Origin of the sequence: Cellulophaga sp. BC115SP (genome assembly GCF_009905545.1) — a bacterium.
Lineage (GTDB): Bacteria > Bacteroidota > Bacteroidia > Cytophagales > Spirosomataceae > Flectobacillus > Flectobacillus rivi.
Genome location: NZ_JAAALB010000023.1, coordinates 1 through 57,671, shown reverse-complemented (window position 1 = coordinate 57,671; position 57,671 = coordinate 1). Strand labels below are relative to the sequence as shown.

The following is a 57,671-nucleotide window of genomic DNA, read 5'->3' as shown; positions in this document are numbered from 1 at the left end:
TTTAGTGGGGCTAAATGCCGAACCTTCCGAAGGAAAAATCATTGGAATTGGCTTTTATGGAAGCCACCTACGTATAGGACACGGAACGATGGGAGGTTGGGATGTTTTTGGTCCTGAGCGTGAGATTACTCAATCACAATATAATGTACTGTACTCAATTGGAGGAAAACCTGCGCTTGAGCTTTACAAAGAATATTTAGGCAAATACGCAAAAGACTTGCCTGGAGCAGCATTGTTGTTTCCATTGTCGATGCGAGTAGATGCCGACTCAGCACCAGTTGTGCGTACTATCCTTTCTATTGACGAAAAACAACAGAGTATGACCTTTGCTGGAGAAATTCCTAAAGGTGCTTTGATTCGCTTTATGAAGGCTAATTTCGATAATCTACTTGATGCCTCCTCTGAAGCAGCTGAAAATGCGCTTCAATCGCTTTCATTTAAGCCTGAATTAGCGATTTTGATTAGTTGTGTTGGTCGCCGATTAGTTTTAGGATACCGAACCGAAGAAGAACTAGAAGCAGCCCGTGAGGTGTTTGGTCCTGAGACCTGTATTACAGGATTTTACTCGTATGGGGAAATATCGCCGTTGATGGCCGAAGCCAAGTGTGACCTTCACAATCAAACCATGACTATTACGACATTTACAGAGATTTGATTTATATGCAAAACGATCAATTACATAAACTACTTTCAAAACAGGTAAATCGCTTTCTTGATACAGAATCGCAAGGAAGAGAGGATGTGGTGAAATTTTTGAAAGTAGTTAGTGACTCCTACGTAAACTTTGATAGAGATAAGGAGCTTTTTGAGCACTCTTCGTCTCTTAATGAAAAAGAATACGCCGAAATAAACATTCGCCTCAAAGATGAAATAGGTCAACGCAGACGCTCGATTGAGAAGTTGATTGAGGCAATTCATTCGCTTGAAACAGACAATTCTTTACCTTCATTCGACGCCGATAATTTGTTGCTTTTGGTTGACTATTTGCAGAAGCAAATTGACAATCGTAAAAAAATGGAAACTGAGCTTCGTCAGGCAAAGGATGCTGCCGAAAAAGCTACTCAAGCGAAGTCTGAGTTTTTGTCAATGATGAGCCACGAAATCAGAACGCCACTCAACGCCATTGTAGGGATGACCTATCTTATGCAACAAGAGGAATGTTCTCCTACGATGGCTGACAACTTAAAGACCCTTCAGTTTTCTACGGATAATCTACATGTACTTATCAATGATATTCTTGACTTTAGTAAAATTGAAGCAGGAAAAGTTGATTTGGAAGCCACTCCATTTGATTTCAAGCAATTAGTATCTAATATTAAAAGAGCCAATCAGGTAAAGGCTGAGGAAAAAGGTAATAGAATTCGTCTGATGGTGGATGATGATATTCCTGATTCATTAATTGGAGACCCTCTTCGTTTGGGACAAATTTTATCCAATTTGGTTTCGAATGCGGTTAAGTTTACAATCAATGGTAGTATTTCCTTAGAAATTTCTTTGGTTAGCAAAACTGACGAAGAAGCCCAGATTTATGTATCGGTAAAAGATTCAGGTATTGGTATTCCTCCAGATAAGCAAGAATTGATTTTTGAACAATTCACACAGGCCAATTCCGAAACAACTCGTAAGTTTGGAGGTACAGGATTGGGGCTTGTCATTACCAAAAAGTTGCTTGAACTTCATGGTAGTAAAATTCAACTAGAAAGTGAAGAAGGAAAAGGTGCGAAGTTTTATTTTACCTTAAAACTAAAAATTGGTAATGGTATCAAAACTATTCAAGCTCCTGTTGCTGAAAGTATCAATGAAGTAAGTTTGAAAGGAGTGAAAGTGCTATTGGTGGAGGATTATCCAGTCAATGTTAAGGTAGCGTCGAAGTTTTTAACACGTTGGGAAATTGATTTTGATGTAGCTGAAAATGGTCTGGTAGCTGTTGAAAAATACAAAAATGGCAAGTATGATGTAATTTTGATGGACTTGTTGATGCCAGAAATGGATGGCTATACCGCAACTTTACGTATTCGTGAACTTAATCCAACCATTCCAATAATTGCATTAACAGCTTCAGCAACGCTCAATAATCAAGATAGAGCTTTTGAAGTTGGAATGAATGATTATGTAACAAAACCATTTAATCCAAAAGAGTTATTCCAAAAAATTGGAAAATATAGTCATCGTGGTTCTTGATGTTAAGTATTAATGCAAAATAAAATTGCCTTAATACGTTTTAGGCAGTAAGCCGTAGGCATTAGGCAAAAAAGCTTAAATTATTTCAAGAGAAATTCTTTTCAACTTTTAGCTTCAGCATAAAACCAAGAGCTTAATGCGGGTAAAATTATTTTAATTTTGTCACTAACTGTAGGTCTGTATAAAAGAAAAGTGGTAAGTTTTCAGATGAAAACTTACCACTTTTTATATTTTTTAAGGAGGAGTATTAAATCTTGAGGGCGTTATATTTTTAAAGCATATTGAGTCTATTCATCAATTCTGATTTGTTGGCTCTACTAATAGGAATAACTTTATTGGCAATCACTAAATTGTTTTCTTCAATGTCTACAATTTTATCGAGATGAACAATGAATGACCTATGGACTCGTAAAAACTGCTTTCCTAACTTTTCTTCCAAAGATTTCATCGTAGTATGAATCACGTACGATTGCTTGCTGGTATAGATTTTTACATAATCTCCAATATTCTCTACAAACTGAATATCTGAATAGGGGAGCCTAATGTACCTACCTTCATGCTTAATATAAATCTCGTTATGCTGCTGTAATGGACTATCTTTTTTCTGTCGTAAGTCCAAGACTTTTTCTACAGCAAGATTAAATCTAGGACCTGTAATGGGTTTTTTCAGATAATCTGTTACTTGGTATTGAAACGCATCGTAAGCATATTCGATTTTTGATGTTGTCAAAATCACCTGTGTGGTAGTGGTGGTGATTTTTTCTAATAAATCAAACCCTGTCATTTCAGGCATTTCAACATCAAGCCATATCAAATCAATCTCGTTTTGTTCTAGTACTTTAAGGGCTTGTTGGACGTTTTCACAAATGGCCACCAACTCTAAAGCACTATGTTGTTCACATAGCTTTTGCAGGGATTTCCTGGCCATGATTTCATCGTCAACAATGATACATCGTAACTTCATTTTATTGGAGGTTTTGTAAGCGTTGCAACTCTTTTTCTAAAATTGGATGAATTTGGTTCAACGCCTTCAGCAATTGATCTACCTTAGCTTTAAGGTCGTAATACTCTGGTTTGTCTAAGGCTCTACGCTCAATTTCGACAAGTTGTTTTTCGAGCTGAGTTAAACCTACCATCCCTAAGGTTGGCTTGAGCTTATGAGCCAATTTTTTCAATTCTGGAAAATTTTGTTGCTCCACAAATGGCGCCAAATCTTTAAATTCGGGATAAACATCAGATAAAAAGGTATCAAACATATCGGCTTGATATTCGACATCTCCCTCATACATCTCATCTAGTCGCTCGTAGTCAATAGGGTTTTCCACGGTAGTTGTTTGCTGTGTTGGGGGTTCGGTAATATGAACTGTTCTGATTTCTTCAAAATCATCTTCAGTTTCCTCATTAGAGAGTTTTCTATATTTTTGTAGCATTTCAAATAATTGATTCGGTGCAAACGGCTTTGGTAAAAAATCACTCATACCTACTGCCATAGCCTTCACTTTTTGGTCGAGCATAGCCGATGCCGTAAGGGCAATGATAGGTACATGTTGATTAGGTGTTTGGGTACTTCTAATAGCAATAGTAGCTTCGTAGCCATCCATGTGTGGCATCTGAAGGTCCATGAAAATAATATCAAACTTGTGTTTATGAATTTGTTCTACAGCTTGTCGCCCATCCGAAACTACCGTAAAGTGGCGATTCCATTTGTTTAAAAGACTTGAAATATACTTTTGATTCATCAAATTGTCTTCAACAACCAAGATATGTCCATTTTCAAAATCCTTAGTTTCTGAAAGTTTACTACTTGGCGCTGGCGCTGTAATAATAATATTGTCGCTTCTTTTGTAAGGTAATGAGAAAATAAAAGTTGTACCTTTTCCTTCTACACTTGTTGCATGAATATCGCCTCCTTGAAGCTCGATAAGCTCTTTGGTAATGGCCAAGCCCAAGCCTGTTCCTTTATGCTTATGCCCTTGGTGATTGATTTGCTTGAATTTTTGGAAAATCAGTTCTAGCTTCTCAGGAGAAATGCCGATACCCGTATCTGCAATTTGGAACTCCAATAATACTTCATCTTTGGCAATTTCTTTTATTTGACGAACTGTGATATTGATTTCGCCTTTTTCGGTAAATTTCTCTGCATTGCCTATGATATTTAATAGAATCTGATTGAGCAATAAGTCATCGCCGATATAAGCACCATGAATTTTTGAGTCAATCATGACATTTACTTCAAGCGGACGATTTCCAATTTTAATTTCAAATACCTTCTGAACCGTCTTTAATAAACCTACGAGGTCAAACTCCTTATGGTTTACTTCAATTTTACCTGCTTCGATTTTTGCCATATCCAACAAGTCAGAAATGAGACTATGCAAGAAGTCTGCTGAACTTCTCAAAATCTCAAGGTATTCTACTTGTTGATTGGTAGGATGGGTGTCAAACAATAGGTGAGCCATACCAATGATTGCATTCAAAGGCGTACGAATTTCGTGGCTCATATTGGCTAAGAATTGCTTTTCAGCTTGACGAGCATCTTCGGCAATTTGTTTTGCCAAACTCAATTCTTGTTCTAGCGTTTTGCGCTCAGTTAGGTCATAGTGAATCCCGATAGAACCTACAGTGACTCCATGTTCGTCAATAATCGGGGCTCCACTGATGAGTGTCCATAGGATTTCTCCATCTTTTTTAAGGATAGGCAATTCATAAGAACTACTTCCTCCAATTTTTCGAAGATTTTGCTGTTCCTCAATAACTGTGATAAATTCTTTAGGAAGAAATAGCTCCATCGCATTTTTTCCCAAGAGTTCGGCTTCTGTATATCCTACCATTTTACAAAACTTATCATAAGCTCGTATAATGGTTTGATCGTTATCTACTTCTAGCAATCCCAATTCCATATTGTTCATAATGCCGCGATATTTTTCCTCGCTTTTACGAATCGTTTCTTGGGTATTGAAATTTTCGGTAACATCATTATATCTCCAAAGATGCCCTGTATAGTGTTCATCAATGAATATTGGAATATAGTCACGCTCCAATATTCGTCCGTCGGCTGTTCGAACCTTTTCGTTGACTACCAGCTTTTGTTCTTCGACTAAGGTATTGACACGACTAGCAAACTCTTCAGGCTCACTAAAATAGTTTTTAAGATCCTGTAGTGCGCTTTCGCAGTCAATGCCTATTAGTGATTCTGGAGAAGTATTGAAGCCGAGAGTATCACAGAGAAACTGGTTTACTAAAATGATATGTCTACTTTCGTCTTCAACTAAGATACCTGACTGCATATTTGAAATCAGGGTTGAAAGACGAATTTGGGTACTTTTAAGAATCTCTTCTGTTGATTTACGGTCGGTAATATCACGAGCAACAGCTACCAGTTCGTTGATTTCACCATTTTCTAAAATTGATCTTACCGTCTGACCAATCCAGATGATATGTCCATCTTTATGAAATACTGGAAACTCATTATAGGTACTTTCTTTTTTCGTTGCTACCATCTCGTAATAAAAATTGACGAGTGATTCTCGATATTCAGGAAGTACCAATTCTGTAAAATGTCGCCCTACGATTTCGTTATCTAGATACCCCAGTCTCTGTTCAATGATAGGATTGACAAAGGTGAAATATCCGTCAGGTGAAATTTTATATATAATGTCTTGAACAGATTCAATAAGTTGTTTGTAGCGGATTTCACTTTTACTGAGTTCAGAAACTTTTTCGTTGATTTGAGCTTCTAAGCGCTGATTAAGTCGAATCAGATTTTGATTAGACTCAAATAACTCCATAGCCTTTTCGTCCAAGATTGTTTCAGCTTGAATACGAGCGGCTCTTTCACGCTCAAGTTTCGTTTTTAGTAGCTCTATTTCGTTAGTATTCATTTATTTAGCTATAATTTCAAAACGCACTATGCAGCCTTCTTTCGTTAAATTGTGAGATTTGAATATCTGCTTTGGGGTTGTGATGATCTAAGCAATTTAGGAACAGTCCAAGTGCAAAGTCTCCCATTCTGCGGTTTGAATGATAAATTAGCACGAAATGCTCATCAGTAATCTTTTGAGTATCAAAACGAGGTAATTAAGTATCAGGGGTCAGTGTCCTGAACAAAGCGATGATTTTAGCCAGAACGAGCTTCAGCTTTTTCGAGAAAATTTGTAAAAACTATACTTTTCATAAGTGGATGAAATATAATGAAGTTACAATATGGTTAAGTAATCTGTTAGATTCGGGTTCAATATCAAGCAAGAATTGAATGACGATGGTCTTATCCTAAATTAGAGTCTACTTCTTCTTGACGGTTTATTTTCTGCTGGGTTTATCAGAAAGATAAAGCTATGATATCTTTAGCAATTTATATTAAGCAACACCAATCTCTTTTCCTGAACTTTGTCTAAGCAAAATTTAGTTATATTTTCTCAAGATTATATCAGTGTGATGAGGTATTTGTGTATGGATGACTGTTTTTTTATGGGTTTCAAATTAAGGATTTTGGCGTCAGCCTTACATTACCTTACTCTCAGAGATTATTGACTAATGAAGATTTTCCCTTTACTTTCTCGTATGAAGAGTGCATAGAGAAGATGGTTCTGGTTGAAAAATCAGAATATATATGTTGTTTCAAGGGTTTCAATAATTTGGCAATAGTCTTTGAGAAAATCATTAGCAAAAATCGTGCATCTTCTTGTAATCTTTAATTATTTCTATGTTTTTACTCACAATTTTATTGAATTTTGACAATGAAAGTATTCAAATTAAATGTATATACAAATATTATGACAAAATACTTTTTGTACCAGAAAAGCGAGGTACAGACAAAAATAGTAAAGATGTGAAAACATCAAGCGTTAATATTCCTAGAAGTGTTGCGATTTTACATAACATCTATAAAATAATATTTTCAAAAAAATCAAATAAATAGATGTTTCTTACAGCAGAAATGTTCAATGGTTTTATGGATGGGTATGAGTGCTAAATTACAAGAATTTAAAATAATTTTTACGCTTTTTGATAATTTTCTTAAACCATGTACAAAATTTTTCGTATATCCTGAAAAAATGAAAAAGAATGCAAAATATATTATTGCCTATGCATTGCTATTAGTCACCCTCGCCGTGAATGTTTCGATGCCATTATTTAGGGTTTATGCCCAAAATGAAGGCTTAAGTAATGGACAAACGGCCTTGGTGTTGGCTTCTTATATTGTGGGGATGCTGCCTTGTTACATTTTTTTGGGAGGTATTTCAGATAGGATAGGTCGCAAAAAAATCATGCTATTGAGTGTGTTATTTTCTCTGGCTTCTACAACAGTGATAACGTTTCATCCAGCGGTATATACTTTGATAATAGCTCGTTTTTGTCAGGGAATCGCCCTTGGCTTGAGTATGGGTACAGGAACAGCCTATTTAACAGAAATACTGACGCTTAATCAAGAAGAACATCCAGCCACGCAAGCGGCCAATATAGCGTCTTTTTCTACGGCGATCGGTTTTAGTGGAGGAGCACTTACCACCACCTTGCTTATTATCCATGAGTTTACGTTGGTGCCGCTGAGTTATCCCGTTTTGATTGGGTTAACTATTATAGGTGTATTATTGATGTTGTTTTTACCAGATTTGCCGCCCCAAGGAGGAAAGGTGATGCGTTTGCCTTATTTTCCAGAAAATGCACTTCCTGTCAATATTGGGATAGGTGTTTGCTGGGCGGTGACAGGTATTGTCATTGCTATTATTCCTGGACAGTTGGCGTTGATTGGCTTGACTACATACGCTGGCTTTTGTTTGGTTTTAATTAATTGGACTGGTGCATTTTTGCAACCATTTATCCGAAACTTTAATCCTAAAAAAGCTGTACAAATTGGCTATCTATTGATTCCTTTGGGTTTTGGTTTAGTGATTTTAGGGTGTTATCTATCTGTCTTACTGATTATTTTGATAGGGGCTTCTATTATTGGAATGGCAGCCTATGGGTTTTCATATTTGGGAGGATTAGCTATTATTGCTAATATTGGTGGCGAACAACGAGCACGAGCTGTTTCGGGATTTATGTTTGTTGGATACATCGGATTTGGCATTCCTGCTATTTTCCTTGGCTATTTATCTGATGCCTTGGGCATTGTTCGTGCTCTTGTGATTTTTGAAGTAATCATCATTTTAATCGGGCTATATTTTGTAAGAAAAGTAAAGTACAATCAATTGTAGATTTGGGATTTCTGATTTCGGAAATATTGAAGATTTTTATAAAATGTTCTACCTCCGCAATCCAATATCCGCCATAGCAGATTTTTGCCAGCCTTTGTAAACTATCTATTCATGACGTGCTTATTGCTTATTTCAACACAAAATGCTGTTTGGCTTGTGTTTTTCTAAAAAGTACGATACCAAACTGAAATAAGTCGATGCTTATACCGACACTGGGATGTTGTTTGATTTGTTCCCACGCTTCGGTCATCTCTTTAGACCAATAAATATCATCGAAAATCATAATCGAATTTTCATGAACTTTGGGCAAACAAATTTCAAAATAGGAAAGGGTAGGAGCTTTGCGATGGTTGGCATCGACAAAGATAAAATCAAGTGAGGAGAGTTTACTGACAACTTCTTGAAGCGTATGGTCGATGTTCCCTTTGATGATTGAAACATTATTAATACCCAATTTTGCCAGATTTTCTTGAGCAATCGCAGCTGTTTGAGGACATCCCTCAAAGCTGTACACTTTGGCATTTTGACCACTCAATGCCATGTAGGCAGTGGTTAGTCCTAGCGAAGTCCCTAAATCTAAAATGGTAGATGGCTGAAAATAGGTAACTAATCGAGCCAAAAGCTGTGCATATTTAGTTGGTTTTTGAGCAGTATTATTTAAGTCTGATATGTTTCGTTGATTGCCAGAATGAATTTTTGAGCCTGCACCCAATTCTGTAATTTCTATAGTTCTGGAATCTGACTTTAGGGCTTCACGAAGTGATTCAATCGATAGGATATGTTCGGGATCGTTTTGAATGCGCTTTGGTGCGTTGGCATCGGGAGGCTCAACACGGACTAATTGCAAATAACGACCATCGCGTGATTTGATGGCACGGTAATATAAATCAAATACAAATGGCGAATGAACCGAATGTTCATCACCTGCTTTTAGAAGGTATTTTAGATAAGATAGAATCAAAATAATCAAGAATTAATTCAAACGATAAGGCACTGTCATCGTAAAGTCAGGAACGGCAACATTAAACTTTTTCCCATCAAATACACGCTCCATGGTATAACTACCTTTCATTTTGCCAATAGAGGTATTGAAATTACAACCACTCGAATACTCATGCGAATGCCCTGGTTCGATGATAGGTTGTTGACCCACTACGCCCTCGCCCGACACTTGTCGCTCTAGCCCATTGGCATCGACAATAATCCAATGGCGATGAAGTAGCTTGACAGTATATTCGCTTTCGTTTTCGATTTTTATACGATAAGAAAAAACAAAATGGGCATGAGATGGATTAGAGTATTGTGGTTGATACTCTGTTTCTACAGTTACTTTAATGCCATGTGTAATTGCCGAGACCATGTTTTTTACAATTTGGGTATGATGAATTTACAAGTGGTGCAAAATTCTTTATGTTTTAACAGCGTAAAAATAAATATAATTCCGATTTTGCTACTGTATTAACAAATACAAAGTTAGGTTTGAAAATGTGAAAATGTGTAGTTTTGTTAAAAAAGCATAGATCAATTTTTAGAATAATTAAATACTTTCTGTAAAACACCAAGAACGTATGGATGTAAAAATAGAGTCTTCATGGAAGACCAGACTGGCGGGTGAGTTCGAAAAGCCGTATTTTACTCAATTAGTATCATTTGTAAAAGAAGAATACCAATCTCAAAAGATATATCCTCCTGGAAAACTCATTTTCAACGCTTTTGATAAATGTCCTTTCGACCAAACAAAGGTAGTTATTTTGGGGCAGGATCCTTATCATGGCCTTAATCAAGCGATGGGATTATCTTTCTCAGTCAACGATGGAATTGCTTTTCCTCCTTCTTTAATCAATATTTTCAAAGAAATTAAAGACGATTTAGGTACAGATATGCCTGCATCTGGAAATTTGGAGCGCTGGGCAACTCAAGGTGTATTATTGTTGAATGCCACTTTGACTGTGCGAGCTAATAGCGCTGGCTCACATCAAAAAAAAGGTTGGGAACAGTTTACCGATGCCGTAATCAAATGTTTGTCCGATGAAAAAGAAGGTGTGGTATTTTTGCTTTGGGGAAAATATGCTCAAGATAAAGGTGCTGTGATAGATACTAAAAAGCATTTGGTGTTGAAATGCAAGCACCCTTCACCAATGTCGGCTAATCAAGGCGGATGGTTTGGTAATAAACATTTTTCACAGACCAATGCTTATTTGCTCAACAGAGGACAACAACCCATTGTGTGGTAACAAATGTTCATGTAGAATTGTGAGTGTATTCGCAATTCATAACTCTCGCTTATACAGTTTATTATGAAAAAAATCTTGCGTGTTTTAATTCTTTTATGTTGTTCGTTTGGTACTCTGGCACAGCAGTCTGTAGTATCTCTCGAACTCACCAATACAGGAAAAGATACCTTATACCTTTCGTATGATCCACTGTTTCTTGGAGCAAAAGTGAGGAAAGACTTTTTTGTGGCAGCCTCTGGTATATCTGATGCCATTCAATTTGGGATAGCAGACGAAGGAATTGTAGATTTGAATTTTAGAGGAAAAGTGTTTCATCTGTATTTGGAAAGGGGAAATCAAGTAAAGATTAAAATTGATGGTAAAGATTGGCCAAAATCGCTTCAGATAGAGGGCTCATTAAATGCTGAAAATGCTTTTTTACAGCAATTCAATGAAAAATTTGCTGATAATTTCAATGCTACAAAAGTATTTGCTCAAATGGCTGAAATCCCGATAGATTCATTGGAAATGACATTATTTGATGCTAAGAAAGCGCAATCCGATTTTTATAAAAAAGCCACAGGATTGGAGAAGTTTTCACCAAAATTTAAGCAATATATTGAAAACCAAATTCGCTGGAATTATTGGAACTACTTGTTGGCATATCCTATTGTCAAAGGCAATACAAATACCGCTCTCACTAAGGTAATGGCCTTGCCAAATACTTTGGTGGCCGATTTGGATACCAAAAAACTGCAAGACGATGCCTTACTTTCGGACTCATATCGAAGCTTTTTGAGCTATTATGTGACCTATTTTAACTCAAAAGCACACGATTTTGAAAAGTACAAAGATCAAAGTAAGTCAATGACCGATAAGCATAATTTTGCTAGAGAACATTTGCCCTTGCTAAGTTATCAGTATTATTTGGCGTATTTGCTTTATAATAATTGTGACAAAGTGTTGCCTTCTGTAGCTCGTAATACCTTTGCTGCTTTGTCTGTCTCCTCTACTGCCGATGCTTGGTCAAAAGTAATTAAAGATAAGTGTGGAGTTATTTTAGGAGCAAAAGACGCCGAAATAGCGAAAGTACTAGAAGCAAAGGATGGCTCGTTTAGAGCTATAAATCTAAAGGGGGATAGTGTTGCGTTGTCGAGTCTGAAAGGTAAAATTTTGTATATTGATTTTTGGGCAACGTGGTGTAAACCATGTATTGAGGAGTTTCCTTATTCCAAAAAACTCATGCAATCTATACCGAGCAAATTCAAAAAAGATATTGAGTTTTTGTATATCTCGGTAGACGATACAGAAGAATTGTGGAAAAAGGGTGTTGAAAAACATGCTTTAATGGAAGGACTTAATTTGTTTTCAAAAGGAGGATGGTACTCTGAAGCCGCCAAACGCTTTAAATTGCAAGCGATTCCTAGGTATTTGATTATCAATAAAAAGGGGGAAATTGTTTACGAAAACGCCAAACGTCCTAGCGACCCACGAACTTTGGGAGAGTTGATACAATTACTAGAAGAGAAATAAATTCCAGCATTGAGTGATTGGTGAGTGCGTGAAAGAGTTATGCTAAATACGCCAATAGAGCCGCGATCCCTTGCATCTAGAGATGTGCCAAACCGAATGTTGAAATTAGGATGGTTCTATAAATTTCATTAAAAAAAGCGCTCGACAATTATTTTTCGAGCGCTTTTTTTAATACCACTATGCTATGTTTGACTCCGCTTAAGACGCAAAGCATTGCGTCTCTACTAGAGAATAATCACGCAATCACTAAATATGGAATTAAGCATCCATTTCTTGCAGTAAACTAGCAAAGAATACATATTTACCTTTGTAGCGAGCATCTACTTTAGCGATAAATTCATCAAAATGGATTGCTTCATAAATATCATAATGTTGCTTAGTTTCGAAAGCATACTGAAATGAATAAGTAGCGCCACCATTGTGTACTTCAGTCAATAATTTTAAGATTTTGAAATTGGTTGGTAAGCCTGTCGCCATGATTTCGGGAATATGTTGAGATTTCATCCATGACAAAAACTCTACCTCGGCTTGTGTATCGATATTGAAAGTTACATTTTGCAAATACATGATTCTTCTGACCTTTTACAAAGATTGACTATTGATAAAAACAAAATCCATTATCGTGGAGGATAATGGATTTTGCAAAATTACAGTAAAAAATCTTATTGGTTTGCCATTTTACGGATTTCGTCAAATTTCGTACAATTGGTAACACAATCTCCGCTACTGTTAAGAATGAACTTTCCTCCCGATGAGTCTATGAGTTCGAATTGCTTGGTAGCGGGCAAAATATTGATTTCATTAAAGGAACATGGAGCAATTTTAGCATTGAATTTATTGATAATTCCAAGCTTTCCATTGCCTTTTGACACGACAGCCAAACCATTATTGAAAGGCCGTATTTCGTCATAGTCGAAGGCTATTTGGACTTTTCCCTTTTTATCGATAAAACCATATTTACCATTATCAAATTTTACACCGTATAAACCTTCCGTCGAATACAACATTTCTTTGTAGGCTGGTTTTGCAACTACACGACCCGAAGTATCAATAAGTCCCCATTTGCCTTCTTTCAATACTGGGAATAACTGGTTGGCATCAAATTTACGAATAGACTTGTATCCTTGTGCAGTGATACGACGAGCGTTGGCACGTTCTACCAAGTTAAACTCCATTTCTTCATCACCATCTTTGTTGGGTGTAAAAGTTTTTACTACCACATAGTTTCCATTGAAAATAGTATCTGTTGTGGCATATCTGATGCCAATAGGAGCTACTTCGTTTGTTTTTCCAATTACTACTGTTCCATTCTTATCATAAACCATATCTACTTTACAGTTACCAGATGGAATGCTACAGTTTTTGGCATTTTCACGTACAACTACCAACCCAAATTTATTGAAATTGGCAACTTCGTCATAAGCCAATGGAATTACTTCTGTTCCATCATGTTTGATATAACCACAACGAACAGCATTGCTTACATCTTTACAAGCTGAAATCAAACCGTATTGGTTGAAACTTCCCAAACTACGATAAACAGGGTCAATCACTACTTTGAGGTCAGTATTGATAAAACCAAAATACTTCCCGTCCTTAATAGGAGCTAGTCCAAAGCGGTTAAATTCTCCTATAGAAAGATACGATTTACTAGTGCGAAGGTCTTTGAAATCTACTAATTTAAAGCCTGTTTCATCTTTGGCTAAACCCAAATTTACAGTAGCAATACTTGGGTCAACAGGCATAGGAATGATACTTTCAAAAATAGGTTTTAGACGAATATTACCTTCGGTATCCATCAAACCCATTTTCTTATTTTGTTCAATAATCATCCATTTGCCTTGCTCGGTAGTTGCGCTAAGGTTATCGTAAATAGGGTCAATTTTGACTGTACCGTCGTATTTGATAAGTCCAAAGAACTTACCAATCCTAACTCTTAGGAGTTCACGATTGAAGGCTAAAATTTCATCATAGTATTCAGATAATACTTTTTTAGATTGGTCGTAAGAGTTGTCGATAAGGGCAAATTTGCCATTTTTGAATTTCGCAACACTAATACCATATTTGAGAGCTTTTGCTTCTACAACATTTTCGAGGGCTTCACTTTCATTGCCATATACATCTATGAAATACCATTCAAATTTTTTAACGAGTGCTTTTCCGTCGTTAAAATTCTCTGCTTTTTCAAATTGACATGGAATCACTTCGTCGCCACAGTAATTCAAGTATCCAAACACTTGGTCTTTCTTGATACGAGCAAAACCTTGATGGTAGTTTTCTACCAATCCGTAGCGAGAGTTTCCTTTGAACGATTCGAGCGGGAATCCTACAATTTCCTCTCCGTCAAGGTCATTCATTTTTACAAAATTCCCATCATTCTTTGCAGAAAAGCATTGTGCCGAAACCACTGCAGAATGGCGACTTTTGATTTCGCTTTTTTGTTCAATCTGAAAAATATCTCTGATGTTGTCTGTTTCGATGCTACGAATATCCGCTTTATATTTTTTGTCTAACTTGGCAATAAGACTGGCGAATGTTTCGGTTGACGTGGATTTGTCTGCGGAGCTAGACACGGAAGAGAGTTCTACAACTAAAGGATTTCGGTTATTTTTTTCCAATACTTCTAATTTTGAACGAAGTATATTCACCGTTTGCTTACGAGCCGTACCGACGGACTCTAGTCGTTCGGTTACGCGCATATCACCAATAAAGGTATTGGTTGAGTCTTTTTTGGCTGCCGAAATGGCTTGTTGAGCAAAATTGTAGTGGCAATAACTGAGTAATAGCGTTAGGAGTAATTTTTTTTTCATCTTAATTAGGGCTTCTATACTTAAGGGTCGGGTTTTCGATAGTGATGTTGTGTTTAAGGGGCAATTAAAATAATGGGTAAAGCACTTTTGTATTAAGTATTGCGCAAAAAAACTTGATTTTGAGCGTTATCCTCTTACAAATGTAAGTAAATGACGTTTATGGGACAAGTCTTATACGTTTCTAAAAAACACCTTTAAAGATAATACAAATGCTTGAGAAACCATTTGTATTACCCAAAGATGTTTTAGTAATAACATGTCAATATTCTTTTGAGACCAAGCCTATCTTAGGATTCATTCAAAGCATTCCATAAAATTTCGACAGGGTGTAATGCGGTTCTGCCTGTACCATCCTTGATTTGATGACGACAACTAGTACCAGGTGCTGCAATGATTACCTCTTCTGGTTGTTGACGCACTGTTGGGAAAAGTACTAACTCGCCAATTTTCATGGAAGTTTCATAATGTTCTTCCTCATAACCAAACGAACCTGCCATTCCGCAACAACCCGAAGGAATGAGTTGCACTTCGAAGTTTTTAGGTAACGAAAGAAGTTTTTTGGTAGGAATTAGCGAAGATAAAGCCTTTTGATGGCAGTGACCATGCAATTTTATTAAGCGCTTTTCTTTCGTAAACCAATCTGGCGAAATATGTTTTTTATCTATTTCTTGTGCCAAAAATTCGTCAATCAAATAAGTATTATCAGCAACCAGCTCCGCCTCTGCACGATATTCAGCAGGTACCAAATCGAGATATTCATCACGTAATGTTAGAATCGCTGATGGCTCTATTCCAATGATAGGACTTTGGTCTTCGAGAGCTTTTGCCAACAGTTTTACATTCTGAATCGCAATTTTTTGTGCCTTTCTGACCATACCTTTTGACAAATAGGTACGTCCACTTTCGATATGTTCTGGAATATGAACTTCGTAGCCCAGTGCTGTCAACAATTTGATAGTCACTTTGCCTAATTCGACATCATTATAATTGGTGAACTCGTCACAGAATAGATATACTTTTCCTTGTTTTCGAACCTTACTTGGTTTTCCGTTAAAAGGCTTGATGCTATTTTTCTGGCGTTTGGCTTGTGTTTTCAAGCGATTCAATTGCCAGTTACGCAGGGTTATATTGCCGAGCGTAGGCAAACTTCTTTCTTGGGCAAACCCTAAGGTTTTTTTGATGAATTTACTTGTTACAGCGTTCTGAGCAAAGAAATTATATACTCTTGGAAATGCCATTCCTAATGCCTGTGATTTGGTAAAACTACCAATCATTTTGGTTCTGAAAGAAATACCATTGACATCATAATAGTGCTGAAGAAATTCAGCTTTCATCTTGGCAATATCTACTTGTGATGGGCACTCTGCTTTACAGCCTTTACAAGACAAACATAAATCCATTACTTCCTTGATTTCTGGATGATTAAATGGATTTTCTTGGGTAGAATTAGTTAAAAATTGACGTAAAATATTGGCTCTTGCACGCGTGGTATCTTTTTCTTGTCGAGTTGCCATATAACTTGGACACATGGTACCACCAGTAACTTCGGTTTTACGGCAATCGCCTGAGCCTGAACATTTTTCAGCTAATCGTAAAATGCTTTCCTGTTTACTGAAATCGAAAATAGTATTTACCTTGTTAGGAACTTTTCCTGCGTCATATCGCAAGAATTCGTTCATTGGAGGAGTATCTACAATTTTATTGGCGTTAAAAATCTTTTTCTCGTCAAAAATTCCTTTAATCTCTCTGAACAAATCATAGACTTCTTTGCCCATCATAAAAGGAATAAACTCACCACGTAAACGACCGTCGCCGTGCTCGCCACTCAAAGAACCATCGTATTTTTTGACCAAAGCTGCGGTCTCGGCCAATACGGTTCTAAATAATTGCTTTCCTTCCTCAGTTTTGAGGTTAATCATTGGCTCTACGTGTAATTCTCCAGCACCTGCGTGGGCATAATAAGAAGCATTCAATCCATGTTTTTCTAATAAGGCATGAAGTTCTTCAATGTAAGCAGGCAAGTGTTCTGGAGCTACGGCACAGTCCTCGATAAGATTGACTGGCTGGGTATCTCCCGGTAGATTTCGAATCAATCCAAGTCCAGCTTTGCGGACGTCCCAAGCGGGTTTGGTATCGGCGCCTCTGATGATTGGATGCGCATATCCCAAATTAGCCTCTTTCAAATCTTTAATCATGGCATCACACAGTTTGGAAAGCTGTTCCTGCGTATCTGCCATAAATTCAACCATCAAGATAGCTTGAGGGTCGCCTTCAATAAAAAATCTATTTTTATGATATTCGTGGTGTCCTTTGGTAAAATCTAGGATGTATTTATCTACCAATTCTGAAGCCATTGGTCGGTGTTTCAGTGCAATCAAGTTGGCATGAAGCGATTCGCCAATCGAGTTACAATGAATACATACTAATGCCGATTCGGTAGGAGGTAGGGGAAGAAGATTGATTTTAGCCTCCGTCACAAATGCCAGTGTTCCTTCAGAGCCAGAGAGTAATTGGCAAAAGTTAAATGGTTTTGTGGATTGAGGTTGAAAAATCTCGTTGTCGCTCAGCATATCCAAAGCATATCCTGTATTGCGTCGTGTTAGATTTTTGTTGGGGAAAGCTTTTTCAATAGACTCTTGAATAAAAGGATTATTGAGGGCACGATGGACTTCACGGTAAATATGCCCTTCTAAGGTTTTGAGCCTTGCTTTCTCATAAAAACTTGGTCTATCCAGAGCTTTAAATTCGGCTTCTGTACCATCGCTCAATAACACTTTTGCTTCAAGCAAATGCGTACGGGTATCGCCCCACACGATTGAATGAAGCCCACAAGAGTTATTACCTATCATACCTCCAATCATAGCACGACTAGACGTGGAGGTTTCTGGACCAAAAAGTAAACCGTAGGGCTTGAGATAAGCATTTAGGTCGTCACGTATTACACCAGGTTGCACTCGCACCCAACGTTCCTCCACATTGACTTCCAAAACCTGATTGAGATATTTCGAAATATCCACGATAATACCTTTCCCAACTACCTGTCCAGCCAGCGATGTTCCAGCCGACCGAGGAATCAGCGTCAGGTGATATTCGTTGGCAAAACGAATCAAAGTTTGAATATCGCTTGCATTTTTGGGCACTGCCACTGCGATAGGTTTTTCTTGATAAACAGAGGCGTCGGTCGAATAGATCAACTTCTGAGCTTGGTGCTCTGCCGAATTATCATAGTACAACTCGCCTGCAAAATTGACTTGCAAGTCTTGGAAATTAGAAATCGTAAGCTTTTTTGACATGCCTTTGAGCCATTAGGATTAGAATAACTAATCTTTCATGTCATTTGAACAATTATGAAAGAATCGGTTAGTGAGTAGGTAAAACCGTCCGTAAATTTAGGATTTGATGTTACAATAATGAACAAAGTTTTCAACTTTATTTCCAGTCTTAAACTTATATTGCCACTCATGCTGTCAGAAAGTGCTATTGGTCATTTCTTGATTTGATTTCGAAGTACACTCTCGTAATTTTAAATTACCATTTATGAGAAAACTCTAAAGGGTGTCTTCGTACGTTTATTCATCTTGTAGCATATATGAAGTTTCTTCGACAAATTTTTGAAAGCTTTCGCTTCGCATGGCAAGCTTTACGCACAAATCTTCTACGTACAACCCTGTCATTGTTGGGTGTAACTGTGGGTATATTTTCTATTGTAGCCGTATTTACTGTGGTAGATTCAATGAATATGAACATCAGGAGCCAAATTGATTCATTTGGAAAAGGCGTAGTTTATGTAGGAAAATGGCCTTGGATTATGAGTAATAGCTATCCTTGGTGGAAGTATATCAATCGTCCTAATATGAAGTATGCCGAATACCAGTATTTGAAGGATAATTTAGAAAATGCGCAAGCAATTTCTATTATGGATGGGCGTATGACAACCCTAAAACGCAAAAGCAATAGTATGGAGGTGCGATTGGCTGGCGTGAGCTATGACTATAATGCTATTTCGGATGTGCCAGTGGGCGAAGGGCGATATTTCATGCCAAGTGAAACAGATAACTCTGCTTTCTCTATTATTTTGGGTGCAAAGGTAAAAGCGGCTTTATTCCCGAACCAAAGCGATGTGATTGGAGAGGAAATCAAAGTGAATGGGATCAAGTTTAGAGTAATCGGAACGATGAATCTCAAAGGAGAAGACTTGATTAGCTTGGGCGGTTCGCCCGACGATAGAGCGTATATCCCATATACTACCTATGCCAATGTTTTCCAGAAAGATCAACCTGAGCCAGATATTGCTATCAAAGCTTTTGATTGGGATGCTGGACAAGAAACACTCGAAGGTGAGGTTACGGGTTTGATGCGTGGACGAAGAGGTTTAAAACCCGCACAAGAGGAAAATTTTTCTATTAATAGGCTCGATGGTGCAGTGAAATTCTTCGATTCGATTTTTGCTCAACTCAACGTTGGCGGCTTTTTTATTGCGTTATTCTCCTTGCTAGTGGGAGGTTTCGGAATTGCCAATATTATGTTTGTGTCGGTAAAAGAGCGTACTAATATCATCGGTATTCAAAAATCGCTAGGAGCTAAAAACTATTTTATTTTGTTTCAATTCCTTTTTGAGTCGGTCTTGTTAAGCTTGATTGGTGGCTTTGTAGGTATTGGCATTGTGTGGCTCATCTCCCTTTTACCGTTAGGCTCATTGACCTTGATTTTGAGCTTTAAAAATATTTTCTGGGGTTTGTTTACCTCAACAGTCATTGGTGTTTTATCAGGAATTATTCCTGCATGGTCGGCTGCCAGAATGGACCCTGTTACCGCGATTCGTTCAAAATAGTGTCCTTTTGAATTTATCTCGTCTGATGTATTGTAAAGCTTCTTAAAGTTTCGCAAATTTGAAAAGACTATAATAATGGTCTTTTCACAGAATAAGAAATCAATAAGAAGTACAGTTGATGCTTTTAAAATGATAGTGTCAGCTTCATAAACAGCAAGATAATTTTCACCCAAAACGTCCAAACAAGTATGGCATTCAACGAACAATTCGACGCCGCAAAAAAAGCCACTAGTGCATTTTTTAGAAAATTAATTATCAGTATCATCAGTATCGCACTTTTAGCGGTTGTTGGGTCTTTTTTACTTACAAAAATCTCATATTCTGAAGGAGAGCGAGCAGGGGTAGTGTCAAAATTCTCTAAAAAAGGGGTGATGTTCAAAACTTTTGAAGGAGAACTCAACGTAGGTGCGCAAGGACAAGTGGGGAATATGGTGAATAATATGTGGGCTTTTACGGTAGATAATAACGACGAAAAAATTGTTCAACAGTTAGAAGATGCCATGCTTACAGGCAAGCGCGTTCGTTTGCATTATGAACAACGATATATGAAGTTTTCTTGGATGGGTGATACGGAATACTTTGTCACACGTTTAGATTTTGCTCCAGAAGGAAGATAGTTTTTTACGATTTAATCTTTTTTAAATAAAAATTAAAAGGCGACCTCAAATTTGAAGTCGCCTTTTATTATGTTCTTCTAGTCGATAATAAAGTAAGAGAAATGAGTTTTTGTAATAATCACCCATTTCTCAATCACACAACTACAAACTAAGTGTTGAAAGTACGTTGTTCATATTACGAACTGCATCCGCTGATTTGCTAAACAATGCTTGCTCTTCTTCATTGAGGTTGTAATCAATGATTTTTTCCCAACCTGTTTTACCAAGAACAACTGGTACACCCAAACAAATATCAGATTGACCATATTCGCCTTCGAGGAATACCGAGCAAGGAATTACACGTTTTTCATCACGGATGATTGATTCTACTACCGCTGCCGATGCTGCACCAGGCGCATACCAAGCCGAAGTACCTAATAAACCCGTAAGTGTTGCTCCACCTACCATGGTATCTGCCGCTACTTTATCAAGTGTTGCCCCATCCAAGTAGTTGGCTACAGGCGTACCGTTCCAAGTAGCAAGGCGCTTCAATGGAATCATGGTAGTATCACCGTGACCACCAATTACTGTAGCATGAAGGTCGTTTGGAGAAACATTCATGGCCAATGACAAATAGCACTTGAAGCGAGCCGAGTCCAAAGCACCACCCATACCAATGATACGGTTTTTAGGAAGCCCCGACGCTTTCAATGCCAAATAGGTCATTGTATCCATAGGATTTGAAACGATTACAAAAATGGCATCTGGTGAATATTGCAAGATATTGTCCACTACCGATTTAACAATGCCAGCGTTCACTCCAATGAGTTCTTCGCGAGTCATACCTGGTTTACGTGGAAGCCCCGACGTAATAACTACTACGTCTGAATTAGCAGTTTTTGAGTAATCATTCGTAACACCAGTTAAAGTTGTGTCCCAGCCCAATAGCGCAGCTGTTTGGAACATATCTAAGGCTTTTCCTTCTGCAAACCCTTGCTTAATATCCAGCAACACGACTTCGTCTGCTAATTCTTTACGAGCAATGTTATCGGCAGTAGTAGCACCCACGGCCCCTGCACCCACGACAGTTATTTTAGACATGATGATTTTTGATTAATTGTTTTGTTAAATAGAATGATTCAATCAATGCTTTCATAATGGAGAACAACGCCTTGAATTTTGCTCAAACATGTACGTTTTTGCATTGTTAGTCTTTGTAGCAAGACCCTACAAATGTAAAGCATTTAGGCATTCTGAAAACATGGATTTCTAAAATTATGTAAATTTTTTATAGGAAAGTTGCTAAATGGTATATTTGCCTTCTCAATAACTTTGTTTGTATGTTTGATAATCAAAAGATAAACAATCTTTTGATTATCAATTGATTTATCTCATCATTTATGAATAATTTAAACGGTTTATATATCAAAAACGCCGCTTGTAGCGTTTTATGTTTTACCGCAATATTAAATTTACTAACTTTCGGTAAATTTTGAGGGTAACAATTTTTGAAAATTAGCTATACTATGTTAAGCGAAATATAGATAAAATAGTGCCCATGTTCAGTTAAATTATTAAAAAGTATGGCACAAGACGATTTAGCTTCGAGAGTATTAAATTCAATATTTTTTAAGAGTGCAACCAAAAAAGCTAGCAAATATGCTATGGGAAGTTTGGCTCTTTTAGAGTTGCTAAGAGAGGTGCTTTCTAAAGCAAAAGATGTTGCTGATAAAGAAAATAAAGGGGTTGGTCAGGTCTTAACGGACAAGCTAACAACTTTGTCGAGAATGGTAAAAGCATACGTATCGGGACAATACCGTATAGTACCTTGGCCAACAATTCTCAAAATTGTAGCAGTTTTGATTTACTTTGTGTCGCCAATAGATGTAATTCCAGATATTTTGCCGATAATTGGCTTAACGGATGACCTCGCTATTGTGTTATGGCTATTTAGAGCATTGCACGAAGACATCGAGAACTTTGAAGCTTGGGAAAGAAATCAACTTTTTCAAGACTTTAGTATCGAATAAGTAAACCTAAATTCTTCGGACACTAATTGCCAAAATATCGGTAATGAAAAGTCCATATTCCAAAATCATTAAGTATATTTACAAAAATTTTAACTCAATACAGAAATGGAACTGACTTCAATCTTATTATTCTTGAACGGTTTAGGTGGTGGCGAATTACTATTGATTGGCTTAGCTATGTTGTTATTCTTTGGTGGAAAAAAATTGCCTGAATTAATGAAGGGATTGGGTAAAGGTATCAAAGAATTCAAAGATGCACAAAAAGACGTTCAGGAGCAGATTACAAAAGGTTTGGACGATACAAAATAGTATTGGCTCGTATTTGATTTGTATAACTGAGTGATAAAACTTAGTGCCAATCGTAACATAATCAAATTGCCGAAAATAGTGTGTAACACATTGTTTTCCTGTACTTATTACCTTACATAATTGCATAGTTAGGTTTGCATAGCAATCCTGACTATGCTCTTGTTTTTTTATAGTCATTACCATTTTATTTACTTTCTGTTACCTTGAAAAATTATACATCACTACAGAGTATTCAAGCTGATTTATATGCAGGAGATATTACCTGCCGCCAACTTGTAGAATTTTATCTTCAAAATATTACTGAAAAAAATACCCAATTAAATGCCTTCCTGAAAGTGTTTGATCAAGAAGCATTGGCAAAAGCTGATGAAATTGATCAAAAAATCAAAGCTGGAACTGCTGGTAAATTGGCAGGTATGGTGATTGGTATTAAAGACCTGTTGTGCTATAAAGATCACCCTTCAGCAGCAGGAAGTAGAATTCTTGAAGGTTTTGAATCTCAATTTAATGCTACTGCCGTTCAAAGGGTAATCGATGCTGATGCCATCATTATTGGTTCACAAAACTGTGATGAGTTTGGAATGGGCTCGACCAACGAAAACTCAGCCTATGGTGCTTGTCTCAACGCAGTTGGCGAAAATCGTGTAGCGGGTGGCTCTTCGGGTGGTTCGGCTGTGGCAGTACAAGCAGATATGTGCTTAGCTTCTTTGGGTACAGATACAGGCGGCTCTGTACGTATGCCAGCAGGTTTTTGTGGTTTGGTGGGTTTAAAACCAACTTATACAAGGGTGTCAAGATGGGGTCTCATTGCATATGCTTCGTCATTTGACTGTATTGGTCCTATTACTAAATCGGTGGAAGACGCAGCAATATTATTAGAGATAATTGCAGGAAAAGACGAACAAGATAGTACTGTTTCAACCTTAGATGTTCCTCAATATTCTGCTCTTGATACAACCCATAAAACCTTGAAAATTGGGTATTTGAAAGAAGCCGTTGAAAGTACAGGTCTTCAACCAGAAGTACGCGAGGCTACTTGGGCAAAACTTGAAGCGTTGAAAGCTGCTGGTCATGTGGTAGAGGCGGTAGAGTTTCCATTAATCAAGTATTTTCTTCCAACTTACTATATTTTAACAACGGCTGAAGCTAGCTCAAACCTATCTCGTTTTGATGGAGTAAAGTATGGTCACCGTTCCAATCAAGCAACAGATTTGATGTCGATGTACAAAAAATCAAGAGCTGAAGGATTTGGTAAGGAAGTAAAGCGCCGTATTATGTTAGGAACTTTTGTATTGAGTGCTTCTTATTATGACGCTTATTATACCAAGGCACAAAAAGTGAGAAGATTGATTAAGGATTATACAGACCAATTATTGTCTGAATATGACTTTTTGGTTTGTCCTACAACACCGACTACTGCCTACAAAATAGGGGAGAAGACATCAGATCCTATCCAAATGTATCTGGGTGACTTGTTTACGGTTCAAGCCAATGTAGTAGGTTTGCCAGCTATTTCTATTCCTAATGGTGTCGATAATGATGGTATGCCGATCGGGTTTCAAATTATGGCAGGGGCATTTCAAGAGGAGGCGTTGTTGAATTTTGCCAAGAGCTTATATTAGTCTTTCGATGTTGATATTCACTGATTAGAATTTCATAGATAAGCATAAACTTTAGAGGTCTAACATTAGTCTAAACCTAGATTGATGTTAGACTTTTTGTTTGGTAGAATACTTTAGTCTACACAATTTTTTTATACCCTATAGATACGCACAGAGGATGAGTTTCGAAAATCCCTTAAAATAGAAGTATTCTTAATGTTTCTTGTAATAATTCAATACTTTGTTTTTGTCGTACAATAAAATTGTGGTTTACTTAGTTAAAAATCAGTAACTTTGTTTAAAGTCCAAGCATTGACTTTATTTGAAAGAACGGATAAACACACTTCCCATAAGAATTTAGAAAAGATAAAGTGTTTCAAAAGCTTCTCATTTTACCTACGGGATTGAGCACGCATAACACGCCAAAGATATTATATTCCTTAAATCCTTATTAGAGAATTAAATGACATTGACTACATTTCGCTCGATTTTGGCAGGTTCACTGTTAATGGTTGCCCTAAGCAGTCAAGCACAGGTATCAGCAGCCTCATCGACTACCGAAAATCAAGGAACAGTGGACACGCTTTCGGTTAAGCCAGTGTATCCGCAAACCGCAACACCTCCAGCCGTTGCAGAACCTACATGGTTAATTGACCCTAATATTGTTAAGCCTCGTTTAGAAGCGCTTCAAAGAGAAATCCCATTGACTTACAATAGTACTACTCATCAGTTTGTGGAGTATTTTGCTTTTCGTAAACCCTCGTTCACGAAAACAATGCTCGAACGAAAAGATATGTATTTCCCTTTGTATGAAAAATATCTCAAAAAATACGGCTTGCCAGACGAATTAAAGTATCTTTCTTTGATTGAATCTGGACTGAATCCAAGAGCCATGTCTCGTGTAGGTGCGGGCGGGCTTTGGCAATTTATGCCTAAAACAGCTAGAATAGATTTTGGGTTAAAAATTGATGATTACGTAGACGAGCGATTTGACCCAGAAAAGGCTACAGAAGCAGCATGCCGCTATATGCGTCAGTTGTACAATATTTTTGGAGATTGGCATTTAGTTTTGGCAGCTTATAACACAGGCCCTGGCAATGTTCGTCGTGCGATTCGTCGTTGTAATGGAGGACAAACTTTTTGGGATATTTATAACTGTTTGCCTAAAGAAACAAGAGGGTATGTGCCACAATACATAGGTATTTTGTACATGATGAATCATGCAGACTCTCATGATATTGTGCCTGAAAATTATGAGTTAGCGATCGAACACGATACGATTCAGATTAACTCTTATTTGGATTTAGATAAATTGGCCACAATGGCTAATATCAATTTGGAAAGCATCCAAAAGCTTAATCCTCATATCCTGACTCATATTTTACCAAATAATACTCGTAATTTCTCGCTAAAACTCCCTAAAAGTGAATTGGCATATTTCAGGTCAAATCGTTTAATGATTATGGATTCTGCTTCAAAAATGCCAACTAATATGCTTGTTCCTGCTGGGGTAGAATTAGCAGGTCAACAACAGTCGCGTGAAGATTCAGTACCTATTGTGGTAGTAAACAAACCTACTGAACAACTAGTAGAGGACGATGTAGAGGAGGTAATCAAACGTAAACCTAAAAAAATCACATACAAGGTTCATAAGGGCGATAATCTTTTTGCCATTGCTGATAAATTCAATGTTGAAGTGTATGACTTAAAGGTTTGGAATAAACTGCGTAAGTCTGGTATTCAAACAGGACAAACCTTAGTGATTTTCAAGGAATCAGCAGTAACAAGTTCTGAAAAATACGCTCGCTCAAATGTGAGAGAAAAAGAAGACATTCGTAAGGGTAAAGTAAAGTTTCATACTGTTGAACAAGGAGATACCCTTTGGAATATTTCACAACGCTATGGAGGTATTTCTGTAGAAAAGTTGAAAAAAATGAATGGAATTAAAGGTAACGTTGTTAAAGCTGGTATGAAGCTTCGTGTATCTTAAGTTACTTACACTGATATTAAATCATTTAAAAGTCCGCATAAAGGCAATTTGGCTTATGCGGACTTTTTCTGTATTTTTGAAAGATACAATTCTCAAGGAAAGTTATCATCCAAGTTGTTTTTTGCCACAAAAAAATGCTAACCATAATACAATAAACTGGTATGATTTTGTATAGTAATATTACAAGTTTGGTGTGAGCACAAGCAAAACTTGAGTTGTATATTTTCTAAAACCTGCATTAAATACCTCTTTCTGATTTGCTAGGAGTATTTCTTCGGCCATATATCAAACTTTATTATTCAAACAAAAAGAATTATGATTGCCTATATAGATGGTAAGCTTGCGCATAAAGATCCAGCCTTTGTTATTATCGACGTCCAAGGAGTAGGATACGAAATCAAAATATCACTACAAACTTACAGCGCGCTCCAAGACGGAACAGAACGTTGTAAGCTCTATACATATCTCAACATTCGTGAGGATGCCCATGTGCTTTATGGGTTTAAGGAGTTTGACGAAAAAACCTTGTTTTTAGACCTTATCAGTGTTTCGGGTATTGGACCCAATACAGCCTTAATTATGCTTTCGTCATTGTCATCTGGCGAAATCCGTCAGGCTTTGGTAAATGAGGACGTCAAAACGATTCAGAGCATTAAAGGTATTGGTGCAAAAACTGCCCAACGTGCTATTATCGAACTGAAAGATAAGTTGAAGAAAGAAATACTAATAGGAGGTACTCAAACACCATTATTGGCTCCTTCTGGCAATAGAGTGCGTGGTGAGGCACTCGCAGCACTAGTAACACTGGGTATTCCTAAAAATGTGGCAGAAAAGAGTTTGGATACCATTATCAAGAAAGAAGGCGACAGCCTATCGGTTGAGCAACTTATCAAGCTTGCTTTACGATAATTTAATAGACAATTCAGCCTCAATTATAGCATGGGCTTCCAAAAAAAGCCCATGTTCCAAAATATAAGAGCTTGTTGGACGTTTTGGCTTTGTTGTGCCATTTTGAATTCACCAAGATTTTGACTTTTAAGCAATCAACTGTGCAAAGGAAAAAGTTTTACATACTTTCTGGAAGTTTAGTTTTATCGGTATTTGCTTCACTCGCGTGGGAGTTCCCTCTGCGTAGTCCTGAGTCTCTTTGGACAAGCAAGCCGTTTTTAGGCGTTTCTGTACCCGCCGATACGGTACAAAAATCTGGGCGTCGTCCCAAATATAAAATCAAAGATCGTTATACTAACCGTTTCTCTGATCGTTCGCCTTCTTCTCCATTTATCATAAAGGATACCAAATCTACCTCAACGGAGTTCAAATTGGATTCGGCTGGGCGTATAACGGTTTATGAAAAACTGACAGGCTCAGATGCCAATTACAGGCCATCACAGCAAATGACTTTTGAGGAGTATCAGAAGGTACAACAAAATCGTTTTGTGCGAGACTATTGGAAAAAATACGCTGCCTCTCAAGATGGAAAAGATGAAACCCGAGGGCGGGGTATTTTACCAAAAATAGAGCTCCCTCCAGCCATTGACCGTATTTTTGGTGGGTCTGAAATTGACTTTAAACCTAACGGCAATATCTTACTAGACATTGGCTACATCGGACAGTTTATCGATAACCCAGCCATCCCAGTTCAGCAACGATATATCGGAAACCTGAACTTTAACGAGCAAGCACAAATTAACTTTCAAGGAAAAATTGGTAATAAGTTTAATCTCAATACCAACTTTGATACCAAGGCAAGTTTCAATTTTCAAAATCAACTCAAACTCAACTGGCGTTCAAATGAAGAAGATATACTCCAAAACATCGAAGTAGGAAATACCTCTTGGACTCTTAATAGCCAACTCATTCCTGGGGTTCAAAACCTATTTGGTTTGAAAACCTTAATGCGTTTTGGTAAAGTAGATGTTACTTTAGTCGCGGCACAACAGCGCTCTAAACAAGATTGTATTACCTTAAAAGGTGGCTCTCAGGGTAAAACTTTCGAAATCCGTGCTGATAACTATGATGAAAATAGACACTTTTTCTTATCTACGTTTTTCCGTAACAAATACGAAAGTTCGCTAAAAAATGTTTCGGTGATGTCTTCGGGCGTTTCAACGAACTCACTCAATAATACTACATCGTCTACTGATTTATCACAAAATTCACGTAGTACTACGAGTACCGAAACTGCCTATATTTCTTCTGGTATTACTATTACTCGTTTGGAAGTATATGTCACAAACCGTTCTCAAAATACTGAAACTCTACGCAATATCGTAGGTTTCTCGGATCTAGGAGAAGGTGCTCCAACTAACCCATATAATCCCAACAATGGGGTTGCAGCTGCTTCAGGTGCTAATGGAGGTACGCCTGTGAATAACAAAAACAATACGCTTTACAATAAGTACTTAGACCCTAATTCGGCAAATGCTGAAATTCGTAAGGCTGATCAGACTACAAGCTTGCTCGTAGCGGATGGTTTGGATAAAGGTACCGACTTTGATGTATTGCGTGGAGCCAAAAAGCTTACAGAAAGAGAATATCGTTTTAGTCCTGAATTGGGTTATATCTCCTTGGTCACGCCACTTCGTAATGATGAAGTGCTTGCGGTGTCTTATGAATATACCATGAATGGGCAAAAATACAAGGTAGGGGAGTTAACGGAAGATTACCAAAACCGCCAAGACAATGAAGTGTTGGTGTTAAAACTTTTGAAGTCATCGACCATCCGTAACGTATTGAACCACCCGATGTGGAATTTGATGATGAAGAACGTTTATTCATTAAATGGTTCTCAGATTTCCAAAACAGGTTTTCAGTTACGTGTTATTTACAAAGACGATAATACAGGTATCGACAATCCAAGTTTGTTGGAAGGTCGAAATGTGAAAGATATTCCATTGGTTCAAGTTTTAGGACTTGATAAAATGAACCAAAACGGTGACCGTCAGACTGATGGTAATTTCGACTTTATTGAAGGCGTTACAGTAGATAGCAGAAATGGTAAAATCATTTTTCCTGTCCTTGAACCTTTTGGAGGTACACTTAGAAAGAAATTCGAAGCGGATGAGTCTCAATTGGTAGATAAGTATGTATTTGATAAACTGTACACTTCGACGCTTGCCGATGCGCAACAAATTGCAAGTAAGAATAAGTTTTTCTTGAAAGGTAGTTATCAGTCGTCGCTTGGTGGTGATGTAAATTTACCTTTGGGGGTAGATGGTAACTCCGTACAAGTGACTGCAGGAGGTGTTGCCCTTACACCTGGTGTAGACTACATTGTTGAACCACAAGTAGGTCGTGTAAAAATCCTTAATTCGGGCATTTCCAATTCAGGACGTGAAATTAGGATTTGTTATGAAAAGCCAGATTTATTCAATAATCAAATACGTACACTTTTAGGAACACACATCGATTATACTTTAGGGAAGGATATTCACTTAGGGGGTACTTTACAGCATCTTTCTGAAACCCCTCCAAGCTTTTTGACAAGGGTACAAATTGGTAATGAACCCATCAATAATACCATGTTTGGCTTGGATGCAGCCATTCAGAAAAAGTCTTTGCTTTTGACTCGTCTGGTGGATGCTCTACCATTGATTTCGACCAAAGAAACCTCTGCCATTGATTTTCAAGGAGAATTTGCTCGTCTTATTCCGGGTGTGAATAGTGCTGTAAATAGCAACGCTTTTATTGACGATTTTGAATCTGCTAGAAATATCTTTAGCCTTAATACTCAAGCGAATTCTTGGAGACCGGGGTCGGTTCCTAAAACGATTGTGCCAATTACGTCTCCTAACTCAATAGAAAGTAATTTTAATAGAGCTAAGATTTCGGCTTATACAGTTGATTATAGTTTGTACGGAACAAGTAGTTTAGAAACAGGAAGTGTTGGCATCAACTCGCAAGACGTGGCAAACTATGCTTATGAACGTGTAGTTTCGTCTCAAGCCTTATTCCCTAACCGTTCGGTGGCGAATAACATCAACGTTCCTGTGGGAATTTTGGACGTTTCGTATTTCCCTGGAGAGAGAGGGATGTATAATTACAACCCTAAGTTAGATCAGTTTATAGCTAATCCAAAGAAAAACTTTGGGGCAATTACACGCGCAATTAGTTCAGATACAGACTTTGACAATGCCAATATCGAAACATTAGAGTTTTGGATGATGGATCCATTTGCGGAGGTTGATGCAGGTGCAACAGCAAATTCTGGTAATAGAACTGGTATTGTACGTGCCACTGGAGATTTCGATAAAGATAAAGAGGCCAGTTTGATTCGTAACCGTACAGGTGGAAAGTTAGTATTCAACCTTGGTGATATTTCTGAAGACTTTATCCCAGATGGACGTTACAATTTTGAAAATGGTATTCCTACAGGGCAAAAAATTACCCAAGGTTCTCTAGCCAACGTAGACTCAACTGTTTGGGGGCTTGCACCAACTCGACAATTTGTAACCAATGCTTTTGACTTACAAAATGGTCGTGAGCAACAAGATGTTGGTTTGGACGGTTTACCAAACAACCCAACAAGTTTTGATAATGTTTGGAATGAAAAAGCAAAATTCGCTGATTATGTTCGCACGATTCAAGGGTTGAATATTGATGCAAATATGAAATCTGAAATCGAGGAAGACCCTTCTGGCGATGATTTTATTCACTATCTAAACGAACGATATAGCAGTACCTCCAGCCTTGTAAAGCGTTATAAGAGTTATATGGGTTTGGAAAATAACTCACCACCTTCTTCAACAAGTACCGCATCAGGTTATACAGAAGCAAGTAATCAACAACCAGATAGAGAGGATTTGAACAATGATAATACCATTACTGACACAGATGCCTATTACGAGTATGAGCTCGATATGAAAAAGGAGAAAATGGCAGTAGGACAAAATTATATTGTTGACCAAATCACAGAGGGAGGCGTAAGTTGGTATTTGTTTAGAATCCCTATCAAGAACTATTCGAATAAAGTAGGTAATATCAACGGATTTAAGTCTATGCGCTTTATCCGAATGTTTACTACTGATTGGGAAGCTCCTGTAGTATTTCGTTTTGCTTCTTTTCAACTATCAGGTTATCAGTATCGTACTTATACTGGAGATTTGACACCAAGAGGTTTACAGGAAGTTCCAGAGCCTTATGATGCTAATTTTAAGGTTTCAACCGTAAATATTGACGAAAATGGACCTGCTAACAAAGCAGGCAAAACAGTGCCATACTCAGTTCCTCCAGGGTTTCAGCGTGACCGTGATGTAACAACGGTGAATAACGTTGCTTTGAACGAACAGTCTATGTCCCTTTGTGTAGATGGATTGCGTGATGGAGATTCGCGTGCGGTATTTAAGAATACAGTTTTTGATTTCTTGAATTACAAAAATCTAAAAATGTTTATTCATGCTGAAACAGATGATGCAAACACAAGAACAGGAGATGTTTCAGCATTTGTAAGAATTGGTACAGATCAAACAGATAACTATTATGAGGTTGAAACGCGTGGTTTGACGATTACACCTAAAGGAAAAAGCTCATACTTAGATACAGAAGTTTGGCCTGCGGAAAATGAAATAGATATTCCATTTGATGCTTTACGGGCAGCAAAACTCAAACGTGATAAGGCACAAGTAGCCTTGACTACGCCATATCTTATGGATAGTGTTGTGGGAAATAATGGACAATTGTATCGAGTACGTGTGGTGGGTCGCCCAGACTTGAGTGCAGTGGTGTCTCTGATGATTGGGGTGAGAAATCCAAAGTCTTCGGATGAACTACCTAAATCATTTTGTATTTGGGTCGACGAATTACGTTCTAATGGATTTGATCAAACTTCTGGTAATGCGGCAGTAGGAAAACTAGGGCTAAAGTTGGCAGATTTTGCCAATGTTACCTTGAATGCCTCTTACAAAGGATATGGCTTTGGAGGTGTACAATCTAAAATTTCTGAACGCTCACGAGAGACTTCTTATGCCTATGGAATCGCCGCTACGATTAATTTGGATAAATTATTCCCAGATAAATGGGGTTTAAGAATTCCTTTGTATATCAGTTATGACAAAAGTAATTCGACACCACATTTTAATCCACTTGATCCTGATATTCCTTTGGAGCAATCGCTTAATAATATCACAGATCCAGCGAAGAGAGCTATGCTTCAGAAAATCGTAGAAGATAATTCTGAGCGTCGAGCAATTAACCTTACCAATGTTCGTAAGATAAAAGTAGGAGGAGGGAAAGCACATTTATGGGATATTGAAAATATTGCCATTTCATACTCGTTTGCAGAACTGACTAGAAGTAATACCCTCATAGATGCATATAAACAAGTTTCTCACAGAGGTGGTATCATGTATGCTTATGCAGGAACAAGTAAACCGATAGAGCCATTTAAAGGAATAAAGTCTGATTATCCTTTGTTGAGATGGATTAAAGAAATCAACTTTTCTCCGTTGCCTAACTCTATTACGGTGAGGGCAGATATGGATCGTAATTTTGTAAAAACTCAATTACGAAATGCCGATCTAACTACCGATGGCGTAGCACCAATGTTTGAGAAATATTGGATGTTTACAAGACAATATAATCTAGGTTGGAATTTGACCAAATCCGTTATTGTAAACTACGCTGCCAATGCACGTGCTATTATCGACGAACCTCAAGGTGACATAGATACGCAAGCCAAAAAGGATTCTGTTTGGAGAAGCATAAAAAGCTTGGGACGTACCAAAAACTTTGACCAAAACTTTAGTGCTGTCTGGAGATTACCTCTCAATAAGTCACCACTGACCGACTGGATGTCGGCTGAGTATAGTCATAAATTTGGCTATCAGTATTTAGCGAGTTCGTACGATAGTCGTGACTCGTTGGATGTTCCTTTAGGAAATTTGATTAAAAATACTCGTGAAAGAGGTATCAATGGCAAGATTGACTTTGTAGCATTATACAATCGTGTGCGTGCATTACGTCTGGCGAACCAACCAAGGGTAGAACGTAAAAACGTGGCAAGAAGCCCAGGTGATGATGAAGATATTATCAAACCTCAGCCAACTTTCGTACGAAGTGTAACCCGTTTGATGATGGCTATTCGAGGTATCAATGTAAGATATACCATTAACGAATCTACAACGTTGCCAGGGTTTATGCCAGGCTCTGGAATTTTGGGGATGAGTGCTGCTGATGGTTCGGCACCAGGTTTTGGCTTTGTAACAGGTAGCCAAGACTATGATGTATTAACAAGAGCAGCCGCCAATGGTTGGTTATCGAAAAGTATTGTTCAAAACGTGCCTTTTGTCCAAACCAAAACACAAAATTTCACTTATGGTAGTTCGATAGAACCATTTAGAGACTTTAGAATACAGTTGGAAGGAAAATGGAGTAGGACAGATAATTACCAAGAATTTTACCGTCCAACAGAAATGGGAGGCGCATACAAACATCAAAGTCCAGTACGTTCGGGTAATTATCAGATGACCTTCCTGTCATTTTTGACGGCATTTGATAGCAATGCACCAAATGAGTCTTCAGGTATTTTTAACAGATTCAAGTCATATAGAAATATCATTAAACAGAGATTAGAAGCCTCGAGAGTTATTACTGGAAATGAAGCCTACGATATAAACTCGCAGGATGTATTGATTCCCGCTTTCTTTGCGGCGTATAGTGGTATTTCTCCAAACAAAGTGAGCTTCTCTCCATTTGTGAATATTCCATTGCCAAACTGGCAATTAGACTACAACGGTTTGAGTAATGTTGGTTGGTTCAAAGAGCGTTTCTCGAATATCTCGATTACGCACCGATATAGTTCGACCTACTCGGTAGGTAACTTTGTTTCGTCTTTGGAATATGATAATCCATTTGAGCTGAAAATAGATAATATGCTATATCCACTTTCTAGTAAAGTAAACGAGCAAGGCTATTTGATTCCTGTTTATGTAATGAGTACGATTAAATTTGAAGAGAAATTTGGACCATTCATAGGATTTAACGCTACGACTAAAAACAAAATCTCACTTCGTTTGGAATATGCTCAGGACAGAAGTGTAGGTTTAAATTTATCCAACTCGCAAGTAGCCGAGCTAAGTAATAAGGATTTTACCTTTGGAATGGGCTTTACAAAGGCGAATATGCTAGTGCCATTTAAGGTTAACGGACGAAAAGTACGATTGCCGAATGATATGAAGTTCCAGATGAACTTGACGATTAGAGATACAAGAACTATTCAAAGAAAGCTAGATGCTGAAACTGTGGTGACGAATGGATATGTTAATTTTCAATTTAGACCACAAGTAAGTTATAATGTCAACAAGCGATTGAATGTGAATATGTATGTCGACAAGATGTTTAATAACCCGTGGGTATCTACCTTGTATTATCGCTCAACGATAGCTGCTGGTTTCCAAGTAAGATTTAGTTTGTCTGACTAAGCAGTACCAACATCATCTATTGCAGATATTGAATTAAGGTTATGTTACCTATTTTCTGAACTGTATTTTGTGAAAAATGAAGGTCTGTTTTTACATTTCCGAAATCAGAAATTCTAAATCTGTAATAGTTTGAAAATCTTTGTATAGTCCTATTAAGGAGTTGCTAATCAGAAAGATATTCTAGATAAGTTCACTTTTGATTTATAGCATTAGTTTGAGCGAAACTAAATCATTGTTTGAAAGATTGTCATTTTGATGTTTTTCCAGTAAATTGCATCACAATTCTTCAACAAAATTATCAAATTACAAACTGTAAACGCATAAGAGATGAATTTCCCAGCAGAACTTCGCTATACGAAAGAGCATGAATGGATTAAGGTAGATGGAGACGTTGCCATCGTTGGTATTACTGATTTCGCGCAAGGCGAATTGGGCGATATCGTTTATGTTGAAATCGAGACGGTAGGTCAAACTTTAGCTGAAAATGATATTTTCGGAACAGTTGAGGCCGTAAAAACTGTATCTGATTTGTTCTTGCCAATCGCTGGAGAAATCCTTGAAGTAAACCAAACTGTAATAGACTCACCAGAGACTATCAACTCTGACGCTTACGGTGAAGGTTGGTTAGTAAAAATCAAACCATCAAATTTGGCTGACGTAGAAGCCTTGATGGATGTTGATACTTACAAACAACACATTGGACTTTAATTTAGATTACTATTTTGTATAAAGCCCTGTTTTTCAGGGCTTTTTTTTGACCATATCTCGAAGTACGATTCGAGTAAATAGCACAATGAAAATTCTGATTCGTTCCGCAAAAATTATCCAAAAAGGGGCTGACCTCAATGGACAGGTCAGAGATATTTTTATCGAAAACGGTGTGATTCGCCAAATAGGCGAGCAGTTGTCTGCCGAAGCTGATGAAATTATTGAAGGTGAAAATCTATGTGTTTCTTTGGGCTGGATCGATATGCGTGTACACGCAAAAGACCCAGGCTATGAGCACAAAGAAAGCTTGTATTCACTAGAAAAAGCAGCCCTTGCGGGTGGTTTCTCTGAAATCGCATTGTTGCCTAATACCAAGCCAACGGTTCAGACTCGTGAGAGCGTTCACTATCTTCGTAAATCTGGCGATATTATCAAGTTTCATCCATTAGCAGCGGTTACGCTTAAATGTGAAGGTAAGGATTTTACCGAAATGATTGACTTGCATCACGCTGGAGCAGTAGCATTTACTGATGGAGAACACCCTATTCAAAATCCAGATATTTTCCTTAAAACACTTCAATATCTTTCGCCAATCGGAAGCCTTTTAATTAATCGTCCAGAAGATACTGATTTGACACACTTTGGGCAAATGCATGAAGGTTCTGTAAGTACGCTTATTGGGATGAAAGGAATGCCAAAAATGGCCGAAGAAATCATGGTAATGCGCGATTTAAAACTATTGGAATATGTAGTTGATACGCCATTTGCTGAAGTAGATACAACTTTGCCATTACTACATTTTGCTTGTATTTCTAGTGCAGAATCTGTAGAATTGATTCGTCAAGCTAAAGCGAAAGGATTACCGATTTCTGCGGATGTTGCCGTACATCAACTTTGTTTTACAGAAGATGATTTGATGGATTTTGATACTAATTTTAAAGTAAATCCACCATTAAGAACTCAAAAAGATGTAGCAGCTTTATGGGCTGGATTGGCGGATGGTACCATCGATGCCATCGTCTCAGACCATAATCCTCAAGATGATGAGTCAAAGAATCTTGAATTTGATATGGCTGATTTTGGAATTATTGGTTTAGAAACGCTTTTTGGTGTTGCCAATACCTACAATGTTGGGCTATCGCTAGAAGACTTGATTGATAAGATAACGATTCAACCTCGTAAGATTTTACGCTTAACCGTGCCTCAAATTGCAGAAGGTACGAAGGCTAACCTGACCGTATTTGAACCTGAGAAAGAGTGGACCTATTCTACTATCCTCTCAAATTCTAAAAATACGCCATTCTTAGGTAAAACATTCAAAGGCAAAGCTTTGGTAGTGATTGCATAAAATCTAAAAGTTTATGTTTAATAATACATTTTGGAAAAATAGCCTCAAGTTTGGTGCCTTAGCAGGTATTGCCTGTTTGGGGTATAGCGTTATTCTTGATTTAATAGGAATTACCCCGATTTCGGGTAAGTTATTCCCAAGTAATATATTTATTTTGATAGCTTCGGTTTTGGCTGTAAAAAGCTATCGAAGAAATAACCCAGATGAGACACTTCATTTTTGGGAGGGTTTGTCTTTATGTTTTGTGGTAGCTTTATCAGCTTCAACTATTGTTGGTGGAGGTTTGTATTTGTTTTACTCAACACAGCATGGACAAGCGTTATTAGCGAAGTTTGTGGTAGAAGCCGTGAAGGAATATACCACCGCCAGACAGCAGATTATTAAGGAAACGAATCTAGAATATTTCAATAATTTGATTGCTGGTATCAAAGCTATTGATCCTATGTCTATTGCATTTACGGAGCTAAAACAGCGCCCTCTTATCGCTATTTTACCATCCATCATGATTTCTTTGTATTATCGTAGACAGTATGTTAAATAGCATTAGCAAAACGCTAGTTTGCTATTAAACCAAAGTCTAAACTTTAACAAATCAATCATGGAAAATCAAACAACTACCACAAAAGTTGCGCTTAAATGGGGTATTATCATCGGTATTTTCAGTGTAGTTTTTAGTACACTAATAATGGTACTGGGGCTAGTGGCCAATCAAGCCGTCGGTTTCGTTGCTTATATAATTATCGGCATTGGAGTATTTATGGCTATGAATGCCTACAAGAAAGAAAATAATGGCTTTATGAGTTACGGGCAGGGACTTGGTATTGGAACCCTAATGTCAGCAGTGAGTGGACTCCTTTCAAGTGCTTATAGCTTTGTGTATATGAAGTTCATAGATCCTTCTGTAATGGATCAAATCTTTAAGAAAGCTGAGGCTGACATGGAAAAGAAAGGCTTATCGGCTGAGCAGATTGACCAAGCAATGGAAATGTCCAAAGTATTTATGAGTCCAGGTGCCATGTTTGTGTGGGGAGTAGTGGGAAGTATATTATTGGGATTTGTCTTTTCTTTGATTATTGCTGCATTTGTAAAGAAAGATAAACCAATATTTGATTAAATTGTATCTAGAACATAGGCAAAGACAATTTGCTTATAGAGATAAAAACGAATTTGCTAGTGGAGAAATACTTCTTCACTAGCAAATTCGTTTACTAGGAGTGTTCAGTTGAAACAGACTGCAAAAACATTAAATCAACTATGTTTCAAATTTTTCAAAAAGAAGTTAATTCCTTTCTTAATTCGCTCATTGGTTATATCGTAATTGGCGTATTCTTGACAGCAACAGGTCTATTTGTTTGGTTTTTTAAGGACAATGTACTTGATTATGGTTTTGCTGATTTAACCTCCTTTTTTCAGGTTGCACCATTTATTTTCTTGTTTTTGATACCTGCCATAACCATGCGAGCTTTTGCAGAGGAATTTAAAACAGGAACTATTGAGTTACTTTTTACCAAACCACTTGGCGCTTGGGAAATTGTTCTTGGAAAATATTTAGCAAGTTGCTTTTTGATTTTGTTAGCCTTGCTTCCAACGCTCTTGTATTATTATTCTATTTATCAATTAGGGAATCCGCAAGGAAATATTGATTCTGCTGCTGTAATTACCTCTTACATTGGCTTGTACTTTTTAGGGTGTGTATTTGCAGCTTTAGGCGTATTTTCCTCTTCCTTGACAGATAATCAAGTCGTAGCTTTTGTGATTGGATTTGTGATGTGCTTGATTTTATATTATGGTGTAGGAAAATTGGCAGAATTATCATTCATGGGGTCGTTTGGTTACATTCTTGAACAGATTGGCTTGGATTATCAATTCGAAGCCTTGAGTAGAGGTTTAATTGATTCTCGCAATATTCTTTATTTCATATCCGTTATTGCCATTGCCTTGTGGGGAACTACGTTGAAGGTTACGCAGAAATAAGCAGTTGGATATAAATACTTAACTGAGTGGATATTGATTGAGTCAATGGGAGATTATTCCTCACCAATAGAGGCACAATACTTTTTCCAAATAGGGTTCGACTTAAGTCGAACCCTATTCGGAAAAAGTACTCAAATGTTAGGTATGTATTGGCTATTCATCAAAAAAGGCGGTCGAAAAACTTATTTCGACCGCCTTTTTTGATACTATATTTTGAAATGGTACCCATTGGGGAAACGTAGATTTTGAAAATCACTCATTCACTCAATCACAATTCACTCAATAAAGAAGTTCACATTTATTTTACAATCACCCCATTAGCTACGAAGGTAATAGCCTTTTCTGGTTCAGTGATTTTCTCAATATCTTCTTGGCTTTTACCAGCATCTTGAGCGTAGTGCTTCAATTGACCAACAGAAGTGGTTTTTACTTGAGCTAAACCTTCAAATACCACAGTTTTTCCATCAATATCCTTTGGTACAAAGAAACCATAATCTTTGAAAGTTACACGCATACTAGAACCATCTTCTAGCTTAACTTTCATCCAGCAACCTTTTACTTTACATACCGACTCTACTACACCTGTTACTTTCGCTTTGACTTGTTCTTTTCCGTCCATTTTTTTAGCTAAATCTGTAGTAGAGATAGCGCCTTTTTCAGAAATTTTTTCACCAAAGTTACTTTGGGCCTTTGCTCCAATCTGGATTCCTAGTACGATAGCGAAAACGATAGCTATTTTTTTCATAATCAAAAAAAGTTGATTTGTTGAGAATATTTAATGATTACAAAAATAAGAATTGCTTAGGTAATCCTTTGATTTTGAAGGAATTTTTGAATAAAACTCTATAGAATCTTATCAAAAGGTTATTTATAATCTTGAATATTGAAAATGTTGGAACAGAATTCATATTCATTGGGCTGGTTTGAGCAAATGAAGAGCATTCTATCTTTGGAATACTTTTGAACGTTTTCTAAATACCAATTGGTAGCCTTTGCATCTAGATTAGAAGAAGGTTCGTCGAGCATCAATATAGGTGTGTCTGACCAAAACGTCAAGCCTAGTTTTACCCTTTGCTTCATGCCAGAAGAGAAATGCTTTATCGCTTTTTGGCGTGCTTTGGGTAATTCAATAAATTCGATAAAATCTTTGATGGAATACTGCTGAATTAACGGCTTGAATTGAATATGAAATTGAAGAAGCTCCTCTAGTGTAAACTCTTCAATGAGTTCAAGATAAGGAGCTGCGATGCTGATTTCCTTATAAATTTGCTCAATTTCGAGGGGTTGTTGGTTTTTAAATGCTAGAATTTTTCCTTCTGAAGCGGGAATAAAACCTGAAAGAATCTGCAAAAAAGTTGATTTTCCACTACCATTTGAACCTGTAAAAGTATAGGATTGTCCTTGTTGAAAACGAAGATTTACAGACTTAAAAATCCATTCATTTCTGAATTTTTTCCCTAGATTTTCGGTGATGATTTCCATAAAAAAAGAAGTAAGACAGCATGAGCTGTCTTACCTATTTGAATTGAATCTAAAATCGCAAAATTAGCTGATTAAAGTGGCCCTTTGATGATACCACGCTCAGCTGTACGGATAAACTCTACTATTTCGTCACGTTCAGGTGTTGCTGCAATATCTTGTTCAATATTGGCTAATGCTTCCGAAGTATTGAATCCTTTAAGGAAAATATAGCGATAAACATCTTGAATCAAATTGACTTGCTCATCATTAAAGCCATTGCGACGTAATCCAATAGAATTAACACCTACATAAGATAAAGGCTCACGTGCCGATTTGGTAAATGGTGGCACATCTTTGCGAATGAGCGAGCCTCCAGAAATCATAACATGCTTACCAATTTTTACAAACTGGTGAATAGCACAAGCACCTCCGATACGGGCTGATTCGCCGATATGTACGTGCCCAGCTACTTGTACACTATTGGCTATCACGCAGTTATCTTCTACCAAACAATCATGAGCAATGTGTACATAAGCCATTAAGAGGCAATTTTTGCCAACTTCGGTTTTGAATTTATCTTTCGTACCACGGTTGATAGTAACACATTCACGAATAGTCGTGTTGTCTCCAATAATGGTTAGTGTTTCTTCTCCGTCAAACTTAAGGTCTTGTGGAATAGCAGAAATAACCGCCCCTGGAAAGATTCGACAGTTTTTGCCAATTCTTGCCCCAGGAAAGATAGTAACGTTGGGTCCAATCCAAGTTCCTTCACCAATTTCTACATCTTGATAAATTGTTGAAAAAGGCTCAACAACTACATTTTCTGCGATTTTGGCGTTTGGATGAATATATGCTAACGGTTGTGTCATGGTATTGTTTTCAGAATAATTACTTCGCTTTTGATATATGTGCTTATTAATAATTTTGACACTGCCACTATGTGGCTAAATCGATAGGCTCAGTAATTATGGTAATCTTTGCATTGAGACTTGAAAAGAATTAGTCAAAAGTAATAAATCTTTTCTGTATAAAATTGTACTATGACGGTTTATCATAGTCAAATCCTGATAATTAGCGTAGAAAAAGTATATAAAAATATACTATGGGCTAAAAACTCAAATCAAGACTTTCTACAGATAAATTCTCAATTGCTAATTGCTATAGTTTTTATTAGCTCTTACGAACCAAGCTAGCAGTCATATCTGCCTCACAAACAACTTGTCCTGCGACGTAAGCTGTACCGTGCATTTTGGCAATACCTCTACGAATTGGTGAAGAAAGAGTACATTTGAAAATTACCGTGTCACCAGGAGTTACATTTTTACGGAAACGACAGTTTTCGATTGCTACTAAATATGGCCAGTAATTTTCAGGGTCTGGAACTGAGCTAAGTACAAGAATACCACCTGTTTGAGCCATAGCTTCTACTTGCATTACACCTGGCATAACTGGGTTGTTAGGGAAGTGTCCCATGAAATAATTTTCATTCATGGTTACTTGCTTGATACCTACTACGCTTTCGTCATCCAAATACATGATTTTATCAACCATCTGGAATGGGTAACGATGTGGCAATAGCTGATAAATACGCTCGTGTGTAAGAATTGGTGTTTGCTTAGGGTCGTATTTCGGTACTTGATTTTTGTCAGCTTCCAACATCAATTTCTTGATTTTTTTAGCCAAAGCAACGTTTGCTGCATGACCCGGACGAGCTGCCAAAATTTGTGCCTTGATTGGACGACCTACAAGTGCCAAGTCACCAACCATATCCAATAATTTATGGCGTGCCATTTCGTTTTTGTAGTGAAGACTTACGTTGTTAAGTACACCAATTTCTTTTGAAACACTTACTTTTGGTTTACCTAAAACCATCGCTAAATGCTCTAATTCTTCCTCTGAATAATCACGGTCAGCAATGACAACAGCATTTGACAAATCACCACCTTTGATAAGACCTGCATTGTAAAGCGCTTCGAGCTCATGTACAAAACAGAAGGTACGGCATTTTGCAAAATCCTCATTGAACTGCGTAATATGCGTCAAATTCGCATGTTGGCTACTCAAAAATTTTGAGTTATAGTCAACCATTACCGTTAAGCGGTAATCGCTATGAGGTAATGCTGCTAACTCAACACCTCTTTCAAGGTCTTTATATCTAACTTCTTCCGTTAATTCAAAGAATTTACGATTTGCATCTTGTTCTTCAAGACCAGCATCGAGGATTGCTTCTACAAACTTGATAGAACTTCCGTCCATAATAGGAGGTTCTGGACCATCTAATTGAATCAACACATTGTCTACCTGACAGCCCACCATAGCAGCTAATACGTGCTCAACTGTGTTGATACGTGCGCCATTATGTTCGATAGTTGTACCTCTAGAAATATCAACAACATGGTCTACATCTGCATCTGCAATAGGTTGACCCGGTAAATCAACTCTTTGAAACTTGTAACCATGGTTTGGTGGAGCTGGTAAAAAAGTCATTGTTGACACAACGCCAGTGTGCAAACCAACGCCTGACAGCGTAACAGACTTTTTGATAGTGTGTTGTTTATTGTTCATTTCTCTATATGTGTGAGCAAAGTGCTCATTTGGGAGTTTTGGGATAAACTCTAAATTTTATTTCAATTTGTTTTCAACTTCTCTAAGACGTTGTTCGATAGCTGGCAACTTACGATACAAAACATGGGAACGGAGGTTTTCTGCATTTTCTACGGCAGGAGAGCCACTCAATACAGTTCCTTCTTTTTTGATATTTTTAGAAATACCACTTTGTGCCGTAATAATCGTGCGATTAGCAACCTGTAGGTGACCAGCTAAACCAACCTGCCCGCCAATCATACAGTTTTCGCCAACTTTACTAGAGCCAGAGATACCTGTTTGAGCTGCTATTACGGTGTTTTTACCAACTTCTACATTGTGAGCAATTTGTACCAAATTATCAATTTTAGCACCTATTCTAATCACTGTACTACCCATAGTGGCACGGTCAATACAAGTATTGGCACCGATACTTACATGGTCTTCTAAGACTACATTACCAAGTTGAGGAATTGTTTGGTAAGTCCCATCACTTTGGGGAGCAAACCCAAAGCCATCTGCACCGATTACTGCGTTGGCATGTACAGTACAGTGATTACCAATAATACAGCCTTCATAAATTTTAACTCCAGCATAAATGGTAGAGTTATCTCCAACTTTCACATTGTCACCAATATAAGCATGAGGATAAATTTTTACATTTTCACCAATCGTTACATTGTTACCGATATACGCAAAAGCACCCACATAATGATTACCTCCAAGTGTTGAACCCTCAGAGATAAAGCTTGGTTGTTCGATACCCTTTTTGCTTCCAGCTATCAGTTTTTGATACTCTTGAAGGAGTGTTGTAAACGCCGTATAAGCATTCTCTACTAGGATTAGGGTAGGGGAGTATGCTTTTTTAGGCTCAAATGATTTATCTACAATTACAGCAGAAGCCTTGGTAGTATAAAGATACTGTTCATATTTGAGGTTCGCTAGAAAAGAGATGGTTCCTTCAGTTCCTTCTTCTATTTTTGCTAATTGGCTTACTTTTAGTGACTTGTCACCTTTTACTTCGCCATTTAGCATAAAAGCAATTTGTTCAACGGTAAATTCCATGTAATCAATTATGAGTGGTAAGTCGTTTACCTATGCTTGTGGTTTTAGACAAAAATTTATGAAACCTATTTACTGCATTAATGGTTTTGGACTATTTAGTTTGCAAATATACATTCTTTGCCCAACATATATAATATTTTTTGACGATGTTGCTCAAGGCTTTGATTGTGGGTAAGTCAGAGGCTTCAGCTATATCCTTGACTTTTTTATCTTTGGTCAAAATATTAATACTTTGTTTTTCAGAAAGGTAAGCCGCATTGGTAATATGACCTTGTACCATTAGATAAGGGATGTCCTCTGGATATACATTTTCTTGACTTAATAAATCGATTTGAATTTTTTCAAGAAAAGAATCTGAAATAGGTTCATCTAGCAAAATGATTTTATAGAGTTTTCGGTCTAAAAGCATTTGGCTAATACTCGACAGGAGTTTGTCAGGATGCTTTGCCCACACTTTTATACAACCCCAAACATCAGTATCGTCCATTTCGGTAAATGCTTGAATATAGGTTGGATTAGATTTGAAATCTTCAAGTGATACTGCTTCATGTAAGAATAGCCCAAAAGATGGAGTGACAAATACATTTTCTCCTTGCTTGATCAGTTCTTTGGCTCTTTTGATAATTTGAATTAACATGGTTTCGGCACAAATGCAAGTTTTGTGTAGATACACCTGCCAGTACATTAATCGCCTTGCCGTTAGGAAATTCTCTATAGAGTAAATGCCTTTTTGTTCAACCACCAGTTCATTGTCCACAATATCTAGCATCTTCAAAATACGGTCAGCTCCAATAAAGCCCTCTCGTACCCCTGTAAAAAAACTATCACGATTGAGATAATCCATACGGTCGACATCTAGCTGACTCGAAATTAGTTGATGAAAAAACCTACGAGAATAGGTGTCATTAAACATTTGAATAGCCATGTCGAGTGCACCTCCGAATTGTCTGTTGAGCTCATGCATCAGTAAGAGCGAAATCTCTTCGTGCGGGACATGATTTAATATTGTATGTTCCAAAACATGAGAAAAAGGTCCATGTCCAATATCATGTAATAAAATTGCCATTTGAGCGGATTCAAACTCTTCCTCAGAAATATCATGTCCTTTGTATTTGAGAGCATTGAGCGCTTCTTGCATAAGGTGCATTGCGCCAAGTGCATGATGAAATCGCGTGTGTAAAGCACCAGGGTACACATAATCGGCAGTACCAAGTTGCTTTATACGTCGTAGGCGTTGATAATAAGGATGTTCGATGAGATCGAAAATAAGTGGAGAGGTAATATTGATAAAACCATAAACGGGGTCATTTACAATTTTGCGTTTGTTCATAATATTGTGAAGCTTATTGAGGATTAAAATCGAAAAATATTCTTAAGTTCTTACTCGCTGAGTATGAATTTATTATCAATTATTGAATACAAAAGTAGGAGATAATTTGCTGAATTCTTCTTGCTACCACTTGCAATATTATGAGTATTTCATTAATTTTGCAGTATTACAAAAGAGCAGTAACATGCGTATTTGTAGGGACTTGTAGCTCAGCTGGTTAGAGCACCTGACTCATAATCAGGGGGTCCATGGTTCGAGCCCATGCTGGTCCACATTGATTGTCAAGCACTTATAAGAAATTATAAGTGCTTTTTTATTTTATGGCAAGAAAATAAAAAAACCTGTCTTTCACGAAAAAGACAGGTTTTTTTATTGGAATATAATCTTCTAAATGAACTGAATGAGCTCGTTAATATTTTTTTTATAGGAAAAACCTATGGGAAGTACTACATCATTTATAAAGATACTTTTATGATCATAGCCAGTTACTTTGCTCACATTTACGATGTAAGATTTATGTATTCTTCTGAAAATTTTACTCGGTAGCACTTCCTCTAAAGTTGCAATAGATTCATTGACAACCGTTGATTTATTTTCAGTGTAAATTTTTGAATAGATTCCGAAAGCGTTAATGAAGTCAATATCTTCAAAGTCAAATTTCATGGCTTGTCTACCAATTTTTATAAAAGCATAATTTTTTTCTATCATGCTATTCGATGTTTGGTGCCTATTTAGGGCTTTATCGATAGATTTTATTAATCTTTCTTCATTTACTGGCTTTTTTATGAAATCCACAATTGAATTTATTTCGTAAGTATCGATAGCGAACTCCACGTTGGAACTTGTAACAATAATTGGTGGTAGTTTTGGAAACTCATTTACTAAATCTAAACCTGAATTATCATGTAGTTTTATATCTAAAAAGATGAGATCATACTTATCATTACTTAAAAAAGAGCGTGCTTGATTGTAGTTTCGTGCTACGCTAATATCAAATATAGAAAGCTTCTCCAATTGCATATTTAAATTCACAATGGCGATTTCTGAGTCTTCAATAATTAAACATTTTTTCTTGAACATAGCTTGAGTTGTGATTTGTGTAGTGACTGCGGTTATTGGAAAAAGTCACCAATTTAGTATTAGGATTAGAATGTTCTACAATTTTGTTTCCTGAAGAGATACGAGTCATTACTGGGTAGTCATATTTTCGAAAATCATGCTATAGCAATAGAAAGTTTAAAGAATAATAATCTACGGTAGCTTTATTTTATTGAGAGTTTAGATACAAATTAAAAGTTATATCTTTTCGATATTAAAATATTGGCGAATGTAAATTCTGTATTACTTCATATTATATGTAATGAAATTAAAATCAAGGCTTTTAAATATAGGTCATTAATAAGAAAGCCACAAGATTCATACCTAAATTATAATCACTTCCGATTTCCTTTCCACTGCTTAATCAATATTTATTTTTAAGTAATTCTTTATTTTTTTTCTAAGGGGTTTATCAATTATACATTTTTGGTATCTTTTTTGCTAATGTTTAAGCATTTACTTAGCCAAAGTATATGAAATATACCACTATATATTAACAAGTATTTTCGCCATAGTGTTACGTCTAGGTTTTTGTTTAGCCATAAGTAGTCTTCTATAATTAATTATGATTCTTCTGGCTAGTACAGCAACCTTTTAATTGTGATTACTCAAATTTTCTCTAAGCTTTATCATATATAATAATTGTCCTTACATACTTATGTAGTGACTTTTATATGTTTCTGGCGTTTTGAGTATGCCAGTTAAAATTATGATATAGTTTATCCGTCCTAATAGTTGAATTTTTAATTTATCCGCCATGATAAAAACACTACTTCTGCCATTTATGCACTTTTTCAAGAATACGTATTTCTTGACGCTATATACATTTTGCTGCGCAATTCAATTCCATCTTCTTCTCAAAGATTGAGTTCTCGAATTATTTTCTGATTGACAGCACCTCCTACGGGGAGGTATAAGATATTGTTTTCTTTCGCCAAGAAAGCAATTGCATTGAACCCTTTTATTCAATTTAACCCCTAAGTAATTAGATGAATTCAACAATTACATTTTCCCACGCCATGCGGAAATTGTTTGGAGCATCGAATGTATTCTCTGAATACCTTAGCTATTTGGGAAGCATCCTTATTAATAGGATAGCAGCTCTAGTAGGTTTTCAGTTTGCATTGGTATTCCTTGTTTCGCCTGTTCTAGGACAAAACTGTACAGATTTGTTCCTACTCAACAGCTACGACGGAAAGGTTTATTCTATTTCAGCTCTTGATGGGTCTAAGACGCTAGTCACGACCATGACAGCAGGAAAGAGTAACTTGGCCGTTGGTCCTGATGCTTCGAGCCTTAGTTCTACAGTATTTGTTTCTTCTGAAACAGCGGCTAGTTCTACGGTCTACAAAAACAACACCAGCACAAGTATAACGCTTCCACTTGCTTTGGGGGGCTTAACTACCAATCCTCTTACTACAGGAGCAAATGCTGGATATGTTTATGGAATGACTTCTGATAGACATTTGGTAAAAGTGTATCCTTCGCCATCATCGGATTTGGGCACAGTTACAGGTGATGCTACTTGGACTGGAGGTACCATTTCAAATGATGCGTTTTTTGATAATGTGGGTAAAATGTATGTACCCGTTAAAAATGGTAGTGCAAGTTATTTGTATTCAGTAAACTTGTCTACCAAAGTAGCTTCTCAGGTAATTCAGTTGAGCGGTAGTATTCCTGCAAACTTTCAGGGTATTGCCTTCTACAACGGGATGATTTATGCTACAGAAATTGTAACAAGTGCTGTTTTATTGACAACTTATGTTAATGCTAGAATCTACGAGATTAATCCTAATACAGGTCAAGGTACAGTAAAGACCAATGTTCAGCTTGCTTCGTTTTTGGGGTCTGCTCCAAATATTAATCTAGATTTAGCGTCTTGTCAATCTTATACTCCTATTACGGCTCCAAGCTGTAATGAACTTTTTGGAGTTGTTGCAGGTACTCATTCAATTTACCGTATAGATTTAACTACCTTGGCAACGACTCTTGTTGCAGTAGGAAATCAGAATAACCAAGGTAATATGGCTTTTGGTCCTATTCCAGGTAATTTAAATCAAAACCGTTTTGTAACATCTGTTAACAACGCTAGTGGTACTATTTATACTGCACCTGCCCAATCGACAACGGCAACGTTAACCTCTACAGGTAACACAATTGCTTCTCCAATTGGTTTGGGTACAGATCCATCCTCAGGTGTAGTTTATGGTATTGCTTTAAAGGAATTAACTAAATGGACTGGTTCTGGTAATGGTGTTGATGTTGGTCCAATTAGTGGCGATGCAACATGGACTAGTGGTACTACGCTCAATGATATTGCAGTGGATGCCAGTGGGAACCTCTATTGTATTTTGATGGAAACCAATGCTTCTCACCTGTACCGTATTAATCCAACAGCTTTGACTGCTACCAAAGTAGTTACAGCAACAGGTGCGTTTCCAACTATGGGTAATGGTGCTGTAGGTAATGGCTTGGCGTACCTTGGAGATTCCTTTTATTATTCTCGTATCAATGGTAGTAATACTGATTTGTGGAAAATAAATGCCTCAACTGGTGTATCCACTTATGTTGGTTCGGTTACTGGTGTAACCTTAGGTGACTTAGGTTCTTGTGCTACTGTAACTAACGTACCAGCAACATTCTCATTTAACTGTTCTTCTCCGTCGGCAGGATTGGTAGGAACTCCTCTATATGCCAATGGAACAACAGGACAAACTTCCACTTTACGTGTTCCTATTAGTAGTGCTGTAAATGGACAGGCTGCCTTTACCGTGACTATTTCTGGAGCAGGTATTGTTTCAACTCCTTCTCCTTTTACTACTTCTATTGCACAGGGGGCAACTTTTGTTGATATTCCTATTACTTACGACGGTAGTGGTACGGCTGGTACAAGAACCTTGACAATCACATCTCCTAATGCAACAGGGACTTGTTCTATTGCTATTGCAGTGTCGTCTGATGATGCTGATGGTGATGGCGTAACAGATGGTCAAGAGGGTATTGATGGGACAGATCCACTTGATGCTTGTTCATTTGTGCTTGCTAGCCAAACAAGAACCCCTTCTTCAAGTTGGAATACTTCTGACTGTGATGGTGATGGTATTAGTAACTCGACTGAAAAAACAAATGGAACTAATCCTTTAGATCCATGTGATCCTGCTTTGGCAGTTCCAGTACTAAGCTCTACAAGCTTATTAAATGCTTGTCCAGCAACAACGGTGAATTTGAATAGTGCTGTAACAAGTACTGCTCCGTCAGGAACTACTTTGGTATGGTTTACAAACAATGCACATACTGGTACGGCTTACGCAACGCCTACGGCAGCTACCAATGGTACTTACTATGCATTCTATTATAATGCAACTACAGGTTGTTATAGTGTTGCATCCAATTCAGTAGATGTATTTATTTCATCTTGTTCTGGAACAGGTGCTACTGGGGGGCCTTGTAATACAAAATCTCCTTGGACCAACTCGCTTTATACAAACTTATCAGCGACTAGATCTACTGGAGGTATTTGTTTGCCATTAATTTCAGGCAATAACTCCAACTTAGTAGATGCTGACTTGACAAACAATGTGAGCTTTAGCTTAACTGGTTTGGGATGTAATATTACTATTGCTGTAAAAGATAATGATGTAGCTGATACGTATCCAGCAGGATATTATGCAGGTTTCAAAATTGGATCAGCTAACTTGATTAGTGGTAGTATAGCATCAGGTGTAAGAATCGAAACCTATAATAATGGCGCTTTTGTAGAAGGCAAAGATGTTGTAACTAGTTTGATTGGTATCGAATCTAGTTTGCTAGACGGTTCAGGATTAGCAACAGTAGGTTTTGTAACAACAGCTGCATTTGATGAGGTTCGTATTAAATATACAACATTGGTTGGTGCTCTATTCTCAGGACAGGTTTATTACCCAGTAATTGAGAAATTCTGTGCTCCAACAGCTTTGACTTGTAACACTCAGACAATCCTTTCTAACACAACTTATCCTGTTGTGATTAATGATGCCAATACAGGTATCTCTGGAGTTGCCTGTGTAGGTTGTTCGATTAACAATTCTGAAAACTTAATTACTTCAAGCACTTCAGACTTTGCTACTATTACAATGGCAGCAGCACTTGGCAGTACTTCTTCTATTTCTGTAAAAGATGTATTGACTACTTATACTGCGGGTTCATTTGCAGGTTTTAATATCGCAAATACAAGTTTGATTAATGCCAACTTGCTTTCGGGTATTACGATTAAAACGTATAAAGCAGGTGTTTTGCAAGAAACATCAACAACAGGGACTTTACTTTCTGTAAATTCTTCATTGTTGACAGGTTCAGGCAATCAACTAGTAGGTTTTGTAACGACCAAAGACTTTGACGAAGTACAATTCCAGATGACCAACTTGTTGGGTATCATTAGTACTACGAATGTATATAACCTTGTTGTACAAAAATTGTGTGCTGGTCCTACATTGACTTGTGGCGATACTTACATTGTATCTCCTACTTATCCAGCAGTATTGAATGGAAGCTTGACAGGTATCAGTGGTGCAGCATGTGTGGCTTGTGCTGTTAATAATACAGCAAATGTGTTGGATGCAAGTACTTCAAATTACGCTGATATTATTTTGACAGCTGGTGTACTCAGTAGTGGGTCTATTTCAGTAAAAGATGCAGTTTCAACTTATCCTGCTGGAACTTTTGCAGGTTACGATGTTGAAAACAGTACTTTATTAGGAGCTAGCTTATTTAATAATGCTTCTATTACAACCTATTTGAATGGGGTTGCTCAAGAAAGTAATGCTGGAGGTTTGATTTCACTTACGTTGTTGAGTTCTACTCGTCAGGTAATAGGATTCAAAACAACCAAACCATTTAATGAGGTTCGTATTTCAATCTCTAATCTAGTAGGTGTAAATGTAGGTACTACTCGTGTTTATGGTGTCGTATTACGTACTGCAACAACAGCAGGCTTTACAGCTCCAACTTTATCAGGAGGAGGCTCTACAGCAGCAATTTCTAATATTTGTCCAGCTACAACAGCCAACCTAAATAGTGCTATCACAAGTACCACTCCAGTAGGTGCTACTTTGGTTTGGTTTACTAACAACGCTCATACAGGCTCAGCTTTGAGTACTCCTGGAGCTGCAGGAGCAGGTACTTACTATGCTTTCTACTATGATGCAACTGCTACTTGTTACAGCCCTGCCTCTGGAGTAGTTACTGTAACAATCAACGTTTGTGATAGTGATGGCGACGGTGACCTTGACAGTACTGACCCTGCACCAAATGACCCGTGTGTATGGAGCGTAAATCAAGTGTTGGCTAATACTACTACAGCTTGGCGTAATGCAGACTGTGATGGTGATGGTGTGAAAAACTATGATGAAGCAACTGGCTCGGATGGAAACCCTGCAACTACTGCTGATAATACCGATCCTAAGAGTGCTTGTAGTTTGAATTTGAGTCAAGTAACTCTAGTGGCAACCAGTACAGGAGATTGCGATGGTGATGGTGTAACAAACAAAGATGAAATCAATGGTTTGGATAGAAACCCAGCTACTACAGCAGATAATACAAATCCGTTAGATCCATGTAGTTATAATGTTGCAGATCAAGTATTTGCTAATACCTCAACTACTTGGAAGAGCGCAGACTGCGATAAAGATGGTAACCCTAATGGTACTGACCCTAATCCAAAAGTTGCAACTGCAAATGCTGACATGTTAACCGCTCCGTTTGGTGTATCAAGTATTGTTAATGTATTGACAAACGACGATTTCTTACCTGGTTTAACTACTTCAATTACTAAAACAGGAGGGGCCGCTATAGGTACTTATACTTTCAATAATGTTACAGGAGTATTGGCTTACAGCCCAGCACCAACAGAGCCTGGGACGAATGTTACTATCATCTATCAAGTATGTAATACCGCAGTAACGCCAAATGTATGTGCTTCGGCAACGGTAACTATTAGTGTACCTGCAGCAGGAGACTTAGATGGTGATGGTGATCCTGACAACACAGACCCAGCACCAACAGATGGTTGTGTATGGGGACCGAATCAAGTATTGGCTAATACTACAACTGCTTGGAGAAATGGTGATTGTGATGGTGATGGTGTAACCAACTATAAAGAAGTTGCTGGCACAGATAATAACCCAGCTACGACGGCAGATAATACTAATCCATTAGATGGCTGTAGCTACAATGCAGTAGATCAGGTGTTGAGTAGTACAAGTGCAGCTTGGAAATTATTGGATTGTGATAAAGATGGTAATCCAAATGGTACCGATCCAAATCCTAAAACTCCTACAGCAGTAGCAGATGCGTTTACCGCTAAATATGGTAGTGCCACAGGATTTAACATCTTAGCCAATGATGACTTCTTGCCAAGTTTGACAACATCACTTTCTAAAACTGGTGGGACTGCAAATGGAACAGTAAGTTTTAACCCATTGACTGGTATGCTTACTTACACACCATTGATTACAGAACGTGGTACAACTGTTACTGTAATTTATCAAGTGTGTAATACTTCAGTTACGCCAAATGTATGTGCCACTGCTACTGTAACAATCACAGTTCCTGTAGATACCGATGCAGATGGTGTCCCAGATGTCGATGATTTGGATGATGACAACGATGGTATTTTAGACACAGTTGAAGATGCTCAACTAAGTGCAGATGTCGACGGTGATGGTATTCCAAACCGCCTAGACTTAGATAGCGACAACGATGGTATTAACGACGTAGATGAGGCCAATGGTATAGATATAGATGGCGATGGTATGGCAGATGGACTAGTTTCTCCAACAGGAATTCCATCTACTGCAGGCTTAGGTCTAACTCCACCAGATACAGACAATGACTTAAAACCAAATCCTTATGATTTAGATAGTAATAATGATGGTATTACAGACTTAGAGGATGGCGGTTTGAATCCTAATTTGGATGCTAATGGTGATGGTATAGTAGATTGCACAACGAACTGCGATCCAGATGGTGATGGTATCTTGACACCAGTAGATGGTTTACCAAATGTGTGGAAAGATGCTTTATTACCAGACTTAACACCAACTACGGAGATTAACAGTTTGGAATTCTTAACAGCAGGTACTCCTAGAGATTTTGTGGTAAATGTGTTTGAAATCAATAATGTACCAAATGTAAGTGGTAGTACGATTGGTTTTAGAGTTGCCAAAATATCAGGCTTTACGATTACGTATTCAAATACTTCAGGTACATCAAATGTATTTGGCGGTACAACAAATAGTAATAGTGATTGGACTTTTACAGAGAATGCCAACTTTATTACGGTGACAGCTAAGCCGGGTGTCGTGATTCCACAAAATGGGAAGAAGGTCATAGGCTTTACAGTAGCACGTAAGTCAGGTGTACCAAGCAATACAAGTCAAAATATTACAGTGACTGTCATTTACGGTTCAGCTGGTGAAGAAAAAGTAGACAACAACACTGTTGAAACTAAAATCACTGCTAACTAACACTAACTAAACTTGAAATCATGAGACGTATTAAACAACTAATGCTCGTTACAGCTCTCATTAGTGGAGGGCTATGTGAAGTGGAAGCGCAGGATGTTAGTATCAACATTCTAAACCAGCCTGCCGCTGTTTCGCAGGGTTCGACGTTGGGACGTGTTACTGTAGATATCTGTAATAATGATGGGGGTAGCCGTAATGCGGCTATCGGAAAATTACAGCCAGTAATTAGTTTTCCAAATTTACTTACTGGAACTTCTGTAGTTCCAGTAACAGTAACAGGATGGACAGTTATTTCTAACGATGGTCAAACTATTCGTTTGCAAAATACGACAGCTATCGCACCAGGTGAATGTAGCCAAATTGTATTAGGATATACAGGCGTTTCTGTGGGTGGACCACTTCCTGTAGTAGGTACTTTACAATTTAATGGATTACCAACCTTTGGTAACTTGCCAGGAAACGACCTTAGTACAACCTCTATCACCGTATTCTTAGATACAGATGGAGATACTATTGCCGATACCATTGACCTAGATGACGATAACGATGGTATTCTAGATACTGTTGAGGATCTTCAATTCTCTGCCGATTTAGATGGAGATGGTGTTCCTAACAGTTTAGATTTAGATAGTGATAACGATGGTATCAATGATGTAATTGAAGCAGGCGGAGTAGATGCTAATAATGATGGTATCGCTGATGGTACTTCAGGACTAACAGGTATCCCAGCAAGTGCTAATCAGTTGACTGGAACAATTCCTCCAGATTCAGATTTAGATACTCGTGCCAATCCTTATGATTTGGATAGCGACAATGATGGTATTAATGATATTATCGAAAGCGGTAATCCTGCCTTAATCGATGCCAATGGTGATGGTATTGTAGATGGCACAGACCCTGATGGAGATGGTATTGTCGGTGTTGCCGATGGTAGTAGCTCTAGAGGAGATAGTAGTGACCCTACGCCAATCAATACAGATAGCAATGGTCTTCCTGATTATTTAGATATCGATAGTGATGATGACGGATTGAGTGATTTATTAGAAAGTGGTATTGCCAGTGCGGCAACACTTGATGTGAATAAAGATGGAAGAGTTGATGTAATCACAGATTTAGATGGAGATGGTATCGTAACACTTGTTGATGGAAGCGCAACTTACGGGGATGCCAATAATCCAGCTTTACCAGATAGTAATACTAATGGAATTCCTGATTATCGTGAAGCTAATCCAGATATTGATGGCGATGGCGTTACTAATGCTCAAGAGATTACCGATGGTACTGACTATTCAAATGGCTGTAGCTATAATCCTTCAAACCAAGTATTAGCTAACACTAGTACAACTTGGCGCAACTCAGATTGCGACGGTGACGGTGTTACTAACTATAAAGAAGCTACTGGTACGGATAATAACGCAGCTACTACTGCAGATAATACGAATCCGTTAGATGGTTGTAGTTACAATGCTGTTGATCAGGTTCTTTCTAATACAAGTCCATCATGGAAAGTACAAGACTGTGATAAAGATGGAAATCCAAATGGAACAGATCCTCATCCTCAAGTACCTACAGCGGTAGATGATGCACTAGTAGCAAGATATGGCTCTTTGAGTACTGTTAATGTATTACTAAATGATGACTTCTTGTTAGGTCTGACTACTACTATAACCCAAACAGGAGGTACTGCAGCAGGAACCGTTTTAATTGTTCCAACTACAGGTATCTTGAGTTATACTCCTACGCTTGCTGAAAGAGGTACAACCGTTACAGTAACTTATCAAGTATGTAACACTTCAGTTATACCAAGTGTATGTGCTAATGCAACTGTAAATATTACAGTCCCAGCCGATACTGATGCAGATGGCGTACCAGATGTAGACGATTTGGATGATGACAATGATGGTATTTTGGATACAGTTGAAAATGCTCAACTGAGTGCAGATACTGATGGTGATGGTATTCCAAACCGCTTAGACTTAGATAGTGATAACGATGGTATCAACGATGTAGATGAGGCCAGTGGAATTGATCTAGACGGGGATGGTATGGCAGATGGTGTAATCTCTTTATTGGGTATTCCAGCTACAGCAGGATCAGGTTTAATATTAACAGCATTAGATACAGATGGAGATAATAAACCAAATCCTTATGACTTAGATAGCGATAATGATGGATTCTATGACTTAATCGAAGGTGGTTTGAATCCAAGCTTAGATGCAGATAATAATGGTATAGTAGATTGTTCTACGAATTGTGATCCAGATGGCGACGGTATTTTGACACCGGTAGATGGTTTACCAAATGTTTGGAAAGATGCTTTATTGCCAGACTTAACACCAACGACTGAGATAAACAGCTTGGAGTTCTTGACAGCAGGCGCTTCTAGAGACTTTGTGGTAAATGTATTTGAAATTAATAATAAGCCAAACGTGAGTGGTAGCACAATTGTATTCAGAGTTGCTAAAATCTCAGGCTTTACAATTACTTATCCATCGACCTCAGGTACTTCAGATGTCTTTGTTGGCGGAACAGCAAATAGTAATAGTGATTGGACATTTACAGAGAATGCCAACTTTATTACAGTAACAGCTAAAGCAGGAGTAGTAATACCACCGAATGGAAAGAAAACGGTTGGTTTTACTGCCACACGTAAGACTGATGTACCAAGCAACACAAGTCAAAATATTACAGTCACTATTATTTACGGTTCAGCTGGTGAAGAAAAAGTAAGTAACAACACCGTTGAGACTAAAATCACAGCTAACTAATAAAAGCAAGCATTATGAACATTTTGCGAAAAATAGTAATTCTTCTGGTCTGCTTAGCACTAGTTAGTGTAAAGGTTCAGGCCCAAGATGTAAGTATCAATATTATCAATCAACCATCCACCGTGACTCAAGGTTCAACCTTGGGTCGGGTGACGGTAGATATTTGTAATAATGATGGCGGTAGCCGTAGTGCTGCGGCGAATAGATTGCGTCCCTTGATTACTTTGCCAAGTAACTTAATAGGGAGTACCCTAGTTCCTATTACGACGACCGGTTGGACTGTGTTAACAAACGATGGCCAAACGATTCGATTAGAAAATACGAGTCCTATACTTCCAGGAGAATGTAGCCAAATCGTATTAGGTTATACAGGGGTAACAATTGGAGGTCCTTCAACTGTGACAGGTACTTTAGGTTTTAATGGCCCTCAAACAATAGGTAACCTTACCGGAAATGATAACAGTACGACGTCTATTACGGTCATAACTGGCGATACGGACGGCGATGGTGATCCAGATGTAACAGATCCTCAACCAACGAATCCATGTTCATGGGGCACTGGTCAAGTATTGGCAAATACCAGTACAGCTTGGCGTGATGCAGACTGTGATGGCGATGGGGTAACGAACTATAAGGAAGCAACAGGAACTGATAATGATCCATTGACAACAGCAGACAATACAGATCCAAACGATGCATGTAGTTACAACAAGGTAGACCAAGTACTTGCGAATGTGGATCCATCTTGGTTGACCAAGGACTGTGATAAGGATGGTAATCCAAATGGAACAGATCCAAATCCACAGACTGCTACAGCAGCTAATGATGCTTTAACAGCACCATTTGGTACAATCAGTACAGTAAATGTGTTATCGAATGATGACTTCTTACCAGTAGCAAGCAATGTGATTACTAGAACAGGTGGTACAGCAAGTGGTACAGTCGTGTTTGCACCAACAACAGGTATCATGAGTTACACTCCATCAGCGACGGAGCCGGGTGGTGCAAATGTAACAGTGATTTACCAAGTGTGTAATACATTGGTGACTCCACAAGTATGTGCTAGTGCGACAGTAACGATAAGTGTACCATTAGCAGGTGACCAAGATGGTGATGGTGATCCAGA

35 protein-coding genes, 1 tRNA gene and 2 pseudogenes (1 of these 38 running past the window's edge) are annotated in these 57,671 nt (G+C 37.7%); 22 read left to right on the top strand and 16 right to left on the bottom strand.

The genetic code is table 11. The features are described from left to right. Positions 1-655 carry the 3' portion of an FIST signal transduction protein gene (locus tag GVN22_RS16745; protein WP_166552163.1) on the top strand. Its footprint begins 485 nt before the window's first position, so only the last 655 of its 1,140 coding nucleotides appear in the window; its start codon lies beyond the left edge, outside the window; the stop codon is at positions 653-655. A gap of 5 nt (positions 656-660) precedes the next feature. Further along, positions 661-2,181, top strand: coding sequence for an ATP-binding protein (locus tag GVN22_RS16740; protein ID WP_166552162.1), 1,521 nt, complete (start codon positions 661-663; stop codon positions 2,179-2,181). 271 nt (positions 2,182-2,452) lie between these two features. On the opposite strand, the gene GVN22_RS16735 is transcribed toward GVN22_RS16740, so the two are convergent. The 3 genes and pseudogenes from GVN22_RS16735 to GVN22_RS28425 form a co-directional block, all read right to left on the bottom strand. Beyond that, positions 2,453-3,145, bottom strand: coding sequence for a LytTR family DNA-binding domain-containing protein (locus GVN22_RS16735; protein WP_166552161.1), 693 nt, complete (start codon positions 3,143-3,145; stop codon positions 2,453-2,455). A 1-nt stretch (position 3,146) separates the two neighbouring features. Next, on the bottom strand, positions 3,147-6,062 hold the full coding sequence (locus GVN22_RS16730; RefSeq protein ID WP_166552160.1) for a PAS domain S-box protein: 2,916 nt from the start codon (positions 6,060-6,062) through the stop codon (positions 3,147-3,149). Between the two features lie 16 nt (positions 6,063-6,078). Continuing rightward, positions 6,079-6,246: pseudogene (locus GVN22_RS28425) on the bottom strand (hypothetical protein); the annotation flags it as partial. Positions 6,247-7,235: 989 nt separating this feature from the next. Here GVN22_RS28425 and GVN22_RS16720 point away from each other — a divergent pair. Continuing rightward, a complete protein-coding gene (locus GVN22_RS16720; RefSeq protein WP_166552158.1) occupies positions 7,236-8,378 on the top strand; it encodes an MFS transporter in 1,143 nt (380 codons plus the stop codon). A 127-nt stretch (positions 8,379-8,505) separates the two neighbouring features. On the opposite strand, the gene GVN22_RS16715 is transcribed toward GVN22_RS16720, so the two are convergent. Next, complete coding sequence (locus GVN22_RS16715) at positions 8,506-9,339, bottom strand: O-methyltransferase (protein WP_166552157.1); 834 nt, start codon at positions 9,337-9,339, stop codon at positions 8,506-8,508. 12 nt (positions 9,340-9,351) lie between these two features. Continuing rightward, positions 9,352-9,738 carry a Co2+/Mg2+ efflux protein ApaG gene (gene apaG / locus GVN22_RS16710; RefSeq protein ID WP_166552156.1) on the bottom strand — a complete coding sequence of 129 codons (387 nt, stop codon included), beginning with the start codon at positions 9,736-9,738 and terminating at the stop codon, positions 9,352-9,354. Between the two features lie 208 nt (positions 9,739-9,946). Here apaG and ung point away from each other — a divergent pair, with 208 nt between their 5' ends. Continuing rightward, the gene (gene ung / locus GVN22_RS16705; RefSeq protein ID WP_166552155.1) at positions 9,947-10,612 is read left to right on the top strand and encodes a uracil-DNA glycosylase; all 666 of its coding nucleotides are present in this window, start codon (positions 9,947-9,949) and stop codon (positions 10,610-10,612) included. 63 nt (positions 10,613-10,675) lie between these two features. Beyond that, the gene (locus GVN22_RS16700) at positions 10,676-12,124 is read left to right on the top strand and encodes a TlpA disulfide reductase family protein (RefSeq protein ID WP_166552154.1); all 1,449 of its coding nucleotides are present in this window, start codon (positions 10,676-10,678) and stop codon (positions 12,122-12,124) included. Between the two features lie 258 nt (positions 12,125-12,382). Here GVN22_RS16700 and GVN22_RS16695 read toward each other — a convergent pair whose 3' ends face one another. The 3 genes from GVN22_RS16695 to GVN22_RS16685 all read right to left on the bottom strand — a co-directional run bounded on the left by GVN22_RS16695 (position 12,383) and on the right by GVN22_RS16685 (position 18,227). Then, positions 12,383-12,691, bottom strand: a complete 309-nt coding sequence (locus tag GVN22_RS16695; RefSeq protein WP_166552153.1) for a DUF4286 family protein — start codon at positions 12,689-12,691, stop codon at positions 12,383-12,385. 95 nt (positions 12,692-12,786) lie between these two features. After that, complete coding sequence (locus GVN22_RS16690; RefSeq protein WP_166552152.1) at positions 12,787-14,934, bottom strand: WG repeat-containing protein; 2,148 nt, start codon at positions 14,932-14,934, stop codon at positions 12,787-12,789. A gap of 287 nt (positions 14,935-15,221) precedes the next feature. Beyond that, positions 15,222-18,227, bottom strand: coding sequence for an FAD-binding and (Fe-S)-binding domain-containing protein (locus tag GVN22_RS16685; RefSeq protein WP_166552151.1), 3,006 nt, complete (start codon positions 18,225-18,227; stop codon positions 15,222-15,224). A 296-nt stretch (positions 18,228-18,523) separates the two neighbouring features. Here GVN22_RS16685 and GVN22_RS16680 point away from each other — a divergent pair, with 296 nt between their 5' ends. Both GVN22_RS16680 and GVN22_RS16675 read left to right on the top strand, forming a co-directional pair. After that, positions 18,524-19,765 carry an ABC transporter permease gene (locus GVN22_RS16680; RefSeq protein WP_166552150.1) on the top strand — a complete coding sequence of 414 codons (1,242 nt, stop codon included), beginning with the start codon at positions 18,524-18,526 and terminating at the stop codon, positions 19,763-19,765. A 188-nt stretch (positions 19,766-19,953) separates the two neighbouring features. Next, positions 19,954-20,382 carry a hypothetical protein gene (locus tag GVN22_RS16675; RefSeq protein ID WP_095166438.1) on the top strand — a complete coding sequence of 143 codons (429 nt, stop codon included), beginning with the start codon at positions 19,954-19,956 and terminating at the stop codon, positions 20,380-20,382. A 141-nt stretch (positions 20,383-20,523) separates the two neighbouring features. Here the strand turns inward: GVN22_RS16675 and mdh are convergent, their stop codons facing one another. After that, positions 20,524-21,462, bottom strand: coding sequence for a malate dehydrogenase (mdh, locus tag GVN22_RS16670; protein ID WP_095166440.1), 939 nt, complete (start codon positions 21,460-21,462; stop codon positions 20,524-20,526). Positions 21,463-21,944: 482 nt separating this feature from the next. Here mdh and GVN22_RS16665 point away from each other — a divergent pair, with 482 nt between their 5' ends. From GVN22_RS16665 to gldF, 11 genes are all read left to right on the top strand, one after another. After that, a complete protein-coding gene (locus GVN22_RS16665; RefSeq protein ID WP_166552149.1) occupies positions 21,945-22,391 on the top strand; it encodes a YkvA family protein in 447 nt (148 codons plus the stop codon). A gap of 105 nt (positions 22,392-22,496) precedes the next feature. Beyond that, a complete protein-coding gene (locus GVN22_RS16660) occupies positions 22,497-22,700 on the top strand; it encodes a twin-arginine translocase TatA/TatE family subunit (protein WP_095166444.1) in 204 nt (67 codons plus the stop codon). Between the two features lie 203 nt (positions 22,701-22,903). After that, on the top strand, positions 22,904-24,322 hold the full coding sequence (gene gatA / locus GVN22_RS16655) for an Asp-tRNA(Asn)/Glu-tRNA(Gln) amidotransferase subunit GatA (RefSeq protein ID WP_166552148.1): 1,419 nt from the start codon (positions 22,904-22,906) through the stop codon (positions 24,320-24,322). A gap of 442 nt (positions 24,323-24,764) precedes the next feature. Then, positions 24,765-26,291, top strand: a complete 1,527-nt coding sequence (locus tag GVN22_RS16650) for a lytic transglycosylase domain-containing protein (RefSeq protein WP_166552147.1) — start codon at positions 24,765-24,767, stop codon at positions 26,289-26,291. Positions 26,292-26,606: 315 nt separating this feature from the next. Beyond that, complete coding sequence (gene ruvA / locus GVN22_RS16645; RefSeq protein WP_166552146.1) at positions 26,607-27,200, top strand: Holliday junction branch migration protein RuvA; 594 nt, start codon at positions 26,607-26,609, stop codon at positions 27,198-27,200. Between the two features lie 140 nt (positions 27,201-27,340). Continuing rightward, positions 27,341-34,708: a cell surface protein SprA gene (gene sprA, locus GVN22_RS16640; RefSeq protein WP_166552145.1), complete on the top strand. Its 7,368-nt coding sequence runs from the start codon at positions 27,341-27,343 to the stop codon at positions 34,706-34,708. 327 nt (positions 34,709-35,035) lie between these two features. Continuing rightward, positions 35,036-35,416 carry a glycine cleavage system protein GcvH gene (gene gcvH / locus GVN22_RS16635; RefSeq protein WP_166552144.1) on the top strand — a complete coding sequence of 127 codons (381 nt, stop codon included), beginning with the start codon at positions 35,036-35,038 and terminating at the stop codon, positions 35,414-35,416. An 85-nt stretch (positions 35,417-35,501) separates the two neighbouring features. After that, the gene (locus GVN22_RS16630; protein ID WP_166552143.1) at positions 35,502-36,764 is read left to right on the top strand and encodes a dihydroorotase family protein; all 1,263 of its coding nucleotides are present in this window, start codon (positions 35,502-35,504) and stop codon (positions 36,762-36,764) included. Positions 36,765-36,777: 13 nt separating this feature from the next. Beyond that, positions 36,778-37,305, top strand: a complete 528-nt coding sequence (locus GVN22_RS16625) for a DUF4199 domain-containing protein (RefSeq protein WP_166552142.1) — start codon at positions 36,778-36,780, stop codon at positions 37,303-37,305. Between the two features lie 57 nt (positions 37,306-37,362). Further along, positions 37,363-37,878, top strand: a complete 516-nt coding sequence (locus tag GVN22_RS16620; RefSeq protein ID WP_166552141.1) for a DUF4199 domain-containing protein — start codon at positions 37,363-37,365, stop codon at positions 37,876-37,878. Between the two features lie 140 nt (positions 37,879-38,018). Then, the gene (gene gldF, locus GVN22_RS16615) at positions 38,019-38,738 is read left to right on the top strand and encodes a gliding motility-associated ABC transporter permease subunit GldF (protein WP_166552140.1); all 720 of its coding nucleotides are present in this window, start codon (positions 38,019-38,021) and stop codon (positions 38,736-38,738) included. A gap of 298 nt (positions 38,739-39,036) precedes the next feature. On the opposite strand, the gene GVN22_RS16610 is transcribed toward gldF, so the two are convergent. The 6 genes from GVN22_RS16610 to GVN22_RS16585 all read right to left on the bottom strand — a co-directional run bounded on the left by GVN22_RS16610 (position 39,037) and on the right by GVN22_RS16585 (position 45,177). Beyond that, the gene (locus GVN22_RS16610; protein WP_166552139.1) at positions 39,037-39,483 is read right to left on the bottom strand and encodes a DUF4920 domain-containing protein; all 447 of its coding nucleotides are present in this window, start codon (positions 39,481-39,483) and stop codon (positions 39,037-39,039) included. A 119-nt stretch (positions 39,484-39,602) separates the two neighbouring features. Continuing rightward, positions 39,603-40,220, bottom strand: coding sequence for an ATP-binding cassette domain-containing protein (locus GVN22_RS16605; protein ID WP_166552138.1), 618 nt, complete (start codon positions 40,218-40,220; stop codon positions 39,603-39,605). A gap of 71 nt (positions 40,221-40,291) precedes the next feature. Then, positions 40,292-41,068 carry an acyl-ACP--UDP-N-acetylglucosamine O-acyltransferase gene (gene lpxA / locus GVN22_RS16600; protein ID WP_166552137.1) on the bottom strand — a complete coding sequence of 259 codons (777 nt, stop codon included), beginning with the start codon at positions 41,066-41,068 and terminating at the stop codon, positions 40,292-40,294. Between the two features lie 301 nt (positions 41,069-41,369). Further along, positions 41,370-42,764 carry a bifunctional UDP-3-O-[3-hydroxymyristoyl] N-acetylglucosamine deacetylase/3-hydroxyacyl-ACP dehydratase gene (locus GVN22_RS16595; RefSeq protein WP_166552136.1) on the bottom strand — a complete coding sequence of 465 codons (1,395 nt, stop codon included), beginning with the start codon at positions 42,762-42,764 and terminating at the stop codon, positions 41,370-41,372. Positions 42,765-42,821: 57 nt separating this feature from the next. Beyond that, complete coding sequence (gene lpxD, locus GVN22_RS16590; RefSeq protein WP_166552135.1) at positions 42,822-43,847, bottom strand: UDP-3-O-(3-hydroxymyristoyl)glucosamine N-acyltransferase; 1,026 nt, start codon at positions 43,845-43,847, stop codon at positions 42,822-42,824. A 91-nt stretch (positions 43,848-43,938) separates the two neighbouring features. Further along, positions 43,939-45,177, bottom strand: coding sequence for an HD domain-containing protein (locus GVN22_RS16585; protein ID WP_166552134.1), 1,239 nt, complete (start codon positions 45,175-45,177; stop codon positions 43,939-43,941). Between the two features lie 198 nt (positions 45,178-45,375). Here GVN22_RS16585 and GVN22_RS16580 point away from each other — a divergent pair. Beyond that, positions 45,376-45,449 (top strand) — tRNA-Ile (locus tag GVN22_RS16580). Between the two features lie 115 nt (positions 45,450-45,564). Here the strand turns inward: GVN22_RS16580 and GVN22_RS16575 are convergent. Further along, on the bottom strand, positions 45,565-46,257 hold the full coding sequence (locus tag GVN22_RS16575) for a LytTR family DNA-binding domain-containing protein (RefSeq protein ID WP_166552133.1): 693 nt from the start codon (positions 46,255-46,257) through the stop codon (positions 45,565-45,567). Between the two features lie 1,007 nt (positions 46,258-47,264). Between GVN22_RS16575 and GVN22_RS16570 the strand changes: the two genes are divergently transcribed. From GVN22_RS16570 to GVN22_RS16560, 3 genes and pseudogenes are all read left to right on the top strand, one after another. Continuing rightward, entirely contained in the window at positions 47,265-53,777 is a 6,513-nt protein-coding gene (locus GVN22_RS16570) for a thrombospondin type 3 repeat-containing protein (RefSeq protein ID WP_166552132.1), read from the top strand. 20 nt (positions 53,778-53,797) lie between these two features. Further along, a complete protein-coding gene (locus tag GVN22_RS16565) occupies positions 53,798-56,545 on the top strand; it encodes a hypothetical protein (protein WP_166552131.1) in 2,748 nt (915 codons plus the stop codon). Between the two features lie 14 nt (positions 56,546-56,559). Next, positions 56,560-57,671 (top strand): annotated as a pseudogene (locus tag GVN22_RS16560) (hypothetical protein); the annotation flags it as partial.

Excerpts from the sequence above, each read along its gene's own strand:
- GVN22_RS16675 (WP_095166438.1), top strand. The coding sequence starts at position 19,954 with ATGGCATTCAACGAACAATTCGACGCCGCAAAAAAAGCCACTAGTGCA.
- apaG (WP_166552156.1), bottom strand. The coding sequence starts at position 9,738 with ATGGTCTCGGCAATTACACATGGCATTAAAGTAACTGTAGAAACAGAG.
- GVN22_RS16730 (WP_166552160.1), bottom strand. The coding sequence starts at position 6,062 with ATGAATACTAACGAAATAGAGCTACTAAAAACGAAACTTGAGCGTGAA.
- GVN22_RS16720 (WP_166552158.1), top strand. The coding sequence starts at position 7,236 with ATGAAAAAGAATGCAAAATATATTATTGCCTATGCATTGCTATTAGTC.
- ung (WP_166552155.1), top strand. The coding sequence starts at position 9,947 with ATGGATGTAAAAATAGAGTCTTCATGGAAGACCAGACTGGCGGGTGAG.
- lpxA (WP_166552137.1), bottom strand. The coding sequence starts at position 41,068 with ATGACACAACCGTTAGCATATATTCATCCAAACGCCAAAATCGCAGAA.
- GVN22_RS16665 (WP_166552149.1), top strand. The coding sequence starts at position 21,945 with ATGGCACAAGACGATTTAGCTTCGAGAGTATTAAATTCAATATTTTTT.
- ruvA (WP_166552146.1), top strand. The coding sequence starts at position 26,607 with ATGATTGCCTATATAGATGGTAAGCTTGCGCATAAAGATCCAGCCTTT.
- GVN22_RS16630 (WP_166552143.1), top strand. The coding sequence starts at position 35,502 with ATGAAAATTCTGATTCGTTCCGCAAAAATTATCCAAAAAGGGGCTGAC.
- GVN22_RS16595 (WP_166552136.1), bottom strand. The coding sequence starts at position 42,764 with ATGAACAATAAACAACACACTATCAAAAAGTCTGTTACGCTGTCAGGC.
- GVN22_RS16565 (WP_166552131.1), top strand. The coding sequence starts at position 53,798 with ATGAGACGTATTAAACAACTAATGCTCGTTACAGCTCTCATTAGTGGA.
- lpxD (WP_166552135.1), bottom strand. The coding sequence starts at position 43,847 with ATGGAATTTACCGTTGAACAAATTGCTTTTATGCTAAATGGCGAAGTA.
- GVN22_RS16605 (WP_166552138.1), bottom strand. The coding sequence starts at position 40,220 with ATGGAAATCATCACCGAAAATCTAGGGAAAAAATTCAGAAATGAATGG.
- GVN22_RS16735 (WP_166552161.1), bottom strand. The coding sequence starts at position 3,145 with ATGAAGTTACGATGTATCATTGTTGACGATGAAATCATGGCCAGGAAA.
- GVN22_RS16620 (WP_166552141.1), top strand. The coding sequence starts at position 37,363 with ATGGAAAATCAAACAACTACCACAAAAGTTGCGCTTAAATGGGGTATT.
- GVN22_RS16685 (WP_166552151.1), bottom strand. The coding sequence starts at position 18,227 with ATGTCAAAAAAGCTTACGATTTCTAATTTCCAAGACTTGCAAGTCAAT.
- GVN22_RS16610 (WP_166552139.1), bottom strand. The coding sequence starts at position 39,483 with ATGAAAAAAATAGCTATCGTTTTCGCTATCGTACTAGGAATCCAGATT.
- GVN22_RS16650 (WP_166552147.1), top strand. The coding sequence starts at position 24,765 with ATGACATTGACTACATTTCGCTCGATTTTGGCAGGTTCACTGTTAATG.
- GVN22_RS16700 (WP_166552154.1), top strand. The coding sequence starts at position 10,676 with ATGAAAAAAATCTTGCGTGTTTTAATTCTTTTATGTTGTTCGTTTGGT.
- GVN22_RS16575 (WP_166552133.1), bottom strand. The coding sequence starts at position 46,257 with ATGTTCAAGAAAAAATGTTTAATTATTGAAGACTCAGAAATCGCCATT.
- GVN22_RS16740 (WP_166552162.1), top strand. The coding sequence starts at position 661 with ATGCAAAACGATCAATTACATAAACTACTTTCAAAACAGGTAAATCGC.
- GVN22_RS16695 (WP_166552153.1), bottom strand. The coding sequence starts at position 12,691 with ATGTATTTGCAAAATGTAACTTTCAATATCGATACACAAGCCGAGGTA.
- gcvH (WP_166552144.1), top strand. The coding sequence starts at position 35,036 with ATGAATTTCCCAGCAGAACTTCGCTATACGAAAGAGCATGAATGGATT.
- GVN22_RS16570 (WP_166552132.1), top strand. The coding sequence starts at position 47,265 with ATGAATTCAACAATTACATTTTCCCACGCCATGCGGAAATTGTTTGGA.
- GVN22_RS16690 (WP_166552152.1), bottom strand. The coding sequence starts at position 14,934 with ATGAAAAAAAAATTACTCCTAACGCTATTACTCAGTTATTGCCACTAC.
- gldF (WP_166552140.1), top strand. The coding sequence starts at position 38,019 with ATGTTTCAAATTTTTCAAAAAGAAGTTAATTCCTTTCTTAATTCGCTC.
- mdh (WP_095166440.1), bottom strand. The coding sequence starts at position 21,462 with ATGTCTAAAATAACTGTCGTGGGTGCAGGGGCCGTGGGTGCTACTACT.
- GVN22_RS16680 (WP_166552150.1), top strand. The coding sequence starts at position 18,524 with ATGAAGTTTCTTCGACAAATTTTTGAAAGCTTTCGCTTCGCATGGCAA.
- GVN22_RS16585 (WP_166552134.1), bottom strand. The coding sequence starts at position 45,177 with ATGAACAAACGCAAAATTGTAAATGACCCCGTTTATGGTTTTATCAAT.
- GVN22_RS16660 (WP_095166444.1), top strand. The coding sequence starts at position 22,497 with ATGGAACTGACTTCAATCTTATTATTCTTGAACGGTTTAGGTGGTGGC.
- GVN22_RS16625 (WP_166552142.1), top strand. The coding sequence starts at position 36,778 with ATGTTTAATAATACATTTTGGAAAAATAGCCTCAAGTTTGGTGCCTTA.